Below are 57,392 nucleotides of genomic sequence, written 5' to 3' on the forward strand. Positions count from 1 at the left end.
ACCGCCAGGTCTTCACCAGCAACGACGAGCGAGCCTCCGCCCTTGCACCCTGGCTGCATGAGTACAACACTCGACGACGCCACACCGCCCTGAAAGGCCTCCCCCCGATCAGCCGTCTGTCACCAACGTCGTGACCGGGTACAGCTAGGGCGCACGGCCCGATCAGACCTGTTGGCTCGTCCCGCGATCGCGGTACTCCTGCTCCGTCACGCGCTTGCCGTGGACCCAGTACTGCACCGAGCCGTCCTCGGCCTCCACGGCCGGCCCGTCGAGCCGGTGCAGCCGCGCCGCCGTGAAGTAGAGGGTGTCGCCGCGGGCGACGATGACCTTGTCGTAGCCGCCCGTGGGGTGGGGGGTCCCGCTTCTCCAGTCAGGCTGCGACGTCACGTTCTGGGATCTCCGAATCTGTGGGTGGACGGCCACGCTCAGGCTACCGGGACGGCCCGCGACACGCCGTCGCCGGGCACGGGGGACCATCCCGACGCCCCGGCCGGGACGGCAGGGGATTGCACGAGCCGCGCGGTCGTGGCAGGGTCGGAGGGTCAGAGCGGTCCAACCACAGCGCCGACTCCGTCATCCGAATGAACCGGAGATGAGTCATGGCGCCCCACTCTGCCCAACCCCGATCCTCGTTCATCGACCGCGACGCACGGACGTCCGAGTTGTTCGACGAGCTCGCCGCAGCCACGTGCGAGGAGGAGAAGGACCGAGTCATCGAGCAGGTGGTCCTGCTCTACCTCGACCTCTGCACGACCATGGCGGGCCGCTACGACGGGCGCGGCATCGAGCACGAGGACCTCGTCCAGGTCGCCCGGCTCGCACTCGTCAAGGCCGTCCGCCGCTACGAGCCCGGCCACGCGCCGTCGTTCGCCGCCTACGCCGTGCCGACCATCTCCGGCGAGCTCAAGCGCTGGTTCCGCGACCGCGGGTGGGTCGTGCGCCCGCCACGGCGCCTCCAAGAGCTGCGGGCCGACCTGCAGGCCGTCCGCTCCGCGCTCGAGCAGGAGCTCGGCACGACACCCACCGACGCCGACCTCGCCGAGGCCGTGGGTACGAGCATCGACCAGGTCCGGGAGGCCTTTGCCGCTGCAACGGGTTTCCGCCCCCTGTCCCTCGACTGCAGCCCCGCCGACGACGAACGGCCAGGACTGGCAGCCTTCCTGGCCTGCCCGGACGACGACCTCGAGGCGGCCGACGACCGCGTCTGCCTCACCCAGGTCCTGAGCGAGCTCGACGACGAGGAGCGCGAGCTGCTGCTCATGCGCTACGTGGACGGCATGACCCAGCGCGAGATCGGCGAGGCCCGCGGCGTCAGCCAGATGCAGGTCTCGCGCCGCCTGCGACGCATCACCACTCGACTTCACGACCAGCTCGACGCCCAGGTCGGCGAAACCCTGGACGGCGGGCTCACCGATGAGGGCCCCGAAGCAGCGGAGGCGGCCGCGCGGCTCAGCCCCGCATCCTGACGCTCACGAGCTGACGGCTCCCGACCGCTGGAATGCGGTCGGGAGCCGTCGCGTCGAGCTGTTGTCGTCGAGCGGTGCGTCAGGCGGCGTCAGGCGGCGTCAGGCGCCCGAGGTGGCGCCTGCCTCGTCGGCATGGCTCTTCGCGCTCTCGGTCACGTCCTGGACCGCGGACGTGCCTTCCTGCTTCACGGTCTGGACCGAGTCCTGGGCCTGGTCCTTGACGGCCTGCACCGCGTCCTGGGCCGGCTCCTTGAGGTGCTCGGCGCTCTCCTGGGCGACCTGCTTGACGGTCGACTGGGCCTCGTCGAGCACCGGCGCCGCTCGATCCTTGACGGCCTCGGCCACCTCGGCCTCCTTGCTGCTCGCAGGCAGCAGCGAGCCCAGGAGCCAACCGGCTCCCAAGGCGACGAGCCCTGCAGCCAAAGGGTTTCCGTGAGCTTGGCGCTTGACGTTGGTGGCCGCCCCGTGGGCCGTGTCCCCCACGCTCGAGGCCATCGACGACGCACTGCCAGAGGTCGTCTGACCGGCGTCCGACGCAGCACCCATGATCTGCTCCCTGAGCCCCACGGCCCGGTCCTTGACCTTGTCGGCGCCCCTGCGTGCCATGTGCCCGGGGGTCACCGACTCCCCGAGTGCGTTGACGTCACGGCTCAGCTCACTGCGGGTGCGCTCGATGTCGGCCCGGATCACGTCCGGGTCGTCACTGGTGGACTGGTAGTTCGTGCTCACAGCGTCTCCTCGTGTCCCTTGAGCGCCTCGGGGACCTGCTTGGTGGTCTCCACGGTGCGCTCCATGCCTTGAATGTTCTTGAGGTCCCGCCGCCCCATGCTGAACAGCACGGCGCCGGTGGCGGCCCACACCGCCATGACGATGACGGCCGCCCAGCCCCGGCTGTTCAGGGCGGACGACATCCACTCCCAGACGGCGATCGAGAGGAAGAGCAGCGCCATCCAGCCGGCGAGCGCAGCACCCCCGAACTTGCCACCGGCCTTGCCGGCCTGCGTCACGGACTGCTTCGCCTCGGCGCGCGCCAGGGCGATCTCCTGCCGCAGCAGGGTCGACAGGCCCTGGCTGACGTCAGCGACGAGCTCACCGATGGAGGCCGACTCGGCCTTCTCGTGACCTGTCTCGTGACCTGTCTCATGCACGGGGTCGAAGCCGGGCTCGGCCGCGACCGGACCGCGGTACTGCCCCTCGGGCAGTGCGGTACTCATCGCGACTCCCCGGAGACCCCCGTGGCCGGTCCGGGGTGGGTGTAGGTGGCGGGGTCGATGCCGGCGTCGACCCGAGTGGGGTCGGTGTCGCTGAGATCGACGGGCTCGGCGACGTATGCCGTGTCGTCACCGTATGCCGCGTCCGTGGCGTATGCCGTCTCGTCACCGTATGCCGCGTCCGTCGCGTATCCCGTGTCAGCGGCATACGCCGTGCCGGCCCTGTAGGTCGCGTCGGCGGAGCTGCTCCGGACGGGCGAGGTCTGGCCGTTGCTGCTGCCGGACGCATCGCTCGTCAGTCCGCGCGTCAGACGGCCGCCGACGAGCCCGAGGATGGCGGCGCCGGCGATGAAGGTGCCGGGCCGACGGCGCGCGAACGTGCGGACCTCGTCGAGGATCTCGCCCGGCTCCCGGCCGTCGAGCCAGCTGGCGGCGGCGTCGAGCCGGGAAGCCCCTTGTCGCGCCAGGTCGGCGGCCATGCCGGACTGGCCCTGCTGGCTCTCGGCCATACCGGAGAGCTCGGTGCCGAGGGAGCGCAGGCCCTGGACGGCGCGCTGCGTCTGCCCGGAGGCCTGGTCGGTGGCTTCACCGGTCAACTGGTCGAAGAGCTGACGCAGCTGCGTCCGCGCCTCGTGGGCGACGTCCTTGGCCTCCGAGGCCGCGGTGGAGGCGACGCTCTTCGTGCTCTCCTTTGCATCCTGGGCCACGGCGCCAGCATGCTCCTTGGCGCCGGCCTCACCCGGCGAGCCGGGGCCGGCGCCGTTTCCGAGGGTTGTGGCCAGCGCTTGGGGGGAATCGATCCGTTCGGTCATTCGATCGGTCATGAGTACGTGGACCCCTTCCGAGATCGGCGCGGGTCCCGAGTCCGGCCCGCTTCTTGAGCGTCGGGATGCTGGGCGCCGTCTTGCCGGATGGTGTACCCCTCTGGCCCGCGCGCAAACGCCGAGGGCCGTCGTGAGTCAGAGACGGTCGAGCAGACCCTGCTTCACTGCGTCCACCAGGGCCCGCGGCCCCTCGAGGACATCCGATGCCCCGGCGTCGCGCAGCTCGGCGTCTCCGAAGCCGCCGGTGCGCAGGCCGAGGGACGGCATGCCGGCAGCCCGCGCCGCGCGTGCGTCCCACGTCGCGTCACCGACCATCACCCCGCTCGTGCCGTGGACCCGGCCCAGTGCCGCGAGGAGCAGGTCGGCCGCCGGCTTGCTCTCCTCGGCGTCGTCGGCCGTGGTCCAGGCGTCTGCCACGGAGCGCCCGTCGAAGAGGTCCAGGAAGGTCTCGACGTGCTGCGGCTGCCCCGAGCTCGCGCACACGACGCGCAGGTCACGCTCCTTGAGCGTCTCCAGGAGGAGGCGGGAGCCGTCGAACGGCCGCACCTCGCCGATGAGCTGGTCGAACTCCTCGGTCCACTGGTCGCGCAGGGCGTCGCCGAGCTCGGTCTCGACATCGCCACCCGCGACCTCGGCCACGAGCTTGTCGCCACCCATGCCGATGGCGCGATGGATGCGCCACAGCGGCGGGTTGAGGTCATGTCGCCCGAACGCGCGGGACCAAGCGAGGGTGTGGTGGTAGTTGCTGTCGACGAGTGTCCCGTCGACGTCAAGGATGACGGTGTCGATCATGGTCGAGACCTACCCAGAGAGAGCGGGTCAGCGTCCGGTGCCGACGTCGACGAGCAGGCGCGCGACGTCCACGACGGGCACGCCGGCCCGCGCGGCCGCCAGATCCAGCCGGTGTCGGGCCTCCACCGGGGAGATCGTGTGGGCCGCGACGAGGACCCCGACCGCCAGGTCGACCACGGCCAGGTCCTCGAGCCGTTCGACGGCTCCGGCGGCCCTGAGCCGGCTGCTGAAGGAGAGGTCCGCGTTGGTGACGGCCCCGGGAGCCCAGGCGCCGAAGAGCCCGGCCAGCTCCTCGTGCCGACCCGTGAAGGTGTCGGCGGCCGCGCCGTAGATGTTGACGCTGCCGACCACGTCCGGTCCGGCGAGAATGGGCAACGACAGCGTGCTGGCCACACCACAGCCCGCGCTCGCGCCCGCGAACAGCAGCCAGCGACCCTCGTCCAGGAGGTCCTCGTGGTCCACCGCGACAACCGCTCCGGTGCCGACGGCCTCCTCGCACGGACCTCCCCCGAGGTACTGCAGGGCATCGAGGCCGGCAAGCGACACCGCGGTGGTGAGGTAGGTGAAGGTGATGTCCTGCTCGAGGACGCTGATGCTGAAGCCCACGAGTCCGGGCACCCGTCGTCCCAGCGCTGCCGCGGCGTCCTCGAGGTCGCGCCCGAGGTCCTCGTCATCGAGCTCGCCCAGGCGACGCAGGGCCTCTCTCGTCTCCGGAATTGGTTCCACACGTCGCCCCTTACCCATTTGCGCAGGAGCTTCGAGGCCCGCGTTGCGTCCCGGGCTGGCGTGGGTAGGTGCACCTCCGGGCGGTGAGAGCGCAGCCGTCCCACGCCATGCTCGAGACGGAGGGAGCACACGGATGAACGACACGACGACCAGGCCTGACGTCGCCGACCACCTGCGCCGGGTGGCCGAGGACTTCGAGCGCCTCGGTGACGAGCTCTCTCGTTCCCCGCAGTCCAACCCCTTCGAGGCCGTCCTGAAGCTGGCCGTAGAACGCATCCCGGCCGCCCACGCCGCCAGCATCACCACGTTCACGCACGAACGGTTCGTCACGGCTGCGGCTACGGACGACGTGGCGCGCCGCGCCGACGGCATCCAGTACGAGCTGGGCTCGGGGCCCTGCCTCGATGCCATCGTCGATCGGGCGATCTACCAGCCGGAGGACCTCGAGACGGACGAGCGCTGGCCCGAGTACGGCCGTCGCGTGGCCGCAGAGCTGGGCCTGCACAGCATGCTGTCCTACCGGATGAGTCTCGAAGCGACGGGCGTCATCGCCGGCATGAACCTGTACGCCCAAGACGTGAACGCCTTCGACGAGCACGACCTGGCGGAGGGCCTGCTCCTCACGACGCATGCCGCGCAGGCCGTGTCGGCAGCCCACCTGCTCGACCGGACGACCAACCTCGAGCGGGCTCTCGTCTCCAACCGTGACATAGCCACGGCCGTGGGCGTCCTCATGGGCCAGCACAAGCTGACGAGGGAGCAGGCCTTCGGCCTGCTCCGGATCGCGAGCCAGAACACGAACCGCAAGCTGCACGAGGTCGCCCTGGACGTCATCGACACGGGCGCCGTCGACGTGTCCCCGCACGGGCGCAGCTAGGCGGTGCCCGCGTCGGGCTGCGGCGTCCGACTAGAGAGTTCCCCGGTCCACGACCTCCTGGGCGATGACGTGCAGCTTCCGGTTCTGCCCCATGCTGGCCTCGCGCAGGCGGTCGAACGCCTCGGCCTCGGTGATCTTGCCTGTCGCCATGAGGACCCCGACCGCTGCACCGATGGTCCGGGAGTGGACGAGGGCGGTCGTCAGGTGGCCGGCCCGCATCTCGGAGGCGTCCAGGCGCTCGAGGGCGTCGAGCAGGTACTCCTCCGTCGTCTCGGGCAGGAACCGCTCGGGCGGCTCCACAGGCGCCGGGTGGGCATGGGGCCGCGACTCCGCCAAGGACTCGGACTGGAACACAGATGCACGGCGCTGGCTCACGGCATACTCCTGTGGCTCTTTCTCGATGGTTACAGGCCGCGGTTCGGGCTCCCGTCCAGCGTACGAAGGGAGGTAGCCCGCTGGCTAGATCCCGGGGCACCGTCGCCATCCGCTTCAGGGCCCTCGCTGGTCGCAGCCCCCGGGGACAGGCGACGATGTCGGTATGGCGAAGTCTGGACGAGGTCCGCGGTTCTTCAAGCGGCGTGGTGACGACCTGACGGTGAAGGACGGCGAAGGGCACAAGTACCGCGCGGTCCTCGAGCGCGTCGACGCCGACAGCACGCAGGAGGACGGCTCCTTCGTCCTCGGCTACTGCAAGAGCTGCGACTGGACGGGTCCGGCCCGGCGCGCGCGGGACAAGGCCCGCAAGGACGCGCTCGCCCATGTCGACGACTGCCCCAGCAAGGGCAAGGTCCGCCTCGGTGTCAGTGAGGGCGACCCGCGCTGAACGCCGGATCGGGTCGTGCCCGGCTCGCCCCGAACGCGCCGTAATCCTCCGAGCCGCACCCTCCGTTCACCCGGCGGCGCTAGGTTCGAGGGGTGGAGGTCGCGGCGGCAAGCGGCGGCCCTGACGAGGAGTGCGCGTGGTGGATCCCCTGTTGGCCGGTGATCGCGCCCCCGCGCCGCGGACCCTCGTCGACGTGCTGGCCGACGTCGCGTCGCGCCACGCAGACGCCCCGGCGCTCGACGACACCCGCCGGGTCCTGACCTACGCGCAGCTCACCGACCAGGCACGACACCTGGCCGTCGAGCTGGCGGCCGCTGGCGTATGCCGTGGGGACCGCGTGGGCGTGCGGGCCCCGTCGGGGACCCTTGACCTCTACGTCGCCGTCCTCGGCATCCTGCACGCCGGGGCGGCCTACGTGCCCGTCGACGTCGACGACCCCCAGGAGCGGGCCGACCTCGTCTTCTCGGAGGCAGCGGTGACGGCCGTGGTCGGGCCGCGCCGACAGGTCACGGTGCCCGCCACCGTCCGGGCCTCTCGGCGCAGCGCCTCTCGATCGCCCAGGCGCGCCCTGCCGCAGGTGGGCGTGGACGACGACGCGTGGGTCATCTTCACCTCGGGCTCGACCGGCGTGCCCAAGGGCGTGGCTGTCTCGCACCGGTCGGCCGCAGCCTTCGTCGACGCTGAGGCCCGGATGTTCCTGCAGGACAGTCCGATCGGGCCGGGTGACCGGGTGCTGGCAGGACTCTCGGTGGCCTTCGACGCCTCGTGCGAGGAGATGTGGCTCGCCTGGGGCCACGGCGCCTGCCTCGTGCCGGCGCCCCGCAGCCTCGTGCGCACCGGCATGGACCTCGGCCCCTGGCTCGTCGCGGAGGAGGTCACGGTCGTGTCGACGGTCCCGACGCTCGCCGCCCTGTGGCCGGCCGAGGCGCTCGAGCCGGTGCGGCTGCTGGTCTTCGGCGGCGAGGCGTGCCCGCCCGAGCTCGCCGAGCGGCTGGTCACCCCGGAGCGTGAGGTGTGGAACACCTACGGCCCGACCGAGGCGACGGTCGTCGCCTGCGGGGCACGCCTCGACGGGACGGCACCGATCCGCATCGGCCTGCCGCTCGACGGCTGGGACCTCGCCGTCGTCGGCCCGGACGACCACCCCGTGGCCGCCGGTGAGACCGGGCAGCTGATCATCGGCGGGGTCGGTCTCGCCCGCTACCTCGACCCGGACAAGGACGCCGAGAAGTACGCCGCGATGCCGACGCTCGGGTGGGACCGTGCCTACCGCTCCGGCGACCTCGTGGTCAACGACCCCGCCGGGCTCGTCTTCGTCGGACGCGCCGACGAGCAGGTCAAGCTCGGCGGCCGCCGGATCGAGCTCGGCGAGATCGACGCGGCCCTGCAGTCCCTCCCCCACGTCTCGGGGGCAGCAGCGGCGGTCCGGACCACAAGCGCCGGCAGCCAGGTGCTCGTCGGCTACGTCGTCCCCGCCTCCGCAAGGACGTTCGACCGGAAGGAAGCGCTCGCCCGGCTCCACGAGGAGCTGCCGGCCGCGCTCGTGCCGGTGCTCGCCCTCGTCGAGACGCTCCCGACCCGCACCTCCGGCAAGGTGGACCGGGACGCCCTGCCGTGGCCACTGGCGGACGCGGACGACGACGACGAGCCGAGCGAGCTGTCCGGCACGGCAGCCTGGCTCGCCGGACACTGGACCGCGGTGCTGGGTACGACCGTGCGATCCACCAAGGCCGACTTCTTCGACCACGGCGGTGGCAGCCTGTCGTCGGCCCGCCTCGTCTCACTGCTGCGCGAGCGCTACCCCACCGTCACCGTCGCCGACGTGCACGCCCGCCCCCGTCTCGGCGCCCAGGCCGACCTCCTCGACACCATGGACGCCGCGGACGGGTCGAGGGTCGACCGCACGGTGCGGCGCATCCCCCGCCGGACCCAGCTCGTGCAGACGGTCGTGTCGGTCGTCCTCCTCTCGGTCAAGGGCCTGCAGTGGCTCGTGGCCCTGGCCACCCTGACCGAGCTGCTGCGGCTCTCCGGGCTCGCCGAGTGGTCCGTGCCGGTGTCGTGGTGGACCCTGGCCGTCGGATGGGTCGCGTTCATCAGCCCGCTGGGGCGGATGGGCCTGTCCGCCCTGGCCGCTCGCGCACTGCTCGCCGGGGTGCGCCCCGGCAGCTACCCGCGGGGCGGGAGCGTGCAGCTGCGGCTCTGGGCCGCTGAGCGTTTCGCCGACGCGATGGGGGCCATCACGATGGCCGGCGCTCCCTGGATCATCTACTACGCGCGGATGCTCGGCGCCTCGATCGGCCCGGGCGTCGACCTCCACTCGGTACCGCCGATCACGGGCATGCTGACGATCGGGGCAGGGGCCAGCATCGAGCCCGAGGTCGACCTCTCCGGCTACTGGATCGACGGGGACGTCGTGCACGTCGGCCCGGTCCACATCGGGCGCGAGGCCGTCGTCGGCGCCCGCAGCACCATCGGGCCCGACGTCCACATCGGCCGCGAGGTCGTCGTCGAAGCCGGCTCCACGGTGCTGAGGTCCGTGCGCCCCGGACGCGTCGTGGCCGGCTCGCCCGCACAGCGCGTGTCCGCTCCGGGCCGCCCCGGGTGGCCCGACACGCGGCCCCCCGAGGCCCGGGCCTGGCTGGCGGTCTACGGGATCTCCGGTGTCGTCCTGTCGATCCTGCCCTTCCTCGCGCTGCTCCCCGGGGTGCTGCTGCTCGGCGGTCCCGTGGGGCGGGCGCAGACCCAGGACGTGGTCGGCACGGCATACGCGGCGGTGCCCCTCGTCACGGTCCTCGCCCTGGTCACCCTCGCAGCGGTCACCATCGTGCTCGTACGCCTCCTGGGCCTCGGGCTGCGGGAGGGCTACCACCCGGTGCGGAGCCGGGTCGGATGGCAGGTGTGGGCCATCGAGCGACTGCTCGACCAGGCCCGCACGCTGCTCTTCCCCATCTACGCGAGCCTCGTCACGCCATGGTGGCTGCGTGCCCTGGGAGCCAAGGTCGGACGTGACGTCGAGGCCTCGACGGTGCTCCTGCTGCCGTCGATGACGTCGATCGCGGACGGGGCCTTCCTCGCCGACGACACCATGGTCGCCGGCTACGAGCTCGCCCGTGGCTGGGTGCACATCGCTCCCGCCAAGATCGGCAGGCGCGCCTTCCTCGGCAACAGCGGGATGACGGCGCCGGGCCGACGGGTGCCCAAGCACGGACTCGTCGCGGTGCTCTCTGCGGCGCCGCAGAAGTCGAAGCCGGGGTCGAGCTGGCTCGGCAGCCCGCCGGTCCGGCTGCGACGGCCACCGCAGGGCTCCGACGACGAGCGGACCTTCGCACCACCCTTGCGGCTCAAGGTGCTCCGGGGGCTCGTCGAGCTGTGCCGGATCGTGCCGGTCATGGTGACCGTGGCGATCGCGACCAGCGTCCTCATCGCCCTCCAGTGGCTCGTGAGCCTCGTCGGACTCGCCGGAGCCGCAGCCCTCGGCGGCGTCGTCCTCACGCTCGCCGGGGCCGTCGCCGCCGCCGTGACGACGCTGGCGAAGTGGGTCGTCGTCGGCCGCATCGGTGCCGTCGAGCACCCGCTGTGGAGCTCGTTCGTCTGGCGCAACGAGGTCGTCGACACGTTCGTCGAGATGGTCGCCGGCCCGTGGTTCGCGTGGACGGCGACCGGCACGCCCGCCATCAACGTCTGGCTGCGCAGCCTCGGGGCACGGATCGGGCACGGTGTCTGGTGTGAGACGTACTGGCTGCCGGAGGCGGACCTCGTGACGCTGGGCCACGGGGCCACCGTCAACCGGGGCTGCGTTCTCCAGACCCACCTCTTCCATGATCGAATCATGAGCATGGACACCGTGACGCTCGAGGACGGAGCCACGCTCGGCCCCAACGGGGTCATCCTCCCGGCGGCCAGCATCGGCAGGGCTGCCACGGTCGGTCCCGGCTCGCTCGTGCTCCGGGGTGAGGCCGTGCCGCACGGGACCCGCTGGACGGGCAACCCGATCGCGTCGTGGCGCGGCGGCGCCCTCAGCGTCGAGCGCGGTCCCGCGCCCCCACCTTCTCCGCTGGGAACCGACGCCCCATGAGCGGCAGCGTCGCCCAACAGGTCCACGCGCTCGCCGACCGCTACACGCCCGACCGGGGCGACCCGGCATACGTCGTGACGCACTACGACCTCGACCTCGACTACAAGGTGTCGACCAACCGCCTTTCGGGGCGGGCGGTCCTCGACGTCACCGCGCTCGAGGACGTGCGCCGGCTCGTCGTCGACCTCGTCGGCCTGCGCGTGCTCAAGGTCTCGGTCGGCGGCGCCCCTGCCAAGTGGGTCCACCGCGGCCCCCGCGTCCACGTCACCCCGCCCGCACCGCTCCCCCGCGGTTGCCGCACCCAGGTCGCGATCACGTATGCCGGCACGCCCCGTCCCGCGGCCACGCTCTGGGGCGACGTCGGGTGGGAGGAGCTCACCGAGGGGGCCCTCGTCGCCGCGCAGCCCAACGGCGCCCCCACGTGGTTCCCGTGCAACGACCACCCGAGCACCAAGGCCACCTACCGGATCGCCTTCGAGTCCGACTCGCCCTACGACGTCGTGGCGACCGGGACCCTCGTGGAGACCCGGGTCCGTGGGAGCCGGACGCGACGCGTCTTCGAGCAGCACGTCCCGATGGCGACCTACCTCGCGTCGGTCCATGTCGGTCGCTACGTCCGACGGGCACTCGTCGGGACGAACGTGCCGATCGCGGTGGTGCTGCCCGCGATCCACGAGCGGGACGTCATGCACGACCTGGCCCGCCTGCCCGAGATGACCCGGCTCTTCGGGTCGCTCTTCGGGGCCTATCCCTTCGCCGACTACACCGTCGTCGTCACGGCCGACGACCTCGAGATCCCCCTGGAGGCGCACGCGCTGGCCTCGTTCGGGCCCAACTGGCTCGACGGACGCCGACGCCACGAGCGCCTCGTCGCCCACGAGCTGGCCCACCAGTGGTTCGGCAACAGCCTCACGCCGGCGACGTGGGCCGACATCTGGCTCAACGAGGGGTTCGCCTGCTACGCGGAGTGGCTCTGGGCCGAGCACGCCGACGGCGTCCCGGTCCGTGCGAGCGCGCAGACCCACTGGTCACGCCTCGCCCGGCTGCCCCAGGACCTCGTCCTCGCCGACCCGGGCCCGGTCCTGATGTTCGACGATCGCGTCTACAAGCGGGGAGCCCTCACCCTGCACGCCCTGCGCCTCCAGATCGGCGACGGCGTCTTCTTCGAGCTGCTGCGCGACTGGGTGCAGAGCCACCGGCACGGGTCGGTGACCACGGACGAGTTCGTCGACCTCGTCGACGTGCACGTGCGGCGTGCGTCGGGCGCTGCGGGTGGTCCGGCCGCCGAACAGGCGCAAGCCCTCCTCTACCGCTGGCTGTGGGCGACTCCCGTCCCCCGACTCGAACCGGCCGCCGGGGGCTGGTGACCGGCGACGCCGTCGCCCTCAGTGGCGCCGGACCTCGAACCCGCCCGGCCCTGACGTGAGGGCCACCGCGGCCGCACACCCGGCGGGCGCGTCGACGTCCATCACCGTCAGGCACGGCATACCCGGCACGATCTCGGTGGGGACGCCGGGGCGCGGGGTCAGGAACGTGGTCGGGTCGACGCGCAGCCCGACGCCCAGGGCCTTGAGGGCGGCCTCCTTGCGCACCCACGACGCGGCATCGGACGGGGCAACAGACGGGGCGACCGACGGGGCGACGGACGGGGCGACCGACGGGGCGCCGGACGGGGCACCGGCGGCGCCGCGCTCGCGCGCGTGCAGGGCCACACCCCCGAAGCCCTCGAACTGCGCTCGGCCGGCCTGCTCGACGTCGATCCCGACGGGCCCCGAGCGACTGAGCGCGAGGGCGACGACGGAGCCCGCGCGGCTCAGGGACAGGTGGAGGCCGGGGTCGTCGACGAGGAGAGGCCGGCCGTGCTGGCGAGCGCAGTCGGGACAGGTCCGGTCGAAACGCAGGGACTCCGGGGGCCGGTCCAGGAGGAGGCCGATCTGCGTCCTCACCAGCAGGTGGAGCGCGAGGTAGGACCTCGCCGAGGGCGCGTCGACGAACCGGGCCCACCGCTCGCGTTCGTGCTCGTCGAGCGCGCCTGCGTCGTCCACTCCCGGTGCAGGCGCACGCTCGACGCCCGTGTCGCGCAGCCAGACGTCGACGACCGCGTCACCCATCCGTCGGCGCGGCCGGCGTGACGTCACCGCGGCCGGCGTCGTCGCGCCGCGCGAACGCCAGGCGATCGCGCGCAGCGTGCTCGACGAGCACCGGCACGAAGGCGCGGACCGGACCCGTCAGCTCGGAGTGGGCCAGCCGCACTGCCGCCTCGACGACATCGGCATCCAGCTCGGGGAAGTGCTCCTGCAGCCTCAGCCGGACATCGGCCAGGGCCTTCATCTCGTCGGCGCGGTCCACGCCTCAAGGATCAGGGTGCCGCGGCCGCTCCCGCAAGGCTTTGCCAGAACGCGCCTCCGGCCCCCTGCTCGGTCTCTGACCCGACGCCCGCCCCGCTGCACGGCCCGGGCCTGATCTCAGCCGGGCTCCCGATGGCGCCGACCCCCTCCCCGGTCGGCGCCATCGGCCTCGAGTCAGCCGTGACGGGCGCTGGGCTCCCCGGCGTCCTGACCGCACCGGACGAGCCAACGCAGCTCGCTCCGATGCTCGAGTCCCAGCTTTGCCAGCACCGAGCCCATGTGGGTCTTGACGGTCGCGGTGCCGATGCCGAGCGTGGCCGCGATCGCCGCGTTGCCGGGATCGCCGTGCGGGCCGGTCACGAGGTCGACGACGGCGCGCTCCCGGGGCGAGAGAGCCTGGAGCGGATCGGGTCGTCGGTCTGGTGAGGACCCGAGGTCGGCATGGCCTCCGAGCCGCGTGACCAGGGCGGCCTGGACCTCGAAGCAGCGGCGGCTCAGCGCGGCCACCCGGGGCGCGACGTCGTTGCCGTCACCAAGGCGCTCGATGTCGCCTGCCAACGACGTGAGTGCCGACACCGCGTGGTTGACGGCCATGAGCCTCCCCGCACGACCGGTGTCCTGGAGCTCCGGGTAGACCACTCCGAGGTTCAGCCGCCGGCTCGGGCTCGCGGCGCGAATGCGGTCGAGGACGACGGCGGCCAGCCACGTCATCGCGGCCACGACCTCGTCCGTCATGACGGCCGGGGTGTCGGACAAGGCCCCGAGGAGACCGACGACCCCGTCCTCGCCCAGCATGGGCACGATCAGGGCGTCGGCGGACGGCTCCCCGTCGCCGAACCGGACGCCGCGGTTGAGCAGGGCCCCACGGTCGTCCTGGTACCGGTAGGGCTTGCCCGACGCGACCACCCACGCCACCACTCCGGCGGGACCGTAGGTCATGGTGCCGGTCTCGGCATACCTGCCGTTGCTGAACAGGTAGGGGTAGGAGATCCGCCGGTCGTCCTCCTGGATCAGCGCCACGTAGAAGTCGTCGAGCGCGGTGATGGCCCCGACGGCCGCCCGGCACGCGTCGTACACCGCGAAGACGTCGGCCCGGTCCGCCTCGTGGATCACCTGGTCGGCAAACCGCAGTGCTCGGATCGTGGGGTCGCTCAACGCCATGGCCTCATGCCTTCCGCTGCTCGTCCTGGGCTGGGTGCACAAGCCCATCCTGACGAGACGGCAGGACGGGCGGGGCCACGCTAGTACGTCAACCCGCGTCTTCGGGGAGGTTCCTCACGAAACTCCTCCACCCGAGGAGGACTCTCCCACTCCCCCGGTGGTGGATCCCGCGGTGGGCCGACAACCGGCACCATGGCAGAGCCGATTGCTGGCTCGTTGCTGTCGAGTGGGAGACGGGAGCTTCGAGCCGCCAGGGCGGCTTGGTGCCACAGGGGGGCATGCCGTCACGGCCAGCCTCGTCCCACGGCGGACGAGTTGCGACAGCCCCGGTTCTCGACCCCTGGGGAGGGGCGGCGAGGACCGGGGCACCTCTGCGCTTCCCGGCTGGTCGGGCCAGGCGCCTCGGCCGGCGCTGCCGTCTGCGGACATCTCATCCACTTGAGGGGAGGTGGTCTGCGCTCCCCTCGTCATACGTTGGCGCCATGGGAACAGCCCACGCCCCGCCGCGCCCGAGCGGAGCGGGTGCACATGGCGCTCGACTGCTGGCCTGGGCAGACGACCTGCAGCGACGCCACGGCCTCCTCGGCTTCCCCTATGCGGTCATCCGAAAGTACGGCGACGACGCCGGTGGCCGGCAGGCAGCGCTCATCACCTACTACGGGTTCCTCAGCATCTTTCCCCTTCTCCTCGTCGCGGTGTCGGTCCTCGCCAAGGTTCTCGTCGACCACGCCACCCTGCGGACCGACATGGAGGAGGCCCTGGTCCCCCTTCCTCTCCAGGAGACCGTCGAGTCCGCGCTGACCTCGATGCCGTCGTCCGGACTACCGCTCGCCCTGGGTGTCGTCGGTCTGCTGTTCGCCGGCACCGGGGTGGTCTTCTCGGCCTACGAGACCCTGAACCACGTGGCGGGAGTCCCCGTGCGTTCACGCTTCGGGTTCGTCGCGCGCTACGCCCGGGTGCTGATGATGGTGGTCATGGTGGTGGCAGCAGGTCTCGTCGTCGCCGCACTCACCGTGGCCGCAGCGGCGCTGCCCGACATCGTGGTGCTGCAACGGGTCTCCGCGGCTGCCTCCACGGCCGTGGTCGTCTTCTTCGTCCTCGTCAGTGCCGCCAAGGTGCTCCTGGCGCGCACCGTGCTGCTGCGCGACGCCTGGCCGGCGGCAGCGGGGGGTGCCTTGGCCGTCACGATCGTGCTCACCGCCGGCGCCGGACTCCTGGCGGCCCTCATCTCCAGAGCGGGCCCGATCTACGGGAGCTTCGCCACCGTGGCCGGCGTGTTCGCGCTGCTCTACCTCGTCAGCCAGGCCCTGGTCTACTCCGCCGAGACAGCGGTGGTGCGCCACCACCGACTCTGGCCACGAGCACTCGACAGCACGCGACCGACAGCAGCCGATGTTCGCGCGCTGCGGCTCCTGGCCACCGAGCAGGAGCGTCTCGCGGCGGAGCGGGTCGACGTCAGGTTCGAGCGGCCCGCTTCGTGAGGGTCAGAGGTACCCGTGCTTCTCGAGCCATCGGTAGGCGAAGAAGCCTTCCGTTGCAGGGAGATAGAAGGTGGCCACGCGCCAGATGACGGTGGCCGCCATGGCTGCGTCGCTGGCCGCTCCGAGCGGCACGAGAAGCCCGACCATGAGCGCCTCCGAGACCCCGATGCCGCCCGGGACGGGGACGACTCCCTGGAACAGGCTGGTCGCCACGACGACGACAACACAGGGCGTCAGGCCGAGCGGTGACCCCACGGCATACAGAGCCGCCCAGAGGATGAGCCCCCACATCAGCTGGATCAGCAACTGGCTGCCGAAGAGACCGATGGCTCGCGACGGTGACCGCATCAGCCGGGCGAAGGCGGACCAGGCGGACGTCAGCACCGGCAACACGCGTTCCCGCAGCCGCGTCAGCCTCCACACCGTGACCATCACGACCGCGAGGACGAGCAGCACGACCGCGAGCACCGCGCGCCAGTCCACCTCACCGAGAGAGGTCGCCGAGAGGTCCACGGACACCGCGCCGGTCCCGAACGCGACGAGGAGGATCGCCAGCTGGGCGATGAAGCCGGACAGGCCGTCGATGCCACCCTGGGTCACGGCGAGCGTGGGCGACACCCCGTACTTGCACAGGAAGGCGGCGTTCATCGTCACCCGCCCAGCCACACCGGGGACGGCGAACGAGATGAACGCGATGGCACTCTGCAGGACGGTCGCCGGGCGCAGGGGAAGTGAACGACCGACCGAGAACATCATGGATGCCGCCTGGGGAAGGAACGCCACCTGGCCCAGGGCGACGGCACAGACCAGGACCCACCAGATGGCGTCCTGCAGCTCGACCCACAGCTGCGCGTAGTCCACTCCGGCCAGCACCGGGATCATGGCGCCGGCGAAGAGCAGCAGGACGGTCAGCAACACCAGCTCTCGTGGACCGACGCGCCGGAGCCTGACCGGCTCGGGCTCCGGGACCCCGGTCTCCTGCACGACGCGAGATCGCAGCTCCTTCAGGTCCCGAGCCGTGCTCCGCGGATGCCGCCGCTCGCGCGACGCCAGAGCGGGGGTCTGCAGATACGGCAGCGACGCACCCAGCCGCTGGACGCCGACCGCCCGGCGCGCCGTCGTCACGGCCCGCTCGACCCCCACGAGCTGCGCCAGTCCGAACAGCAGCCGTGCCGTGTCGAGCCGCTTCTCGCGCTCGTCGGGGTGCAGCGAGCCCGCCGCGAAGTCCACGATGACCAGTCCGCCCTCGTCGCGGCGGACGGCACGCACGTCCAGCGCGCCGTGGCTGATACCGAGGTCGTGCAGCCGCGCCACGTCCTGCCACAGCCGGACCAGTTCGGGATCGGCCAACGCCTCGACGTCGGCGGGCTCCAGCTGGTCCAGCCGAGTCCCACGACGGCGGGTGGCCAGGATCGCGACCTCGCCGGAGGTGCTGGCGGCCGCCAGCACCTCCGGCACCGGCACGCCGGCACGGTGGGCGAGCAGGGTCACGAGCGCTTCGTGCTCCGCGGCCTGCAGCCGCGAGACGGTCAGCCCGCCGGCCTCGCCCCGGTAGACGAGCATCCGCCACGCTCGCGCCGCGAGCTGCGAGTCGGCGGCGTCGCGACCGAAGGCCTTGATCTCCACCGGCACACCGTCGCTCGTGGTGCCGACCATCCGGCGCACCCCCCACGACTGGTCCGGGTCGGTCCTGAGATCCGTCAGCGTGAAGCCGAGGTCCCTCATGGCCTCGGCCACCGACGCCACGGCCGGATAACCCCGAGGGGAGCCGAACGCCAGCAGGATGACGCCCGCGCTCACCATGCCGATACCGAGCGCGCCGACCGACCCACTGGGCAGCCCGAACCCCAGCACCGTCGCGGCCACACCGGTCATCACGACGAGGACCCACCCCAGGCGGCGGACCGGTCTGGTCAGGTGCGGCGAGGCGGCCAGCAGCATCGCCGACACCGCGGCAACACGCAGGACCGGGAACTGCGGCAGCACGGGCCCGGCGGCATACTCCGGAAAGAGGGTCGGCCAGAGCCGGCTGAACGCCGCCATGCACCCGATGGTGCCCAGAGCCGCGATGGCGCCGGCTGCCAGGACGTCCCGCAGTGCGGCTGCGCGGTGGGACGTCGCGAGCACGACGACCATGCCGACCGTGTAGACGAGGACGCCTGTGCTGACGAGATGGAGCAGCGAGACGACCCACGACGGGAGCGTCGTGACAGGGGCCGTCGAGGAGTCCTGCGCGCCGGCCTGTCCGTGAGCCCGGACCGCCCAGCCGACGAGCAGGGCGCCGACGACGACGGAGGTCAGGTCGCTCGCCCGCCGGACCCGCGGCAGGTCGTCGACGGCGACGAGGTAGTGGGAGCGGCGCAACGTGGGGCGGCCCGCGACCACAGGCCACCCCACGCCCGACATCGCCGATCAGCGGCGGTCGCGGCGGTCTTCGCGCCGGTCCTCCCGGCGGTCACCACGACGGTGCATCCCGTGCGCGACGACGACGGCGCCGCCCACGGCGGCCACCGTCCTTCTCCTGCGCCTGGCTGCGAGTGGCATGTCAGGATCCTTCCTCTTCGTCGGACTCCATGGCGGCGACGATCGCCTGGATGGGGATGCGCCCAGACGCCACCAGCTGGCCCCCCGCGTGCCTGACGGCGGCGCCGAAGGGTGCAGCCCACAGGTTCTCCCACACGAGGACGGCCGCCGAGCTGCCCGGCTCGATCGTCTCCATGAGGTCGGCGACGTCCTGCTCACTGAGCAACATCGCCAACTCCGTTTCGTATGAACGGAGCTCGCCGATCTCGCTGTCATCGAGGTCGGATGCCTCGAAGGCCTCCACGCTGCCGTCCTCGTCCTTCTTGAGGAAGAGCAGGTCCAGTACCCGGATGAGGTCGCGATCCACGTAGTCCTTGAGGATGGGGGCCACCTCGCCGTTGAGCTTGCTGCCAGGGAACTCCACGACGAGCCAATCCACCGGACCGAGCTCGTCGACGTTGACCGTCATGTCATTTTCTCCTTGTCGTGTGCGTCCAGATGTCGTTCCGTATGCCGGACCGCGAGACCCGAGGCCCGTTCACGGCCGTCCTCGGGACGACCACCACGTCGTGGCGCAGCCCCCTTCGCGACCGGCTGTGGTGGCGACAACGCTAGGAGCGGTGCGGAGGCGAGGCATCATCCGCAGGGGATGACCCCGAGATGCGGGACCTTGGTCCCTGCCCTCCGGACGCTGCCGCCCGCACGCTGGGTCGGGGAGGCAACCATGGGCCCACTGACCAGAGCACGGTTCGTGCGACTGCGCGCTCTCGGGATCGCCGCGAGCCTCGCCGCTCTGGCGACGGCCTGCAGCTGGGGCTCGCCCGGTGGCATGGTCGTCGGCTCGGGCGACCCCGTGTCCGAGACGCGCACCGTGGCGGAGTTCACGGCGGTGAGCGCGGGTGGTGGCATCCAGGTCGAGCTGGCGACGGGACCGCAGCACGTCGTCATCACGGCGCAGCCGAACATCCTCGCCATCACCACGGCCGAGGTGTCGGGCTCACGCCTCACCCTCGGCACGACCAGCGGCTACGTGACTCCTCAGGGCCTCGTCGTGAAGGTCACCGTGCCACACCTGGACGGCATCGAGCTGTCGGGCGGTGCCAGCGCATCCGGCACGGTGGGGACGTCCAAGGACCTGGCCATCCAGATGTCCGGGGGTGCCCGGACCACGGTCTCCGGCTCGACCGGCAACCTCGACCTCACGGCCAGCGGCGGGGCGCTTCCCGACCTGGGCGAGCTCCACGCGACGAACGCCACCGTCGACCTCAGCGGTGGCGTCGTGGCCTCGGTCGCCGTGAGCGGGTCCCTCAAGGGCTCGGCCTCGGGTGGCGTCGTGCTCACCCTGACGACCCGGCCGGCGAGCACCCAGGTCGAGACCTCGGGCGGCGCCGTCGTGCGCAACCCGTAGGGGGAGCCGTGGTCAGGGTGGTGGACACCCCTGGCCCGGAGACGTCAGCCCGCGTGCTGGACCTCCAGCTCCCCCGCGGCATACCGGCTGCGCAGCACCTTCTTGTCGAACTTGCCCACGCTCGTCTTGGGCACCTCGTCGATGACGGCCCACCGCTCCGGCACCTGCCAGTGGGCCACCCGGCCCTCGAGGAACTCGCGCAGCCCCTCGACCGTGACGCTCGCGTCGGGCCTCAGCACCACGGAGGCGAGTGGGCGCTCTCCCCACTTCTCGTCGGGCACGCCGACGACCGAGGCCTCGAGCACGTCGGGGTGCGCCATGATCGCGTTCTCGAGGTCGACCGAGCTGATCCACTCCCCGCCCGACTTGATGACGTCCTTGGCCCGGTCGGTGAGCTCGAGGTAGCCGTCGGCGGAGAGCCGGCCGACGTCGCCCGTGCGGAGCCAGCCGTCGTCGAACTTCGCTGCCATGTCGTCGAGCTCGGTCTGCGGCTCGGTCCCGTTGGAGTAGTAGGCGCCGGTGATCCAGGGGCCGCGCACCTCGACCTCGCCGACGCTCTCTCCGTTGGAGGCGACCACACTGCCGTCCGGGCCGACGAGGCGCGCCTCGACCCCGCAGAGGATGCGGCCCTGCGAGGCCTTGTAGCGCCAGAACTCCTCGGAACCGGCCTCGACACGCGCCGGCGGGAGCGCCAGCGACGCGACCGGAGACGTCTCGGTCATCCCCCAGCCGTGGATGATGTCGATCCCGTGGCGGTCGGCGAAGGCCCGGATCAACGCCGGTGGTGCGGCTGAGCCGCCCACCATGAGCATGCGGCACGTGGACACGTCGGTCTCGTGGCCGTCGAGGTAGTGGAGCAGGTCGTTCCAGATGGTGGGCACGCCGGCCCCACCGGTCACCCGTTCGGCGGCGATCATGGTGGCGAGCGGCTCAGCCTGCAGGTATCGGTCGGGCATCACGAGGGTCGCCCCGGTCACCATCGCGCTGTAGGGGTAGCCCCACGCGTTCGCGTGGAAGAGCGGCACGACGATGAGGAACCGGTCGGCCTGGGTGATGCCCAGGGACGCGGAGACTCCCATCGCGTGGAGGTAGTTGCTCCGGTGCGAGTAGACGACGCCCTTGGGGTGGCCGGTCGTGCCGGAGGTGTAGCACATCGACGAGGCGTCGTCCTCGGACAGGTCCTCGGGCCAGTCGAAGCTCGTGGGCTGGTCCGCGATGAGGGTCGCGAGGTCGTGGACGCCCTCCGTGTGCTCCGCGAGTGCGCTGCTCGTCGCCTCGTCGACGGGCCCGTTCAGGATGACGTGCCTGACCTCCGGAAGGTGCGGCAGCAGCCGGCCGAAGGCCTCGGCCAGGGTGTTGTCGACGAGGACGACCTGGCTGCCACCGTGCCGCGCGACATAGACGAGCTGCTCGGGGAAGAGACGGATGTTGAGGGCGTGCAACACCGCCCCCATCGAGGGCACCGCGAGGTAGGCCATCAGGTGCTCGGCGTTGTTCCACATGAACGTGCCGACCCGCTGGTCCCCAGTGACGCCGAGGCCGCGGAGGGCGTGGGCGAGCTGGGCCGCCTGTCGACCGAGCTCGCGGTAGCTGGTCCGCCGGGCGCCATCGGGAGTCCACGTGACGACCTCGCTGTCGCCGTGCATCGTGGTGCCGAACCGCAGGAGCGAGGAGATGAGCAGGGGGGCCGACTGCATGGTGCTCTTCATGTCCTGAGACTGCCACCAGTGCGCTTGGGCCGCATCCGGTTCGGACGCGGTCCGGGCGACCCCGTCCGCGGATCCGCGGGCCCCGGTGGCGCGGCAGAGGACCGTGGACACCACAAGCATTGAAGTGCCGCTGGAAACACGTCGAGGACGCGCAACGAGACGAAGACCGTGAGCAGACCGAGGGCCACCTGGAGGACCTTCGACCCTGTGCGATCCCGCCGCCGGGGAGCATGGTGGATCGTCGAGAAGGGGTGCGATCAGCCAGCCGTCCGACGAGGGGACCGAGATGCAACCGATCAAGGACGCCGCAACCGACTTCCTCAGTCAGCGCCGGGTCGCCGTCACGGGCGTGTCACGCGATGCCGGAGCCCACGGCAGCAATGCCGTCTACCGACGACTGCGCGACCGCGGCTACGAGGTGTTCGCGGTCAACCCGAACACGGAGCAGGTCGAGGGCGATCCGGCCTATCCGAACCTCACCGCCATCCCGGGAGGCGTGCAGGCGGTCGTCATCGGCACGCGTCCCGAGCGTGCCCAGGCAACGCTCGAAGAGTGCGCCGGACTCGGCATCAAGCAGGTGTGGATGCACCGCGGCCCAGGTAGCGGCAGTGTCTCCGAGGATGCCGCGGAGTGGGGGCGAGCGCACGGAATCACGGTCATTGCCGGCGGCTGTCCGCTGATGTTCAAGCCGACGTCTGACGCCAGTCACACGGTGATGCGGTGGATGTTCAGCCTCAACGGCAACGTGCCGCGGCAGGTCTGATCCGCTCTCCCGCATAGGCTCGTCGCGTGAGTTCCTTCGTCTATGCGGCAGCCCGAACCCCGTTCGGCAAGTTCAACGGCAGCCTCTCCGGGGTCCGCCCCGACGACCTCGCGGCGCACGCGATCTCCTCCCTCCTGGCCCGCACGCCCGGGCTCGACCCGGCCCGTGTCGACGACGTCGTGTGGGGCAACGCGAACGGCGCCGGCGAGGAGAACCGCAACGTCGGGCGCATGGCCGCGCTGCTGGCCGGGCTGCCGGTCAGCGTGCCGGCCACGACCGTCAACCGCCTCTGCGGGTCGAGCCTGGACGCCGTGCACGTCGGCTCGCGCGCCATCGAGACCGGTGACGCCGACATCGTGCTCACCGGTGGGGTCGAGTCGATGACACGGGCGCCCTGGGTGCTGCCCAAGCAGGCCAGGGCCTTCCCCGCCGGCGACGTCACCGCCGTCTCGACGACACTCGGCTGGCGCCTGGTCAACCCCCGGATGAACCCGGAGTGGACGGTCTCCCTCGGCGAGGCCAACGAGCGGCTCCAGCAGAAGTTCGGCATCTCGCGCGAGCGGCAGGACGAGTTCGCCGCGCGGTCGCACCGGCTCGCGCACCAGGCCTGGGACGACGGCTTCTACGACGACCTCGTCGTGCCCCTGCCCGCCCCCCGCGGCGCCGAGCCGCTGACGAGGGACGAGGGTATCCGGCCCGGCAGCTCGACCGAGAAGCTCGCCGCCCTCCAGCCCGCCTTCCGCCCCGACGGCACCATCACCGCGGGCAACGCCTCGCCGCTGAGCGACGGCGCCTCCGCCGTCCTCCTCGGGTCCGAAGCCGCGGCCGAGGCCATCGGCGAGAGCCCGCTGGCGCGCATCGCCGGCCGGGCGGCATACGCCCTCGCACCGCAGGACTTCGGCTACGCGCCCGTCGAGGCCGCCAACCTCGCGCTCCGGCGCGCGGGCATCGGCTGGGACGCCGTCGGCTCTGTCGAGCTCAACGAGGCGTTCGCCGTCCAGTCGCTGGCCTGCCTCGACGCGTGGAAGGTCGACCCCGACATCGTCAACACCCGCGGCGGCGCCATCGCCATCGGCCACCCGCTCGGTGCCTCGGGTGGCCGCATCGTCGGGACGCTGGCCAAGGTCCTCCGCGAGCGCAACGAGCGGTGGGGCGTCGCCGCCATCTGCATCGGCGTCGGCCAGGGCCTCGCCGTCGTCCTCGAGAACACTGAGGCGCCCTGATATCTGGGTCTCACACGTCGGGGCGCAGCGCGTGCTCCAGGTCGCGCTCGATGTCCCTGGCAGCGAGCGCGAGCGCCGCGCCCGATCGCGGTGACGCCGGTCTCGGTGCGGTCGTTGTTGATGGCGAAACCACCACGGCGCGCGCCCGCGAGGTCCTTCTCGACGGCGGCGAGGTCGGGGCGCTCGACCGGCCGCCCTTGCCGCCGGGCGTCGCTGTAGAGCTCGGCGAGCTCCTCGGGCGTCAGGTCGGCCGGCATCGTCTTGCCGCGCCTAGGCGACGTCACCGCGGGGCATCGGTGGCCCGAGGGTCGAGCAGCTGCGCGAGGTGCACCCCGCGCCGGTCCCGCAGATCGGCGATCTGGGTGCGGCAGGAGAACCCGTCGGCGAGCACCACCGCATCCGGTGCGGCGTCGATCGCGGGAAGCAGGTTCTGGCCCGCGACGGCCACGGAGACGTCGTAGTGACCGATCTCGACGCCGAAGTTGCCGGCGAGCCCGCAGCAGCCGGCCAGCGTCTGCACCGTCGCCCCGGTGTCCGCGAGGAGGTCGGCGTCCGACTTCCACCCGAGGACGGCGTGGTGATGACAGTGGGGCTGGGCGATGACCTGCGTGCCGGTCAGGTCTGGGCCCGTCCAGCCGGGCGTCTCGGCAAGCAGCTCCGCGAGGGTACGGACCTGTGACGAGACCAGGGCAGCGTCCTCGTCGCCGGGCAGCAGCTCGTGGACGTCGGAGCGCAGCACCGCGGTGCAGGACGGCTCGATCCCGACGATGGGCACGCCGGCGCGCGCGTCGGCGGCGAGCGCAGACACGGTGCGGCGCAGGATGCTCTTCGCGGAGTCCAGCTGGCCGGTCGTGATCCACGTGAGACCGCAGCACACCGAGCCGCTCGGGAGCCGCGGCTCGTACCCCGCGTCGCGCAGCACCCGGACCGTCGCCTCGGCGACCTCGGGCGAGAACGCGTCGGTGAACGAGTCGGCGAACAGCACCACCGGCTTCAGGTCCGACGGCCGCGGCGTGAAGGTCCGGCGGAACGGACGCCTCGGGAACAGCGGGATGGAGCGGCGCCGGTCGACGCCGGCGAGCCACAGTGCTGCCGGGCCGACAAGGGGCACCGTGAGCGCCCGGTTGGCCAGGCGCGGCATACGGCCTGCCAGTCGCGACCACATCGGCAGCTTCCCGAGCGAGTAGTGAGAGCGCGGGCGGAGCCGGCGTCGATAGGTCTGGTGCAGCACCTCGGACTTGTAGGTGGCCATGTCGATGCCGGTGGGGCAGTCCGACGCGCATCCCTTGCACGACAGGCAGAGGTCCATCGCGTCGTGCACCGACGGGTGCGACCAGGGCAGCTCGCCACGGACGACGTCCTGCAGCACGCGGGCGCGGCCCCGGGTGGAGTCCTTCTCCTCCCGGGTCGCGAGATACGAGGGGCACATGACGCCGCCGGCCGCCGAGTTGTCCGCCCGGCACTTGCCGACGCCGGTGCACCGGTGGACGGCCTGGGCGAGGTCCCCGTCGTCGTGCGGGTAGGCCATCGCCAAGTTCCGGACCGGAAAGTGACCGGTCGGTCGCACGTCCTGGTCCACGGGATCGGGGTCCACCAGCACCCCGGGGTTGAGCAGGTTCTCCGGGTCGAAGGCGTGCTTGATCCCGCCGAACAGGGCGATCGCGTCGGCGGAGTACATGTGGGGCAACAGCTCTGACCGGGCTCGACCGTCGCCGTGCTCGCCGGACAGCGATCCGCCGAATCCGCCCACGAGCCGGGCCGATTCGGTGAGGAACTCACGCATGACCTTCGTGCCGTCGGGCTGGTCCAGGGGCAGGTCGAGCCGCACGTGCATGCACCCGTCGCCGAAGTGGCCGAAGGGCGCGGAGGTCATGCCGTAGGAGCTGACGAGCTCGTCGAAGGCTGCGAGGTACTCGCCGAGGCGAGCGGGCGGCACGGCCGCGTCCTCCCATCCCGGCCAGGCCGGCTTGCCCGACGGGGCCCGTCCGGCGAGCCCGGCGCCGTCCTCGCGGATGCGCCAGAGGCGCGCCTGCACTAGAGGGTCGACGACGACAACGGCGTCGTCCGCGAGCCCCTCCGCCACCAGGCGTCGGCCGCGTGCGGCGACCTCGCCGAGCTCGTCGCCGGCGAACTCGACGAACAGCCAGGCGCGTCCGCGCGGGAGGGTCGGGATCGCGTCGGGTCCGCGGCGAGCACGGAGCACGTCGATGAGCCGGGAGTCCAGGCCCTCGCAGGACGTCGGCCCGTGCGCCACGACGGCGGGGGCGGCCTGTCCGGCCGCGACGATGTCGTGGAAGCCGAGGACGACGACGACGCGGACCGGTGCGTCGACGACGAGCTTGACGCTCGCCTGGGTGATGACCCCCAGGGTCCCCTCTGACCCCACGAGTGCCTGGGTGAGGTCGAACCGCTCGGGCAGCAGGTGGTGCGCCGCGTAGCCCGAGACCTGCCGGCCGAACCGGTCGAACTCGGTGCGCCCTGTCGACAGGTGCCGGGACATCACCGAGCGGACCCCGGCGAGCACGTCGTCTGCCCCCCGGGCGTAGGGCGCGCCTGACGCGTCGTAGCCGGTGGCCAGCGTCTGGCCGGCCGCGGTGAGCAGCTCGAGGCCGGCCACGTTGTCGGAGGTGCGGCCGTACGCGAGCGATCGTGACCCGCACGCGTTGTTGCCGATCATCCCGCCGATCGTGCACCGCGGGTGCGTCGACGGGTCGGGGCCGAAGCGTATGCCGTGTGGCGCGACCGCCCGCTGGAGGACGGCGTGCACCGTTCCCGGCTCGACGACGGCGGTGCGTGCCTCCGGGTCCACCGACAGGACCCGGTTCAGGTGGCGGGAGAAGTCCAGCACCACACCGCGGCCGACGGCATTGCCTGCCACCGACGTGCCCGCGCCACGCGAGGTGACCGGGACCCCGGTATCGCGCGCGACGGCCAGCGTCGCGGCGACGTCGTCCACGTCGCGCGGCCGCACGACGGCAAGCGGTGGGATCCGGTAGAGCGACGCGTCGGACGCATACATGCTGCGGGTCCCCGCGTCGGCACGGACCTCGAGCCCGACTCGCTCCAGCGCACGCACCACGTCAGCGGAGACCTCGATCATGGGTAACATGTTACTCATGGTCCGGCTGTCGCTCCCCCACGGCGCACCTTCGCTCGCCGACGCGGTCGTCGACGCCGTCCGCGCGGGCATCACCGCCGGTGAGCTGGTCCCGGACGAGACGTACTCCGTCTACCAGTTGGCCGACCTGCTCGACGTCTCCCGCAGCCCGGTGCGGGAGGCCCTGGTGCGGCTGGCAGAGGCCGGGCTCGTGCAGATCAACCGCAACCGCGGGTTCCGGGTCGTCATCCCGCAGGCCCGCGACATCGAGGAGATCATCGACATCCGCCTCGCCCTCGAGCCGGCCGCCGCCCGCCGCGCCGCCGAGCAAGCCACCGACGGGGAGCACGCCGCGATCCGGGCCGCCTTCGAGGCGATGGGCGCAGCGGTTGGCGACGAGGCGACCTTCTGGGTCGCTGACCACGACGTGCACGATCGCCTCATGCGGGCCGGAGGCAACCGGCGGGCGGCCGCGGTCATCGACCGGCTCCGAGCCACGACCGCACTGCTCGGGTCGCCCACCACGACCGCAGGACGGACCCTGCACCAGATCTGCGCCGAGCACGAGCCGATCGTCACCGCGATCCTCCGCCGCGACGGCGCCGGCGCCGAGCGAGCCATGCGCCGCCACCTCGAGCACACCGGCCGGCTGCTGGCGCGCACGCTGCACCGAGCCCCGCTCGAGATCGCCCAGGACACCCCGCTCGAGACCCCGGGTCGTCTCACGGGACGCCCCGGATCGCGGTCCGACCGCGGGATGGGGCAGCCTGAGAACCCACACCACCACCAGCTCGGCCTTCCGGCCGACGGACCGAGAAGTCCTCTAGGGAGACACGCGTGAAGGTACTGCTGCTCGAGAACATCCACACCGTCGCGGCGGAGACGTTCCGCCGCAACGGCTTCGAGGTCGAGCTCCGTTCGGGATCGTTGAGCGAGGCCGAGCTGGTGGAGGCCTTGCGTGGGGTGTCCGTGCTGGGGATCCGGTCGAACACCAAGGTGACGCCGGCCGTCCTGGATGCCGCCTCCGACCTGCGTGCCGTCGGCTGCTTCTGCATCGGCACGAACCAGGTCGACCTGACTCACGCGACGGAGCGCGGCGTGGCTGTCTTCAACGCCCCGTTCTCCAACACGCGCAGCGTCGTCGAGCTGGTTCTCGGCGAGGTGCTCGCGCTGGCCCGTCGCCTCCCGGAGAAGACGCAGCGGATGCATGACGGGATCTGGGACAAGTCGGCCAAGGGCAGCTACGAGACGCGCGGTCGCACGCTGGGGATCGTGGGCTACGGCAACATCGGGACCCAGCTGTCCAACGTGGCCGAGGCCATCGGCATGCGTGTCGTCTTCTTCGACACCGCGGACCGTCTCGCGCACGGCAACGCTCGCCGCATGGGGTCGCTCGACGAGCTGCTCGAGGAGTCCGACGTCGTCAGCATCCACGTCGACGGCCGGCCCGGGAACGCGGGTCTGTTCGGGCCCGAGCAGTTCGGCAAGATGAGGCCCGGATCGGTGTTCATCAACGCCTCCCGCGGGATGGTCGTGGACGACCAGGCGCTGCGCGAGCACATCCTGAGCGGGCACCTGTCCGGTGCGGCGATCGACGTCTTCCCCGTCGAGCCGAAGGCCCAGGGCGACCTCTTCGAGTCCCCGCTGCGGGGTCTCGACAACGTGATCCTCACCCCACATGTGGGCGGGTCGACCGAGGAGGCGCAGGAGGAGATCGGAACGTTCGTGGCGACGAAGCTCAGCGGCTACGTGACGACCGGCGCCACCTCGCTGTCGGTCAACTTCCCCGAAGTCGCGCCCGCGCCCCGTGACGGGGCTTTCCGCATGGCCCTGCTGCACCGCAACGTGCCAGGGGTGCTCGCGTCCATCAACCGCACCCTGGCCGAGGCCGGCGCCAATGTCGTCGGGCAGTCCCTGGCGACCCGCGGCGAGCACGGCTACGTCGTGACCGACACGGACGTGCCCGTCGCCACCGAGACCCTCGCCTCGCTCCGGCACGTCGCCGAGGCGGTTCACCTGGAGGCGTGGGACAGCGAGCCACAGTGACGAGCGGGGAGCCTGGAGAGGCGGGCCGAGCCGACGACGCGGGTGGACGCACGGACCGCGAGGGTCCTGGCCCGCACGTGAGCCGGCTCGAGCCCCTGCCGCCCTCCCGACTCGGCCCCGAGGCGCGGCGCCTCTATGACGCCATCACCCAGGGCCCCCGTGCCACCGGTCCGCAGCACTTCGCGCTGACCCGCGAGGACGGGGGGCTCAACGGCCCGTTCAACGCCTTCCTCCTGAGCCCAGGCCTCGGTGCGGCCCTCCAGGGCGTCGGGGCCGCCCTCCGCTACGACGGCACCCTCTCGGCCCGCTCCCGGGAGATCGCCATCCTCACGGTGGCCACGGCGTGGGACAGCGCCTTCGAGCTCGAGGCACATGAGGCGGTGGGGCGAGCGGTCGGCCTCAACGAGGGCGAGATCGACGCCCTGCGAGCGGGCGACGTGCCCGACCTGGCCGACCGGCACGAGGCGGCCTGCGCGCGCCTGGCCCGGGCCATGACCCGAGGAGACGTGTCCGATGCCCTGTGGCAGGAGGATGCCGAGCTCGTCGGCGCCCCGACGGTCTTCGAGATCTCCACGATCGTGGGCTACTACTCCACCCTCGCCCTGCAGATGCGGGTCTTCCGGGTGGGCTGACCCGAGAGCGCCGCGGACGGGCGCTCCATGAGGTCCGGTCGTTGGCCAGATGCCGGACCTGTCCATGGCGTCACGGCGACGTGGTGACACCCTCAGACGGTGCGTGCCGTAGTCATCGATGCCGTTCGAGCCCAGCCGGAGGTCCGGGACGTGCCCAGGCCGACCGCCCCGCCATCCGGGGTCGTCGTCCAGGTCATGGCCACCGGGATGTGCCGCAGCGACTGGCACGCGTGGGCCGGCCACGACGACATCACCTTCCCCCATGTCCCCGGCCATGAGCTCGCAGGCGTCGTCTCCGAGGTGGGCCAAGGGGTCGAATCCTGGACCGTCGGCGACCGGGTGACGGTCCCGTTCGTCTGTGGCTGCGGTCGCTGCGAGTGGTGTCTCGCGGGGGCGGCGCAGGTCTGCCCCGCCCAGCAGCAGCCCGGCTTCACCCACTGGGGATCCTTCGCCGAGCACGTCGCGCTCCACGCCGCGGACACCAACCTGGTGGCCGTCCCGGACGAGGTCGACTTCCCGACGGCAGCCAGCCTCGGATGCCGGTTCGCCACGGCCTACCGCGCCCTGGTCGGCCGCGCGCGGGTCACGGACGGCGAGTGGGTCACCGTCGTCGGCTCGGGCGGCGTCGGACTCAGCGTCGTGATGATCGCCCGAGCGCTCGGGGCCCGTGTGGTCGCGGTGGACCGCAACCCCGAGCCCCTCGCTGTCGCAACGGCCCTCGGCGCCGAGCACACCCTGCTTGCCGATGGCTCCGACATCCCGGCCGCTGTCGCCGAACTCACCGACGGCGGAAGCCACGTCGCCGTGGACGCCGTCGGGAGCGAGCAGACGTGTGCCGACTCCATCCTCAGCCTGCGCCGTCGAGGCCGACAGGTGCAGGTCGGACTGCTGCCGCCCGTCGCCGGGCACCCGCGCGTGCCCATGGCCCGGGTCATCGCCTGGGAGCTCGACCTGCTCGGCAGCCACGGGATGGCCGCCACCGACTATCCCGGCATGATGCAGCTCATCCAGCAGGGCCTGCTGCAACCACAGCGGCTGGTCGAACGGACCATCGGCCTCGACGAGGCAGCCGCTCTGCTCCCGCGGTTCGACCACTCACCCGTCGCGGGCATGACCATCGTGGACCCGAGCCGCTGACGGCCCGCGCGGGAACGCCCCCGTCTCAGTGGCTGTCGCGGCCCGTCAGCTGCGCCTGGATCCGGCGGTCCAGGTCCTCCGCCGGGAGGTCGGCGTCGAGCCCCTCGATGACGAGGTGCGCCTGGGTCTGCGGCGACATCCCGTCGATGGGCTGGTCGCGGTCGAGGTTCGTCGGGAAGGCGTAGCCCTCGGCGCTGGCGGCGACGACGTTCTCGACCTCGCGACGCGGCATACCCGAGTCACGGGCTGCTCGCAGAGCCGGGTAGACCGCCTGCACGACCCGCGCCCGGTCGACGGTCTCCATGGCGCGCCCGAACGCCGAGCTGACCTGCAGCAGGTTCGCCATGCGTCGCACGTCGGTCGTGTGGTTGGTGCCGGCGGCGTGGAAGAGCGCCGGGTTGAAGAAGACGGCGTCGCCGGCCGACAGGGGCAGCTGCACGTGGTGGGCGACGAAGTAGTCCTGGAACTGCGGCTGCTGGTAGGCGACGTAGCCATGGGCGTACTTCTGGCTGTGGGGCAGGTAGAGCGTCGGGCCGGACTCCACCGGCATGTCGACGTGGGCCACCGCGCCCTGCAGGGTCAGCACCTGCGAGAGGGCGTGCACGTGCGCCGGGTAGGCCGCGCACGTCTGCGCGGACTGGAAGCCGAGGTGGTAGTCGCGGTGGACCGTCTGGCCGGCGCCTCCGGGGTTGACGACGTTGAGCTGCGAGGTGACCTGGTAGCCGGGCCCGAGCCAGGCCTGGGCTGCGAGTGCGACGGCGTCGTTGGCGTAGTAGTCGACGAACGCCTCGGGGTCGGCGACGGCGAGCTTCTCGAGGGCGTTCCAGATGCGGTCGTTGGCGCCCGGCTTGGCGAAGTGGTCGCCGGCCGCGGCACCGCTGGCGTGCTGCGCGGCGATCATCCGCTCGAAGGCCGCGGTGGCGCGGTCCAGGGGCTCGGCGTCGAAAGCGCCTGCCAGCACGACGATCCCGGGGCCGTCCGAGAGCGCCCGGGCCAGCTCCGCCTGCACGTCGCGACGGGAGGCGTCGTCTGCTGCCGTATGCCGCAGCGTGGCCCAGTCGTAGACGAGCACCTCCTGCTCGACGCGGGTCGCATGCGGGTAGTCGGCCAGGTCGGTGCGCGCGGCGAGCACCTCCAGCAGGTCCGAGAGCCGGGCATCCTCCGGTCGGATCCAGCTCGGCGACGAGCTGGTGGCCGTGGTCGTCATGGTGCCTCCTCAGGCAGGTGGGCGGTCACGGCGACAGCCGTGAGCGACGGCGCCAGGAAGGCGGGCCGCGCGTCCTGACCCACCAAGGATGCGCCCGGGCACGCCCGTCCGGCGCCGTCGAAAGCCCTCAGAAAGCCCTCACGGACGGATGCCCTGCAGCCCAGAGCCACACGGCGACGGTCGTCAGTCCAGACCGAGTCCACGCCGACCGGTGGCGTTGAGCTGCTCGACGGTGAACCGGTCCGGCCACGTGCGCTCGTAGTGCTCCTCCGGGAAGTCGCTCGGGCTGGAACCGCTGAGGAACGCCTCACGCACGCTGCCGGCATACCGCTCGTTGCGCTCGCACCACGGCGCGGCCGGGATGTACATGACGTTGCCCCAGCCCTGCTGGTCGGTGACGGGCGCGACGCTGTGGATCATGTCGCAGTGCCACCAGACGGAGTCGCCGGCCTGCACGTCGGGGATGCCACTCAACGCCTCCATGAGGAGCGGGTGCCATCGCTCGCTCGCAGGGAAGACCTGGTTGGTCGTGACACCGCACATGTCGTCGTCGGCCACGTCGTCGAGCAGCGGGCGGAGCATGAGGTATGCCATCGCCTCCGGGATCGGGACCGTGTGCAGGACGCCCTGGTCATGGGCCATGTCGGACAGGGCCGTCCAGCCCTGGAAGGTGCGGAAGGCCGAGCACATCGTGGTGCCCGGGTACTGCGGGCCGGACGTGCGGTGGGCGGCGTCCCAGGGGTCGTACTGCTCGACGCTGCCGTCGAAGAGGTGCCGGAAGGTCTGCTGGTAGCCCTGCGTCATCCACAGGTCGAGCGTGCCGGGGTCGGCGTGGGTCCCGAGGCCGTTCGAGTCGGCGCCCGGCGGACGGCGCCGGATGCGGTCCGGATAGAGCGAGTCGCGGTCGGGGTCGAACCACGTGACGCCGTCCGACTCGTGCTTCCACTGCGCGTTGAGCAGGGACTGCACGGTGGCCATCCGGTCGCTCTGGCGGGCTTCCATCTGTGCCGGGGACCAGTAGATCGGGTAGATCTCGGGCTTCGACCCGACGCTGCCGAAGAAGTCGTCGCCGGGACCGCGATAGCTCTCGAAGAAGGCGTTGCGCTCGACGTAGTCGACGATGCCGGCGTCCCAGCCCAGGGCCTGCTCCCGCGGGAAGTGCCCGCGGACGACGAGGCAGCCGCGGCGGCGCAGCTTGGCGAGCTGTTCCGGACTGACCGTGCCGTTCTCGATGTCGGAGTAGTCGATGACGGGCCAGACCGTCTCGCCCCGCTCGACGTCGCCGCGGATCTCGGCGACGCGCTCGGCGATGCGGGCCTCGACGACGGCGAAGACCTCCTCCACGGTGCGGCCGGAGGCCTCGATGCGGCCCCGGATCGCCTGCTTGACCTCGCGGATCGCCCCGGGCAGGTCGTCGGGGGTCGTCTCCCAGTGCGGGAGCGTGGTGGTGGGGGTGGTCGTCATGGCCGCTTCCTTTGGTGAGGAGTCCTTACGAGAACGAGGCTAGCGGCCTGCGCGACTTTGGGCAAGACTCCTAACTAGACTGGTCCCATGTCCTCCGCCAAACCGAGCCTCGACCTGCTGCGCGCCCTCACCGGGGAACACGTGCTGCGCACGCTGATGGAGCACGGTCGGTTGACTCGAGCGGAGATCGCAGCCCTCACCGGCATCTCGAAGCCCACGATCTCCGAGGGGGTGCGCCGGCTCGTCGAGGCCGGGCTGGTCATGGACACGGGAGAGCGCAGCTCGGGACGCGGCCGTGCGGGGACGTACTACTCGCTCTCCCCCGCCTGCGGCTCCGCTCTCGCCGTCAGCATCACCCCGCATGCGGTGACGGTGGAGGAGGTCGAGGCCCTCGGCAGCGTCAGCGCGGCCACGGAGGTCACCTTGGACCGCGAGCCCGGCGTGGGCGGCGTCGCGACGGCGCTGACCGAAGCCCTCTCGACGCTCGGCACCGGGACGGCAGCTGAGGGGCGCCTCCCCCGGCTGGCCGTCGTCAGCGTGGCCGACCCGGTCGACCGCCGAACGGGGCGTCCCGTCCACCTGCCCGATGCGCCCTTCCTCGTCGGCGACCTCGACCCGCGCTCTCTCCTGGCTGCCTTCGTCAGCGGACCCGTCCTGGTGGACAACGACGTGAACTGGGCTGCCCGGGCCGAGCAGTCCGCGGTCGCGGGAGGGGATGAGAGCGGGTACCGCGACTTCGTCTACCTCTACCTCGGCGAGGGACTGGGCTGCGCGGTGGTCTGCGACGGTGACGTGCGTCGCGGCCACTCCGGGCTCGCCGGCGAGATCGCTCACGTGCGGACGGTGGGGCCGCACGGTCAGGCCATTCCCTTCACCGAGGTCTTCGCGGAGCTCGGGCTGCGCCTGGCCGGCTCGACCGCCATCGACGTCGAGCTGCTCCGGAGGCGCATCGCCGATGAGGACAACGAGACCCTGCGAGCCCTCGGAGCCGCCGTTGCCGGCGTCCTCGAGGCGGCAGTCGCGTTCGCCGACCCGCAGTGCGTCGTCCTGGGCGGTGAGTGGGGGCGCGATGCACGATTCGTCGACGAGCTGCAGCGCTGCTCGGCCGCCCTCCCCCGACGGCTGCCCGTCGTCACCGCCGCCGTCACGGAGCACCCTTCCCTGGCCGGCGCGCGCGCCGCCGCGCTGGACCAGCTCCGATCGGCCATCATCGCCACGTCATCGGCCCAGCCGCATCAACCGGCCGGGCACCGACAGGGCTGACTCACCGTGGTCGTCGATGTCGCGGCGGTCATCCGGGGAGCTGGGCTGGGCCCGTCACTCACAGCAGCACGACGGTCCGGTGACCGTGCAGGACGACCCGGCCCTCGCAGTGCCACTTGACGGCGTTCGACAGGGCGCGGCACTCGGTGTCGCGTCCGGCCGCCACGAGGTCCTCCGGGCCGAACGAGTGGTCCACCTCGCGCACCTGCTGGGAGATGATCGGCCCCTCGTCGAGCTCGCTGCTCACGTAGTGGGCCGTGGCGCCGACGGTCTTGACACCTCGCTCCCACGCCTGGTGGTAGGGCCTGGCGCCCTTGAAGCTCGGCAGGAACGAGTGGTGGATGTTGATGGCCCGGCCGGTCAGCTGGGTGGTCAGGTCGTCGCTGAGGATCTGCATGTACCGCGCGAGCACGACGAGCTCGATCTCGAAGCGGTCGACGAGGTCGAGCAGGCGGGCCTCGGCCTCGGGCTTGGTCGCCGCGGTGACCGGAACGTGGAAGAACGGGATGCCGTGCCACTCCACGAGCGCCCGGTGGTCGGGGTGGTTGGACACGACGGCGGCGATCTCCATGGGCAGCTCGCCGATGCGCGAGCGGAAGAGCAGGTCGTTGAGGCAGTGAGCGAACTTCGACACCATGACGAGGACGCGCCTGCGGGCCGAGGCCTCACGCAGCTCGAAACGCATGGCATGGCGCTCCGCCACGGCGACGAAGGCCCCGCGAAGCGCATCGAGGCCCGGGTCGGCCTGGTCGACGGCGATCGTGAAGTGGACCCTCAGGAAGAAGTGCCCGCCCCGGACGTCGTCGAACTGCTTGAGCTCGTGGATGTCGCCGTGCTGCTCCATCAGGAAGCCGGACACGGCGTGGACCAGGCCTGGCGCCTCGGAGCAGTCGAGCGTGAGGACGTAGCCCTCCTGCTGCTGGGTGACGGCGCTCGTGACGGTGCTCATGCGTGTCTCCTCTCGTGGCCGACCCGGGTGCCTCGCCTCAGCATTCGACGACGTTGACGGCGAGGCCTCCTCGGGACGTCTCCTTGTACTTGATCTTCATGTCGGCGCCGGTCTCTCGCATGGTTTTGACGGCCTGGTCGAGGGTGACCTTGTGCTCGCCGTCGCCCTGCAGCGCGAGCCGGGCGGCGTTGACGGCCTTGACCGACGCGATCGCGTTGCGCTCGATGCAGGGGATCTGCACGAGGCCTCCGACGGGGTCGCAGGTGAGGCCGAGGTTGTGCTCGATGCCGATCTCGGCGGCGTTCTCGACCTGCTCTGGTGTGCCACCGAGCACGGCGCACAGCCCGGCGGCCGCCATCGAGCAGGCCGAGCCGACCTCGCCCTGGCACCCCACCTCGGCGCCCGAGATCGAGGCGCCCAGCTTGACGATGATGCCGACCGCCGCTGCGGTGAGCAGGAACTCGACGATCCCGTCGTCGTCCGCCCCCTCGACGAAGCGGGAGTAGAAGTGCAGGACCGCGGGGATGATGCCGGCGGCGCCGTTCGTCGGCGCCGTGACGATGCGGCCCCCGGAAGCGTTCTCCTCGTTGACCGCGAGCGCGTAGAGGTTGACCCACTCCATGGCCCACAGCGGGTCGGGCATCGAGCCCCCGCTGGCCCCGCGGGCGTCGGCCTCCTGGCGCCGCAGCCGCTCTCGCAGCTCGGGCGCGCGGCGCCGCACCTTGAGCCCGCCCGGCAGGGTGCGTTCCGCACGGGTGCACCCGCTCTCGACACACTCCTGCATGACACCCCAGAGGTGCAGCAGCCGCTCGCGCACCTCTCGCTCGGTCCGCCAGGCGCTCTCGTTCGCCATCATGACCCCGGCGATCGACAGCCCGGTCTCGCGGCAGCGCTCGAGCAGCTCGGCGCCGGTGCCGAAGGGGTGTGGCACCGGCGTGGTGTCGACGACGACCCGGTCCGCGCCGACGGCCTCCTCGTCGACGACGAAGCCGCCGCCGACCGAGTAGAACGTCCGGGCCCGGAGCGACCGCCCATCCTCGTCGAACGCCTCGAACGTCATCCCGTTGGGGTGCCCCGGCAACGTACGCCGTCGGTGGAGCACGAGGTCGACGTCGGGGTCGAAGTCGACCCGGTGGATGCCGTCCAGGGCGATCTTGCGGTCGGCCCGGACCGCGTCGACCCGGGCCACCGCGTGCGCGGTGTCGACGGTCTCTGGGTCCTCGCCCTCGAGGCCGAGCACGACGGCCCGGTCCGAGCCGTGGCCGTGGCCGGTCGCGCCGAGAGAACCGTAGAGCTGCGCCTGCACCCTCGCCGTCCGGTCGAGCAGGTCCGATGCGGCCAGCCCGGCGGCGAACCGCCGGGCTGCCCGCACCGGGCCGACCGTGTGGGACGACGACGGGCCGATCCCCACGGAGAACAGGTCGAGGGCGCTGAGCGACATCAGACGTACTCCCGCATCCCGTCGAGCAGCCAGCGCACCACGTGGGTCGCGAAGGACGCCCGCGGCATGACGCGCCAGGTGTCCTCGGCCGTACGCCACAGGATGACCCCCGTGGAGCCCAGCAGGGTCGCGACGGCAGTGCCGACCGGGAACACGCGTGGGTGCAGGTCGAGCTCACAGCTCTTCTCGAGCACGGAACGGGCGCGCGGTCCCGACAGCTCGAGCGTGGTGCGGTTGGCCGACACGTCGACCACCTGCCCGGGATCGGACCCGAGCGCGTCGGCCAGCCCACCGGCATACGCCTCCGAGGAGATCCCGGTGTCGGCCTCATCGGGTCCCACCGCGAGGAACTCGTCGGGCGAGAGCCACACCACCGCGAGGTCGCCGCCGTCGCCGGCCCCCGACACCTCGCCGACCCGGGTCGGCAGGTCGACGCCGAGGGCGTCGTCGAGGGCGCCGACGCTGCCGGGCGTGGCGCGGAGGGCGACCTGGGTCAGGAACGGGATCTCGCGGAGCCGCACCTGCTCGCCGGACCCGCGCAGCATCTCCTCGGCGAGGTCCTGGGCGGGGCTGCGCCGCAGCCCGAGCACCGCGGCTCGGTCGACGCCCGCCGTGCCGGCCGTGTTCCTCGTGCTCTCCACCGTCGTGTCCTCCGGTGCCGTCATCGTCATCGTGCGCTCAGCCATCTCGCCTGGCTCCTTCCTTGTCGTAGAGCACCGCGTCGGCCACCTCGACCTCGGCGAAGCGTCCTTCGAAGGACGCGATGAGCGTCTGGCCGATGCGGTCGCGACCGGCCTTGACGAGCGCAAGACCGAACGAACGGCCCAGCGCCTGGGAGTGGTAGCTCGACGTGACGTGGCCGAGCATCGGGATCGGTCGCTCCGGCAGGCCCTCCCCCGTGTAGCCGCCGAGCGCGTCGGGCTCGACGAGCTGGGCGCCCTCGGGCAGGCGCAGGCTCCGGTCGACGGGCAGCACGCTGACGAGCTGCTTGCGGTCGGCGGCCTTCTGCGACAACCGGGAGTAGGACCGGTTGCCGATGAAGTCCTTCGCCGTCGAGATGATCCAGTCCATGCCGAGATCCTGTGGCGTCACGGTCCCGTCGGTGTCCTGCCCGACGATCGGGTAGGCCTTCTCTGCGCGCAGCACGTGCATCGTCTCGGTGCCGTAGGGCGTGATGTCGAAGTCCGCGCCGGCCTCGGCGACGTCCTCCCACACCCGGAGGCCGTACCACGTCGGCACGTTGATCTCGAAGGCGAGCTCGCCCGAGAAGGTGATCCGGCAGATCCGCGCAGGGATGCCTGAAGCAAGCACCGTCTCGCGGAACTCCATGAACCCGAAGCCTTCTCGTGACACGTCGAGGTCGGGAGCCATCCGCGCGATGACGTCGCGGGACCGCGGGCCGACGACGGCGATCGTCGACCACTGCTCGGTCACCGACGTGCACACGACATCGAGCTCGGGCCACTCGGTCTGCGACCACTCCTCCAGCCACTCGAGCACCCGGGCGGCCCCGCCGGTGGTCGTCGTCGCGAAGTAGCGGTCCTCCGCGAGGCGCAACACGACGCCGTCGTCGAAGACCATGCCGTCGGGCTTGCACATGACACCGTAGCGAGCCTTGCCGACGCCGAGCTTCTTGTACGCGTTCGTGTAGATGCGGCCGAGGAACTCGCCCGCGTCGGCACCGCGGATCTCGATCTTGCCCAGCGTCGTGGCGTCCATGAAGGCAACACCCTCACGGGCGGCGCGGCACTCGCGGGCCACGGCCGCGTCCAGGTCCTCGCCGGCACGGGGGTAGTACCACGGCCGTTTCCACTGGCCGACGTCCTCGAAGAGGGCACCGTGCGCCTCGTGCCACGGGTGGATCGACGTCGTGCGTGCGGCGTCGAAGAGGTCGCCGCGGAAGCGACCGGCCAGCGCCGCGAACGCCACCGGGGTGAACGGGGCGCGGAAGGTCGTGTTGCCGATGGCGCCGGGTGTCGGCCGCTGCCCGCGTCCCGCGGACCTCCCGTCAGCGGCGTCGACGTGCTCGTCCTGTCCCGGCTGGCCGGGCGGGATGGCACGGGTGTCGTCACCCGACAATACGCGCGTCAGCAGGCCGATGGTGTTGACCGCGCCGATGCGGCCCTGGTCCACGCCGGTACTGATCGACGTGTAGCGCTTGACGTGCTCCACCGAACGCATCCCGGCACCGGTGGCGCGCAGCACGTCGGCCGCGGTGTTGTCGCGCTGCAGGTCGATGAAGTGAGTTGCGTAGCCTCCCTCGCGCCCCTCGACGACCCAGAGCTGCCTGGTGCGACCGGCGCGTGCGACGCGCTCCTCGGTCACCGCGGTGGTGTCGGACTCCTTTGCCCCACGGCCGGACTCACCCTCGAACCCGGCGGCGCGGGCGGCTTCCAGCCCGGCCGCGGTCCCCTCGACACGACAGCCGTCGGTCCAGTAGGTGCCGCACACGGCGCCGGCGACGTGCTGGTCACGGACGGGCGACGTCGGCACGAAGCCGGCAAGCTCGTCGTCCCAGTGCAACGCCCCCTGTCGCTGGCTGTGGAGGCTGACGTTCGGCGTCCACCCGCCCGACACCGCCACGACGTCGCAGACGATCCTCTCGGGATCGCCGACGATGGCACCGTCGGCGTCGATGCGGGCCACCCAGACGGCCTCGACGGTCACCTCGCCGTCGACGCCGACGACCGCGGACCCGGTGCGCACCGTGAGTCCTGCGGCGTCGGCTGTGGCCGCGACGGAAACGCTCGCGCCCTCGTCGCGCGCGTCGACGACCTGCACCGACGCACCCGTCTCGAGCAGCGCGTGGGCCGCTGCGTAGCCGGAGTCGTTCGTCGTGACGACGACGGCGGCGCGCCCCGGGAGGGCGGCGTAGCGGCGTACGTAGGTGGTGACGGCCGAGGCGAGCATGACACCGGGAACGTCGTTGTCCGCGAAGACGATCGGGCGCTCGAAGGCGCCGGTCGCGAGGACGACCTGAGCCGCCGTCACGTGCCAGATGCGCTGCCGAGGTATGCCGTCGCGTGCGGTCCCGTCTAGGTGCTCGGCCCGCTTCTCGACGGCGATGAGGTGGTTGTTGTCGTAGCTGCCGAAGGCCGTCGTGCGTGTCAGCACGCGGGCCTCGGGAGCGGCGTCGAGCTCGGCCCGGACCTGCTCGACCCACTGCGCGGCGGGAACGCCCTCCAGGACGTCGTCGGGCGAGGCGAGGAGGCTGCCGCCGAGGCAGAAGTCCTGCTCGAAGAGCACGACCCGGGCACCGGTGGCCGCAGCGGCCCGGGCTGCGGCAAGGCCGGCCGGCCCGGCGCCGACGACAGCGACGTCGACGTGGACGTGCATCTTGTCGTACTCGGCGGGGTCGGTCCGGTGGTCGAGCACGCCGATACCGTCGAGGAGGCGCACGTCGAGGCCGGACACGAGCTCGAGGGTCGTGGCCGGGAGCATCGACTCGTCGTGCTCGCCGCGGACGAGCACGAACGCGTTGGGCTCCTCGACACCGGCCGAGAGGATGCCGCGCGGCCGGCCTCGGTAGATGGAGTCGCCCACGCGCAGCTGGCCGTTCGCGACCAGGGCGGAGGCAACGGTGTCACCGGCGTACCCGGTCACGGTGGTGCCGTCGACGACGAGCTCGACCGGCGTGGCGCGGTCGATCGCTCCACCGGCGTCGAGGCGCTGCGGCTGGTTGGCTGCCATGGTCAGGCTCCCTTCCTGGTGTCGGGACGGGCTTCGCCGATGCGATAGACCGCGGAGATCTCGTAGGTGCGGGTGTCACGGACCGCGTTGAACCACTTGCGGCAACCGGCGGAGTGCACCCACCGCTCGGCGTAGCTGCCCCTGGAGTTGTCGCGGTAGAAGAGGTACTGCGCCCACTCCTCGTCGGTGAGGGCGTGCGGGTCCTCGGGGTAGGCCACGTGGGCCTGGCCGCCGTAGCCGTACTCGGTCTCGGGGCGGGGCCCGCAGTTCGGGCAGTCGATGATGAGCATCGGGGTCTCCTTGCGAGGCGATCTGTGGTGGGCGTCAGTGGGCCACGGCTGCAGCGCCGTGCTCGTCGATGAGGGCGCCGCTGACGAAGCGCTCGAGGCCGAAGCCGCGGTTGAGCTCGTGGGCCTCGTCGGTGGCGATCGTGTGCGCGTAGGCAAAGCCGGCTCCCGGCACGGCCTTGAATCCGCCTGTGCCCCAGCCACAGTTGACGTACATGCCGTCGACCGGCGACTTGCCCATGACGGGTGAGGCGTCCATGGTCACGTCGACGATGCCGGCCCACGTGCGCAGCAGGTGTGCTCGGCTGAAGGCGGGGAACAGCTCGACGGCGGCCGACATCTGGTGCTCGATGACGTGGAACGAGCCACGCTGCCCGTAGCCGTTGTAGGAGTCGATGCCGGCGCCCATGACGAGCTCGCCCTTGTGCGCCTGCGAGACGTAGACGTGCACGTGGTTCGACATGACGACGGTGGGGTGGATGATCTCGTGCAGCTCGGAGACGAGCGCCTGCAGCGGGTGCGACTGGATCGGCACGCGGAAGCCGGCGAGCTCGGAGAGCACCGAGGTGTGTCCCGCGGCGCACAGTGCCACCTTGCCGGCGTTGATCCGTCCCCGGCTCGTCTCGACCCCGGTGACCCGCCCGCCGTCGATGACGAAGCCGGTCACCTCGCAGTTCTGGATGATGTCGACACCCAGGTCGCTCGCCCGACGGGCGTAGCCCCAGGCGACCCAGTCGTGCTTGGCGATGCCGGCGCGCGGCTGGTAGGTGCCGCCCATGACGGGGTAGCGGATGTCGTCGCCGATGTTGATGATCGGGCAGAGCTCCTTGACCTGCTGCGGGTCGACCCACTCGGCATCGACGCCGTTGAGGCGGTTGGCCTCGACGCGTCGCACCGAGTCGCGGACGTCCTGGAGCGTGTGGGCGAGGTTGAGCACGCCACGCTGGGAGAAGAAGATGTCGTAGCCGAGCTCGTCCTCGAGGCCCTCCCACAGCTTGAGCGAGTGCTCGTAGATGGCGGCCGACTGGTCCCACAGGTAGTTCGAGCGGATGATCGTCGTGTTCCGGGCCATGTTGCCCCCGGCGATCCAGCCGCGCTCGAGCACGGCGACGTTCGTGATGCCGTGGTGCTTGGCCAGGTAGTACGCGGTGGCGAGGCCGTGGCCGCCGGCGCCGACGATGACGACGTCGTAGCTGCGCTTCGGCTCGGGGTTGGCCCAGAGGAAGTCCGGGTGCTCGGGGAGCTCACGCTGGTTCATCGTCACTGCACCTTCTCGAGGGTCGGGTAGAGGGGGAAGCGGGCTGCGAGGTCGTCCACCCGCGCCCGCAGGGACGCGAGCGTCGCCTCCGAGCCGTCACCGGCGAGCGCCGTGGCGATGACGTCTGCGACCTCGCCGAAGGCGGCCTCGTCGAAACCGCGGGTCGCGAGCGCCGGCGTACCGATGCGCAGGCCCGAGGAGACCATCGGCGGACGCGGGTCGAAGGGGACGGCGTTGCGGTTGACCGTGATCCCGATCGAGTGCAGGAGGTCCTCACCCTGACGGCCGTCGAGCTGGGAGTGGCGCAGGTCGACGAGCACCAGGTGCACGTCGGTGCCGCCCGAGATGACGCCGATGCCGGCATCCGTCACGTCGGGCTGCGTGAGGCGCTCGGCGAGGATCGACGCACCGGCGAGCGTGCGCCGCTGCCGGTCGCGGAAGTCGTCGCCGGCGGCGACCTTGAAGGCGACGGCCTTGCCGGCGATGACGTGCTCGAGCGGTCCGCCCTGCTGCCCCGGGAAGACCGCGGAGTTGACCTTCTTGGCGATCTCGGGGTCGTTCGTCAGGATGATGCCGCCGCGCGGACCGCCCAGCGTCTTGTGGGTGGTCGACGAGACGACGTGCGCGTGCGGCACGGGCGAGGGGTGCAGCCCCGCCGCGACGAGCCCGGCGAAGTGGGCCATGTCGACGAAGAGGTAGGCACCGACGGCGTCGGCGATGCGCCGGAACTCGGCGAAGTCGAGGTGCCGCGAGTACGCCGACCACCCGGCCACGATCATCCTGGGCCGGTGCTCGAGGGCGAGACGCTCCACCTCCGCCATGTCCACGACGTGGGTGCCCTCGCGTACGCCGTAGGCCACGACGTCGTAGAGCCGACCCGAGAAGTTGAGGCGCATCCCGTGCGTCAGGTGACCGCCGTGGGCGAGGTCGAGACCGAGGATGGTGTCGCCCGGAGTCAGCAGCGCGTGCATGACCGACGCGTTCGCCTGGGCGCCCGAGTGCGGCTGGACGTTGGCGTATGCCGCACCGAAGAGCGCCTTGACCCGCTCGATGGCGAGCGACTCGACGACGTCGACGTGCTCGCACCCGCCGTAGTAGCGACGGCCGGGGTAGCCCTCGGCGTACTTGTTCGTCAGCACCGAGCCCTGGGCCTGCATGACGGCGACCGGGGCGAAGTTCTCCGAGGCGATCATCTCGAGCGTGCCCTGCTGGCGGCCCAGCTCGGCCGCGATGGCTCCGGCGACCTCCGGATCGAGATCGGCGAGGTCCGCGTCGAGGACCGACTGGGTGATGGTGACCTGGGACATGAACCCTCCGAGCACTTGATATTACTGTTGTCGATGACTGATATATCATCTGGCTCGCAATAGTATGTCTGTCGTGACGGGCCGTCAACGGTCCGCCCAGCACGACTTACGACGTCGAACCAGGAGAATGAGCCATGACCGCAACGGCGCCCGCGCCTGTCTACAGCTCGCTCGCCGAGCAGGCCTACCAGGTGCTGCGCGACCGCCTGGTCATGCTCGACATCGCGCCCGGCGCTCCGATCAACGAGGCCCAGCTCAGCACCGACCTCGGCATCGGCCGCACCCCCATCCGCGAGAGCCTCAAGAAGCTCGAGCTCGACCGCCTCGTGGTCTCCTATCCGCGGCGGGGCACCTTCGCGACGCAGGTCGACATCACGGACCTCGCCGCGATCTCCGAGATGCGGCAGGTGCTCGAGCCGCTGGCGGCACGGCGGGCCGCCAGCGTCGCGCGCGCCGACATGCGCGCCGAGCTGGCCGAGAAGGCCCGACAGATCGCGTCGATGGGCGACGAGCCCGAGGACAAGCGGCCGCTGATGGAGTACGACATCGACGTGCACCGGCTGATCTACCGCGCGGCCGAGAACCCCCACCTCGAGGAGACACTCGTCCGGCTCGACAACCTGGCGACGCGCATCTGGTGCCTGGTGCTCGAGCGGCTCCCCTCGGTGTCGGAGCACATCAAGGAGCACGTCACGTTGCTGGAGGCGATCGTGGCCAAGGACGCCGACGGCGCGGCGGCGCTGGCCGCCTCGCACGTCGAGCACTTCGAGGAGGCCATCCGGGCGGTCCTCTGACGACTGCGAGCCGTCAGGGCCGGGGGTCGTCGCGCAGCTGGGCGCCTCCGCGGACCAGCCTGAGCGCGAGCGCGAGCGCCGCGAGCTGCCCCCGACCTCGCGGGTCGCCACCCAGAACCTGGAAGATCCGGCGCAGCCTCTTGTGCAGCGACTGCCGCTCGAGGAAGAGGATCTGCGCCGACTCCGTCGCGTTGCACCCGGTGGAGATCCACACGTCGAGGGTGCGCACCAGCTCGCCTCCGGACCGCTGGTCGAGCCGGACCAGCTCGCCGAGGGCCTCCTCGACGAGGGCGTCGACGACGCCACGCGACAGCGACCGCTCGGCCATCCGCTCCACGAGGAAGTCGGACGCGTCGTAGACGGCGTCCGTGCCCTTCGACGATCGGCCGAGCCGCCACGTCGTGCGGGCCTCCGCCAGCGAGAACGACGCCTGGCGCACCGTCGCGGCCGTGGGCCCGAGGGCGCCGGTCAGGCCGGTGCCCGCGACGGCTGTCCGCAACGCGATGAGGGCCCGGGCCCGCTCGGCCTGGGTGGCCGCGCGCAGGGGCATGAGGATCTCCAGCCACTCCCCGTGCGCCACGACGAGGGTCGAGGGGAGGGCGCGTCGGGTGCGCTGCTCGGTGTCGACGTGCCCGTCGGCCGGACGGCGCACCACCGCCATGACCAGGGGCTGTTCCGGATCGACCCCGCCTGCCTGGCTCAGCTCGAGGAGGCGCTCCCCTCCCCCACCGGCACCGATGAGCCGCACCAGCTCGTCCTCGGCGAGCCTGGTCAGACTCGGCCGGCTGTGCCGCGCGAGGGCCAGCGCGACGATGCTGCGCACTCGCGCCAGCACCGTCTCCAGCGTCTCCACGTCGGCATCGTCGCCCCCGACCAGCTCGAGCTGGGCAACGCCGATCCCGCTCACGGCCAGCTCCGCACCCAGCGATCGGGCCTCCGGGGGCTGCTCGGGCCCGGCCTGCCCGAGCAGGCCACCGCGGGTGTCGAGCACGCGGACGTGGACGCCGAGGGTCTCGGCGATGACCGCCAGCAACGGCTCCAGGGCGGTTCCGGAGCTCGCGAGGCGCTCGGTGAGCGCCTGTGAGAGCTGGTCGGCGATGCGCAGGGCCGCCACCTGGGCGGAGACGACGCGGCGGTTCACCTCCTCCGCGACCTCGACGAAGGGGACGACCTGGCGCAGCTCCAGCAGTGGCAGACCGGCCTCCTCCGCCGCCGCGACCAGCTCGGCCGGCAGGTGCCGCCCGGACCCGGCCGTCTCGACGGCCAGGGCGGCGACACCTCGCGACGCGAGGCTCCAGACGTACTCGACCTGCGCGGCCGGCTTGAGCGCGAGGAGCGCCACGCCGCCGGTGAGCAGCAGCTCGCCCCCCGACAGGAGCGGTGCGATCTCGAGCACCTCGCTGGAGTGCACCCACCGGACGCGTGTCGTGTCGACCGCGCGCTCGCCGGCGACCACCTGGGGTGCGCCCGCGGTGAGGACGCCGCTGGCGAGGATCTCGCTCAGAAGCAGGGACATACCGGTCAGGATCCCAGAGGCGGTGACACTTTGTCACCCGGTAAGGCCCCCAGAGGCGACACCGTGAGTCTGGAGCCGGCAGAGGACAGATCTTACCGTTGTCGGCAGCCGGCCAATCATCCGCAGGGGAACCATCGAGAAAGCAGTCCCCACATGAGCCTTTCCACCAAGAGTCACTCGGAAGACGTCACCCAGTCCGTCGAGGACGTGCTCCAGCCCGTTCCGGAGTCCGCCCGCACGACCAAGGTCTCAGGGCAGTTCTGGATCTGGGCCGGCGCGAACGTCGCGCCCATCAACTGGATCCTCGGGGCGCTGGGCATCGGCCTCGGCCTCGGCATCTGGGACACGATGATCGTGCTCATCCTGGGCAACGCCATCGGCATGGTCGGCTTCGGCTTCTTCGTCCTGCTCGGGCAGAAGACGGGCGCGACCGGGATGCTGCTCGCCCGGGGGGCCTTCGGCCGGCGCGGCGCCTACCTGCCGGCGGCCATCCAGGCCATCGTCGCCGTCGGGTGGTCCGCGGTGAACACCTGGGTCATCCTCGACCTGGTCATGGCGCTCTTCGGCCTCATCGGCTGGGTCGATCCGGCGCAGTCCAACCTGCCGTGGAAGATCGCCATCGCCGCCGTCATCATGACCGTCCAGGTCGCCATCTGCTACCGCGGTTACAGCGCGATCGCGAAGTTCGAGCGCATCACGATGCCGCCCACGCTGCTGGTCCTCGTCGCGATGTCCGTCATCGCCTGGACCAAGCTGCCGATCGACTGGAGCTACGCCGGCCCGGTGGGCCACGTCCTGCAGGGTGGCGAGCGCATCGCCGCGATGTCGGGGATCATGACGGTCATCGGGATCGGCTGGGGCATCGGGTGGTTCACCTACGCCCCCGACTACTCCCGGTTCGTCTCCACGGGCGTGCCGAAGGTCAAGCTGTATGCCGCGTCGGTGCTGGGCCAGTTCCTGCCCGTCGTGTGGCTCGGCCTGCTCGGCGCCAGCCTCGCGACGATCAGCGGCTCGGTCGACCCGGGCCAGCTCGTCGTCAAGAGCTTCGGCCTCCTCGCCATCCCCGTGATCCTGCTCGTCATCCACGGGCCGATCGCCACGAACATCATCAACCTCTACACCTTCGGCGTCGCCTTCCAGGCGCTCGACGTACGGATCTCGCGCAAGCGGCTGTCCGTCCTCGTCGGAGTGCTGTCGATGGGCGCCGTCATCCTGTTCCTCTTCGCGACCGACTTCGCCACGCTGCTCGACAACTGGCTCGGCGCCATCGTCGCCTGGGTGGCCACGTGGGGCGGCATCATCGCGGTCCACTACTACGGGTTCGAGCGACGCCACAAGGACTACGGCTACCTCTTCCTCAGCCCCCGCGACTCGCGCCTGAAGTCGGTCAACTCCTCGGCCATCATCGCCTTCGTCGTCGGCCTCTTTATGACCTGGATGTTCATGTACGGCACGCTGCCCGCCCTCCAGGGACCCATCGCCACGGCCATGGGTGGGGTCGACCTCTCCTGGCTGGCCGGCACCGTCACCTCGGGCTCGGTCTACTTCGCCCTCGCCTACCCCCGGTTCCGCGAGCGCATCCACCAGGGCGTTCCCATCGGCATCAAGCCCTCCGTCACCGACGAGGACTACCTGCGCGACCACGGCGACGCCTGTGCGCCCGAGGGCGGCAGGGCCGCAGCCCCGGCAGGAGCCTTGGCGCCGGCGGCTGCAGGGGCCGCCCCCACAGCCGCCCTGTCCTGACCGGTCCCACCACCCGCGGTGGGGTGGCACGACAGGCCACCCCACCGCATACCCGCTCGACACCGAGCGGCGGCCCTCACCCCGCTGACCCATCCCCCGCCCAGGAGCAGCCATGCCCAGCACCGTCCTCATGGAGGCGCTCGACGCCTTCACCTACCGCGAGACGATCGGACGAGGAGCGTCCGTCATCGTCCCGGTCGGCGCGATCGAGCAGCACGGACCCCACCTGCCCCTGCAGACCGACGTGCTCCTGGCCAAGGCCATGAGCATGCGTCTGGCCGAGGCCGTCGACGGCATCGTGGCGGCGCCCATCGTCTACGGGTACAAGTCGCAGCAGCGCTCAGGCGGCGGCAACCACCTGCCCGGCACGACGAGCCTCGACGCGACGACCGTCATCGCGATCGCCCGGACGCTCACCCTCGAGTTCGCCCGCCACGGTGCGCGTCAGGTCGTCTTCCTCAACGGCCACTTCGAGAACTACCAGTTCCTCTACGAGGGGGTCGAGCTCGCGACCACCGAGCTGCAGCATCGCGGTCTCGATGTGTCGGCGATCCTGCTCTCCTACTGGGACTTCGTCGACGACGCCACGATCGAGGAGATCTACCGCGGCACGTTCCCGGGCTGGGACGTCGAGCACGGCGGCGTGCTCGAGACCTCGCTGATGCTGCACCTGCACCCCGAGCTGGTCCATCTCGAGCGCGTCATGGACCTGCCGGCGGCGCAGCTCCCCCGCTTCGACCGGCTCCCCGTCCGCGCCGAGCTCACGCCCATCTCGGGCTGCCTCTCCTCGGCGGCCGCCGCCTCAGAGAGCGCAGGACGCCTGCTGCTCGAACGGACGTCTGCCGCGCTGGCCGACTCGATCGGCTCCGAGCTGAGCACCGAGCCGGACGCGTCTGCCCTGATCCCGGCCCATACCGCCCCCGGATTCCCCACCCCCTGAAGGAGATTCACCATGTCCATCGCCACTCCCATCACGTCGGTCAGCGAGCTCGAGCGGCTCAAGGAGCTGCACAACGGCACGAAGGTCCCCCTGACCTTCTCCGACGCCGAGTTCGAGCGCCGCCTCTCCGGCCTTCGCCAGATCATGGCCGCCAAGGGACTCGATGCCGTCGTGCTGACCTCCTACCACGGCATCAAGTACTACTCGGACTTCCTCTTCACCTACTTCGGCCGCTCCTACGCACTCGTCGTCACGCCGACCGAGCAGGTCAGCGTCACCGCCAACATCGACGCCGGTATGCCGTGGCGGCGCAGCTACGGCGAGAACATCGTCTACACCGACTGGCGCCGCGACAACTTCCAGCACGGCGTCCAGGAGGCGCTGGCCCAGCGCGGCATCTCGCCAAAGCGCATCGGCGTCGAGTTCGACACGCTCTCGCTCGACGCGCACGCCAAGCTCCAGGCCGCGCTGGGCGGCGCCGAGCTCGTCGACGTGGCCCAGGACGCCATGCGCCAGCGCATGGTCAAGTCCGCCGAGGAGATCGAGGTCATCAAGCACGGCGCCCGCATCGGCGACCTCGGCGGTGAGGCCATCAAGGCCGCGATCCGCGAGGGCATCAGCGAGTACGAGGTCGCCCTCATCGGCACCGAGGCCATGGTCCACGAGATCGCGCGCACCTTCCCCGACTCCGAGATCCGCGACACCTGGGTCTGGTTCCAGTCGGGCCTCAACACCGACGGAGCCCACAACTGGGCCACGACCCGCAAGCTGCAGCGCGGCGACATCCTGTCGCTCAACTGCTTCCCGATGACCTCCGGCTACTACACGGCCCTCGAGCGCACCCTGTTCCTCGGCGAGCCCGACGCGCGCTCGCTCGAGCTGTGGGAGATCAACGTCCAGGTGCACCGTCGCGGTCTCGAGCTCATCAAGCCCGGTGCGGTCTGCAAGGACATCGCCGCCGAGCTCAACGAGATCTACATCGGCCACGGCCTGCTGCCGAACCGCACCTTCGGCTACGGCCACTCCTTCGGCGTCCTCTCGCACTACTACGGCCGCGAGACGGGCCTCGAGCTGCGCGAGGACATCGACACCGTGCTCGAGCCGGGGATGGTCGTCTCGATGGAGCCGATGATCACGGTGCTCGACGGCGAGGCTGGGGCTGGCGGCTACCGCGAGCACGACATCCTCGTCGTCGGCGCCGACGGCGCCGAGAACATCACGAAGTTCCCGTTCGGACCCGAACACAACATCGTCCCCTGCTGACCTGGTCGCAGAGCCGGCTGCCGGTCAGCACACCTCGGGTGTGGTGACCGGCAGTTGCGCTACGCATGGAGCACGAGTCTGATCCTCCGACATTTCCTCGCCCAGTTTTCGTCTTCGAATTCTTGAGCGATGTCCTTCTCCATTTCTGAATGGAGAAGGACATCGGCATTCAGCCGGGCCTTGACAGGTGGCTGCAAAGGGGAAAGCATTTCGGCCCATGACCACCGGCCTAGTGGCCTAGCCACTTACTCGATGAGGAGCAAGGCATGAGCGCAACCACGGTCCATGGGGAAACAGCCGCGACGCAACGCCGACGGGCGGTGGTGGCCAGCACCATCGGGACCACCATCGAGTGGTACGACTTCTTCCTCTACGGCACCGCGGCTGCTCTGATCTTCCCTCACCTGTTCTTCCCGGACAGCTCCAAGCTCAGCGGCACCCTGCTGTCGTTCAGCACCTTGTTCATCGGGTTCGCCGCGCGCCCCATCGGCGCAGCAATCTTCGGCCACTTCGGGGACCGCGTCGGTCGCAAGGCCACCCTGGTCGCCACGCTCCTTCTCATGGGGGCCGCCACCTTCCTCATCGGCGTACTTCCGACGGCCTCCACGATCGGGGTCGCCGCGCCGATCATCCTCACGCTGCTGCGACTCGCACAGGGCATCGGCGTGGGTGGCGAGTGGGGTGGATCGGTCCTGATGAGCATGGAGTGGGGAAGCCCCAAGCGACGCGGCCTGATGGCGAGCTGGCCGCAGCTCGGCGTCCCCATCGGCTTGCTGCTCTCGACGGCGATGATCAAGCTCATGAGTGGGGTCATGAGCGATGACGCCTTCGCCAGCTGGGGTTGGCGAGTGCCCTTCCTCGTGAGCTTCGTGCTGGTTCTGGTCGGGCTCTACGTCCGGCTCCGCGTGGTCGAGAGCCCTCAGTTCGCCGAGGTGAAGAAGTCCGACGCGGTGGTCCGGCAACCGCTGCTCCAGGTCTTCAAGGAGCACCCGATGGAGATCTTCACCTCCGCCTTCGTGCGGCTCTCCGAGCAGGCGCCGTTCTACCTCTTCATCACCTTTGTCCTCACCTACGGCACCGAGCACCTCGAGCTGCAGAAAGGCCAGCTGCTGAACTACACCCTCGTCGCCGCCGCCCTCGGACTCGTCAGCGTGCCGTTCTTCGGTCACCTCTCCGACCTGTTCGGCAGGCGACTCATCTACGGCCTCGGCATCGTCTGCACGGCGCTGTACGCCTTCCCGTACTTCGGCCTGCTCGACACCAAGTCCTCCGGGCTCGTGCTCCTGGCCATCGTGCTGTCCCTGATCTTCCACGACATGCAGTACGGCCCCCAGGCAGCGCTCATCGCCGAGAGCTTCGGGACCAACCTGCGTTACAGCGGCGCCGGCGTCGGCTACCAGCTCGCCTCAGTGATCGCCGGTGGTCCCGCGCCGCTGATCGCGGCCGCCATCCTCGCCAAGACCCACTCGAGCACCGGGATCAGCTGGTACATCGTCGGCTGCTGTGTCCTCGCCATGGCGGCCCTGCTCCTCATGCCGCGCACCCAGCTCGACCGCGAGGCGAAGACGGAAACAGAGACGGAGACGGAGAACCGGCGAGCCGGCGAATCGGTCGGCGCCTCGGCGGAGCTCCCCTAGGGCCCGCGCCCCCAGGGCCAGAACCGCTGCACAACGGCACACCGAGTGAGCCGCACCCCCCAAGAGCTGACCAGCTCGATGGGAACGGCCCAGCAGCCCGTCGGTTCAGCGCCACCGACGTCCTCCCCACATGCAAGAGGCCCTGACCGGCGTTTTCCGCTGGTCAGGGCCTCTCGTGGCACTGGGTGGCAGGTGAAGGATTCGAACCTTCGTAGCTCTCGCGACGGATTTACAGTCCTGACAATGCGATTGACTGACCAGCGTCAGCGCGTCACCGGCCCAAACATCCCCACAGATTCCCTACAGAGAGTGGACCTCAGCCGTCGACGTTCGACGCGAACCGGGGCGTCGGGCCCCGACCCCTTCGGGGCCGCTCCCCGCTTCCTAGCGGGCAGTCCTTTGCCGGATCCACCGATGTGGGACGTGACGAAGCGGTCGGGAGGCTGTTCAGAGAGGGCCTGTGCACCTGCCGAAGCTGGTAGCCAGTCACCAGGTGTGGCCTCTCGGACAAGGCCTGCTCAGCTGGTGGGGATCAGTCCGCCGTCGATCGTGACGTCCGCTCCGGTGATGTTGCCGGCGACGTCACTGGCCAGGAAGGCGACGAGCCTCGCCACCTCATCTGGCCGGGTGAAGCGTCCGGTCACCGAGTCGCGTGCTGCGGCGGCGGCCACGGAGGACGGGTCGGTGCCCTGTCGAGCGGCCACAGCCGCAGCGACGCCGTCGGTGCCGAGCCAGAGCTCAGTGGACACCGGTCCGGGACTGACGGTGTTGACGCGTATGCCGTGCGGCCCGAGCTCCTTGGACAGGGACTTGCTGAAGTTCCGCAGTGCAGCCTTGGCTGCGCTGTAGTCGATGACGGACGGGTCCGCCAGAGTCGCGTTGACGGAGCTCGTGGAAACGATGGCGCCGTGACCGCGAGCGAGCATCATGGGCAGCGCCGCGCGGGTGGTCCGGACCGCGGCCATGAGGTTGAGGCTGTACGACGTCGCCCACTGTTCGTCGGTGACCGCGATGAAGCCATCTAGACGGGGCGTGACTGCGCCGACGTTGTTCACGAGGATGTCCAGGCGGCCCAGCCCGGCGGCCGCGTCGACGAGGTGAGCGACCCCATCAAGTTCGCTGAGGTCGACGGCGACGTAGGTCACCGTCCCGGACCTGCTCAGCGCGTCGAGGTCTGCTGAGGCGTCCCGGGCACCTGCCACGACGACGACGCCCTCGTCGACCAGCACTCTGGTGATCGCAAGGCCGATGCCCTTGCTCGCACCCGTGACGATGGCGACCTTTCCGGCCAGACCGAGGTCCACGGGTCAGAGCCCGTGCTCGTCGAGCCAGCCGAGGACCGCCTTGGCGACCTCGCCCCACCCGGAGTCGATGGTGAGCGAGTGCCCGCGGCCCTCGAACTGCCGTATCTCGGTGATGGCGGTCGACTTGCGGTACTGCTTGAGCGTCGACCGCGTCACGACGTCAGGGACGGTGTGGTCCTCGAGACCTGAGATCAGCAGGAGCGGGCCGCGCGTGTTGTTGTCGGTATCGACAGCGGCCTCCGAGTGCAGCGAGAAGTTGGCCGCCGCCGCTTGGAACAGGGGCTTGGCCGGGGAGGGAATGGTCCACCGTTCGAAGAGCGCGTCCGACTCCTCCTCGCTGACAGCGTTGCCGAACCCGAAGCGGAACTCCTTGGCGGTCAGCGAGACAGCCTTGTTACGGTTGGTGGGATTGCCGAGTGCCGGCAGTCCGGCGCGCAGCTGAGCTAGCGGTAGCGGCAGGACTCCCTTGATCTGGGCGGGATCGATGGCGACGGCCGCAGCGGCCTTGCCCTGCCCGAGCAGCTTCTCGGCGATCAGCCCGCCGAACGAGTGGCCGATGAGGACCGGCGCCTCGGGAAGGGCGTCGATGATCGACGCATAGTGCTCGGTGACATCGTCGATCCCGAGGCCGGCGACATCGTCAGGACGCTGCCTCGCCCCCTCGACGCTCTCGGCCTCCCCGGGCCACCCCGGGGCGACGGGGGCGTAGCCGGACTCTCGGAAGACCTCGACCCAGGAACCCCAGCTTGTGGCGTGGAGCCAGAGGCCGTGGACGAAGACGACGGGACGCTGGGCTTGGGTCATGACATGCCTTTCGACGACGTCTGTGCACCGGAAGGGACCGGCGTGCCGCACGGTGCGGCAGCCCCAAGGCTGACGGCGGACCCTGGCTGGCGTCCAAGACCTCTTGCGCCCGGATCGATAACCGCAGTGCCTTCCTCAAGGGCCGAGGGATCACTAACGTGGTGAGATCGCAGCCGGCCCTGACCTACCCGGCGCCGCGACCGCGCGGAGGAGCTCGCATGGAGCTGGACCTACGGCTTGTGCGTTACTTCGTCGCCGTCGCCGACGAGCTTCACTTCGGTCGGGCGGCCGCTCAGCTGTTCGTCAGCCAGCCCGCCCTGTCGAAGCAGATCCGCAAGCTCGAGGACCAGCTGGGCGAGAACCTCCTGGTTCGCGACAGCCGGCATGTCGCCCTCACGGCACGGGGTCAGCAGTTCCTCGCCGACGCCAGGCGCCTGCTCACGCTGGCGGACAGCATGGCACAGCCTGCCCGTCGGAACACCGTGAGCATCGCCCACGTCTTCGAGCTGTCGACCAGCCGCATGGTCGCCGACGCATTCGCCCAGGCCCAGCCGGACATCCAGCTGCGCGAGCACGCGATGGACAGCATCACGCAGCTCAACGCTCTTCTGCGCGGGCGCCTCGATGTCGCTATTCTCCGCGTCACTCCCCGCATGCAGGTCGCCCATCCGAGCGGTTGGCGTCACCGGCTCCTTCGGCTGGAGCCGCTGGTGGTCGTGGGGTCGGGCGACGAGGACCCTCCGCCGACGGCGTCCTTTCACGATCGGCCCCTGCACGTCTTCGGCGATCCCCCGCACTCGGGCACCTACAACGCGCACGGGCAGTACCTCACCGCCCTGCAGGAGCGACTCGGTCTCGAGATGCGCTGGCTTGGGACCCCCGGCGCCTTCAGCTTCTGTCTGGCCCATGCGCAGCGGGCCCCCAAGAGCGTCCGCTACCTCGAGTTCCTCAGCTACGCAGAGAAATACGTCGAAGCCGGGATGCTGATGTTCTGGCCAGAAGAGCTGCAGCCGTACTACCCATGGTCACTGGCATGGCGCACCGACGATGTCGCTGCCACGACCACCAGCCTCATCGACATCGCGCTCGGTCTGGCGGAGCAGCACTCCTGGCTGGCGCCGGACCAGAGCGCCGCCCAGAGTCCGGCGTGGATGCCCGACGACGATCCGGCGTGGCCCGAACTCACACGTCGGCGTTGAGGACGGCGTCGAGCGGCAGCTGCTCCGCGACACAGTGACCCCTTCGAACAGCGGGTTGGACGGGGACCTCGTGCGGACGGACGGAGTGCATGCGCCCACGGCTCCCGCCCGGTGAGGTGCGCGGGCGGATGTTGGCGGTCGACGCGGTGCCCGAACGCGCGTCGGCTCAGTCGTTCACCCTCATCTTGCCGGTGCTGTTGCTCTGCAACACCTTGATCGTGACGCCGGCGCCCGCGACCTTGATGCTGCCGCCAAGGTTGGCGGTGTCGTAGTAGCGGTTGGGGTCGCTGTCGTCGAAGATCGGGACCGGTGCCTGCGCCGGGACGTCCAGCGTCATCATGCCGTTGGCCGTCTCACGGTGCAGCGAGATCGAGTCCGTCACCTCGACACCGAACGTCGAGTCGAACGACTGGATCCGGTTGAGGGCCACGATGTCGTCACTCCAACGGAGCGAGTCCGGTCGGGCGTCGACCGGCAGGAGCCGGCCGTTTGCAGGTTCTGATGCTGCAGCCGGCTACCCCTGACCCCCGAGCCCGAGGCTGAGACTGCTCCCCTTTTGGATGGTTGGAGAACCTCAAGCGGTCGTCCGTCTGGCACCCGCGATGGAGCGGAAGACCTCGGTGGCCTGCTGAGCCGACGGGCTGAGGTGTCGACCGGCCAGCTGTGCCAGCAGGATCCTGCGGCTCGGGGAGCTCTCGAGCGGGACGGCGACGACATCGGGGCGCAGCGCGCTCAGGGCCAGCTGAGGAGCGAGGGCGATCCCGATACCGGCCGCGACCATGCCCTGGGTCTCCTGGTAGTCGTTCGCGGCGAACGCGACGCTGGGTTCGAAGCCGGCAGCCTGGCAGAGGCGGCGCAGGACGTCGGCGACCGGGTGCTCGTCACGAACGATCCATTGCTGGTCACGGAGGTCCTCCACGCGCGCGGCGCGGGCGTGAGCGAGCTCGTGTTCCCGAGGCAGGAGGAGAAGTGTCGGGTCGCTCATGAGCGTGACGGTCGCGAGCTCCTCGTCCTTGATGCGCTGCCACGGGTAGTCCCACAGCAGCGTCAGCTCGATGTCGCGGCGTTTCAGCCTGTCGATGAGGCCGGCGCGCCGGGCGCTGACAACCGTGACGGCCACCTCGGGGTGGCGCGCCCGAAAGGCCAGCACGACCTCAGGCATGAGGGACGCTCCCACGGTGGGGAAGGTCCCCACTCGGAGCTGGCCACGGCGCAGTCCGGCGAACTCGTCCATCTCGGCACGCGCGGCCTCGATGATCCGGTCGATGTCGTCGGCATAGCGCAGCAGCGCCCGTCCGGCCTCGGTCAGCACCGCGCCGCGCGGGTGCCGCTCCAGCAGGGCAACCCCCATCTCGCGCTCGAGCTTCGTCACCTGCTGGGACACCGCCGACGTGGTGAACGACATCTCTGCCGCGGCCGCCGTCAGCGACCCGAGCCGGCTCACTTCGCGCAGCAGCCGGAGCCGTCGCAGGTCAAGGTCAAGCATACGGCGAGTTTAGCAAAGATGGATACTCCTCCACTCTTTACCGATTGTGCTGAAGCCTCGCGATGGCGATCGTTGAGGGACCAGAGGCYGGCAAGGGCCTCTCCGAGGAAGGAGGCCACCGTGCAGCTCCGTGGTCACTGGTATCGAGGCGGAACCAGCAAGTGCTGGCTCTTCGATGCCGAGGACGTCGCCCGTCACGCCAGCAGTCGCGAGGAGATGCTCCAGCTGTTGGCCGATGCGTTCGGCGCAGCCGACGCGCGACAGCTCGACGGCGTCGGTGGCGGCACCTCGACGACCTCGAAGGCCGCCATCGTCACCGCGACGCCGGACGGACCCACGGATCTTGACTACCTCTTCGCCCAAGTGGGCATCGGGGTGCCCACGGTGGAGCTGGGGTCGAACTGTGGCAACTGCGCCACGGCGATCGCGTTGTATGCAGTGCAGGCCGGCATCGTGCGCGCCGGAGACGTCGCTACGCGCGTCAGGATGCGCAACCTCAACACCGGGGCAGTGCTCACCGGAACGATCGCGACTCCCCTCCGGCGCGTCCCCACGGCCGGACAGGCACGCGTTCCCGGCAGCGCGGCCCCCGGCGTGCCGGTCCGCCTGTCCTTCCACGCCCCGTGGGGCCAGTCCACGGGAATGCTGCTGCCGACCGGCAAGGCTGTCGACCGGCTCGCGGTCTCGGTGGACGGTCGGTCGCTGGCGGCCACCATGCTCGACGCCGGGGCCCCGGCGGTCTTCGTGCCCGCCGGCGACCTTGGAGTGGACCTGTCCTCGATGACGGACGGTCTGGCACACGCCCTCCCCCGGCTCCTCGAGGTCCGTGCGGCAGCGGGAGTGGTCATGGGACTTCGACCCCCAGGCGCTCCCCCGCAGAACGCCATCCCAAAGGTCGGCCTCGTTGCGCCAGCCGGGACCTACACCGCGTCCGACGGGACCCTGGTCCCCGAGGACAGCCACGACCTGCGGGTGCGCATGCTCTCGATGCTGGCGCCGCATCCCGCGATCGGCCTCACCTCGGCGGTGGCGGTCTCCGCGGCGGCCGCCGTTGCCGGCTCGGTTGTGGCGACGAGCCTCGCGCGGGCGTCGACACCCGGCGAGGGCCGTTGGCTCCGCATCGGCACGCCCGCAGGCGTGGTCACGACCGAGGTCGTCACCGACGACGCCGGCAACGTCATCGAGGTCGTGCTCGACCGCGCCGCCCGTCAGCTCGCCACCGCCCACATCGAGGTTGCTCGAACCGTGGCTTAGGCGACACCGCTTCACCAAACATGCCCTCTCATCAGAGGGGTGCCGACCCAGGAAGTTTTTTCAATGAAGATCAAAACCATCCTCGGGCACCTGTACGTCCAGGTCCTCATCGGTGTCGCCCTCGGAGTCCTCGTCGGAGCCCTGTGGCCCGACCTGGGCACCAACCTCAAGCCGCTCGGCGACGCGTTCGTCAAGCTGGTGAGGTTCATGATCGCCCCGATCGTCTTCGGCACCATCGTCAGCGGCATCACCTCGATGTCCGAT

50 protein-coding genes and 1 pseudogene (1 of these 51 running past the window's edge) are annotated in these 57,392 nt (G+C 71.0%); 23 read left to right on the top strand and 28 right to left on the bottom strand.

What is annotated here, in order from left to right; all coding sequences use genetic code 11:
- On the top strand, positions 1-134 hold a 134-nt coding region (locus AB4030_RS19080), incomplete at its 5' end, for an integrase core domain-containing protein (protein ID WP_442279706.1).
- A 28-nt stretch (positions 135-162) separates the two neighbouring features.
- On the opposite strand, the gene AB4030_RS19085 is transcribed toward AB4030_RS19080, so the two are convergent.
- Entirely contained in the window at positions 163-387 is a 225-nt protein-coding gene (locus AB4030_RS19085; RefSeq protein WP_442280790.1) for a hypothetical protein, read from the bottom strand.
- A gap of 212 nt (positions 388-599) precedes the next feature.
- On the opposite strand from AB4030_RS19085, the gene AB4030_RS19090 reads away from it, so the two are divergent.
- A complete protein-coding gene (locus AB4030_RS19090) occupies positions 600-1,466 on the top strand; it encodes a sigma-70 family RNA polymerase sigma factor (protein ID WP_442280791.1) in 867 nt (288 codons plus the stop codon).
- Positions 1,467-1,565: 99 nt separating this feature from the next.
- Here the strand turns inward: AB4030_RS19090 and AB4030_RS19095 are convergent, their stop codons facing one another.
- The 5 genes from AB4030_RS19095 to AB4030_RS19115 form a co-directional block, all read right to left on the bottom strand.
- Positions 1,566-2,195, bottom strand: coding sequence for a DUF3618 domain-containing protein (locus AB4030_RS19095; RefSeq protein WP_442280792.1), 630 nt, complete (start codon positions 2,193-2,195; stop codon positions 1,566-1,568).
- Complete coding sequence (locus tag AB4030_RS19100) at positions 2,192-2,680, bottom strand: phage holin family protein (RefSeq protein WP_442280793.1); 489 nt, start codon at positions 2,678-2,680, stop codon at positions 2,192-2,194. The genes AB4030_RS19095 and AB4030_RS19100 overlap by 4 nt, the downstream gene beginning before the upstream one ends.
- Complete coding sequence (locus AB4030_RS19105; protein ID WP_442280794.1) at positions 2,677-3,384, bottom strand: hypothetical protein; 708 nt, start codon at positions 3,382-3,384, stop codon at positions 2,677-2,679. Before AB4030_RS19105 ends, AB4030_RS19100 begins: the two co-directional genes overlap by 4 nt.
- Positions 3,385-3,636: 252 nt before the next feature.
- Positions 3,637-4,293, bottom strand: coding sequence for an HAD family hydrolase (locus AB4030_RS19110; protein WP_442280795.1), 657 nt, complete (start codon positions 4,291-4,293; stop codon positions 3,637-3,639).
- A gap of 27 nt (positions 4,294-4,320) precedes the next feature.
- Positions 4,321-5,019, bottom strand: a complete 699-nt coding sequence (locus tag AB4030_RS19115; protein WP_442280796.1) for an ANTAR domain-containing protein — start codon at positions 5,017-5,019, stop codon at positions 4,321-4,323.
- 133 nt (positions 5,020-5,152) lie between these two features.
- Between AB4030_RS19115 and AB4030_RS19120 the strand changes: the two genes are divergently transcribed.
- Positions 5,153-5,896: an ANTAR domain-containing protein gene (locus AB4030_RS19120; RefSeq protein ID WP_442280797.1), complete on the top strand. Its 744-nt coding sequence runs from the start codon at positions 5,153-5,155 to the stop codon at positions 5,894-5,896.
- Positions 5,897-5,926: 30 nt separating this feature from the next.
- Here the strand turns inward: AB4030_RS19120 and AB4030_RS19125 are convergent, their stop codons facing one another.
- The gene (locus tag AB4030_RS19125; RefSeq protein WP_442280798.1) at positions 5,927-6,271 is read right to left on the bottom strand and encodes an ANTAR domain-containing protein; all 345 of its coding nucleotides are present in this window, start codon (positions 6,269-6,271) and stop codon (positions 5,927-5,929) included.
- Positions 6,272-6,434: 163 nt separating this feature from the next.
- Here AB4030_RS19125 and AB4030_RS19130 point away from each other — a divergent pair, with 163 nt between their 5' ends.
- From AB4030_RS19130 to AB4030_RS19140, 3 genes are all read left to right on the top strand, one after another.
- Complete coding sequence (locus tag AB4030_RS19130) at positions 6,435-6,719, top strand: hypothetical protein (RefSeq protein ID WP_442280799.1); 285 nt, start codon at positions 6,435-6,437, stop codon at positions 6,717-6,719.
- Between the two features lie 136 nt (positions 6,720-6,855).
- Positions 6,856-10,794 carry a Pls/PosA family non-ribosomal peptide synthetase gene (locus AB4030_RS19135; protein WP_442280800.1) on the top strand — a complete coding sequence of 1,313 codons (3,939 nt, stop codon included), beginning with the start codon at positions 6,856-6,858 and terminating at the stop codon, positions 10,792-10,794.
- Positions 10,791-12,161 carry a M1 family metallopeptidase gene (locus AB4030_RS19140; RefSeq protein WP_442280801.1) on the top strand — a complete coding sequence of 457 codons (1,371 nt, stop codon included), beginning with the start codon at positions 10,791-10,793 and terminating at the stop codon, positions 12,159-12,161. The genes AB4030_RS19135 and AB4030_RS19140 overlap by 4 nt, the downstream gene beginning before the upstream one ends.
- A gap of 18 nt (positions 12,162-12,179) precedes the next feature.
- On the opposite strand, the gene AB4030_RS19145 is transcribed toward AB4030_RS19140, so the two are convergent.
- The 3 genes from AB4030_RS19145 to AB4030_RS19155 all read right to left on the bottom strand — a co-directional run bounded on the left by AB4030_RS19145 (position 12,180) and on the right by AB4030_RS19155 (position 14,303).
- Entirely contained in the window at positions 12,180-12,932 is a 753-nt protein-coding gene (locus tag AB4030_RS19145) for a 4'-phosphopantetheinyl transferase family protein (RefSeq protein WP_442280802.1), read from the bottom strand.
- Positions 12,898-13,143, bottom strand: a complete 246-nt coding sequence (locus AB4030_RS19150; protein WP_442280803.1) for a three-helix bundle dimerization domain-containing protein — start codon at positions 13,141-13,143, stop codon at positions 12,898-12,900. Before AB4030_RS19150 ends, AB4030_RS19145 begins: the two co-directional genes overlap by 35 nt.
- A 173-nt stretch (positions 13,144-13,316) precedes the next feature.
- Positions 13,317-14,303 carry a LuxR C-terminal-related transcriptional regulator gene (locus AB4030_RS19155; protein ID WP_442280804.1) on the bottom strand — a complete coding sequence of 329 codons (987 nt, stop codon included), beginning with the start codon at positions 14,301-14,303 and terminating at the stop codon, positions 13,317-13,319.
- A 482-nt stretch (positions 14,304-14,785) separates the two neighbouring features.
- On the opposite strand from AB4030_RS19155, the gene AB4030_RS19160 reads away from it, so the two are divergent.
- Complete coding sequence (locus tag AB4030_RS19160; RefSeq protein ID WP_442280805.1) at positions 14,786-15,784, top strand: YihY/virulence factor BrkB family protein; 999 nt, start codon at positions 14,786-14,788, stop codon at positions 15,782-15,784.
- A gap of 3 nt (positions 15,785-15,787) precedes the next feature.
- Here AB4030_RS19160 and AB4030_RS19165 read toward each other — a convergent pair whose 3' ends face one another.
- Together AB4030_RS19165 and AB4030_RS19170 are read right to left on the bottom strand one after the other, a co-directional pair.
- On the bottom strand, positions 15,788-18,181 hold the full coding sequence (locus AB4030_RS19165) for a lysylphosphatidylglycerol synthase domain-containing protein (protein WP_442280806.1): 2,394 nt from the start codon (positions 18,179-18,181) through the stop codon (positions 15,788-15,790).
- Between the two features lie 148 nt (positions 18,182-18,329).
- Positions 18,330-18,776, bottom strand: a complete 447-nt coding sequence (locus AB4030_RS19170; protein ID WP_442280807.1) for a DUF6325 family protein — start codon at positions 18,774-18,776, stop codon at positions 18,330-18,332.
- 255 nt (positions 18,777-19,031) lie between these two features.
- On the opposite strand from AB4030_RS19170, the gene AB4030_RS19175 reads away from it, so the two are divergent.
- On the top strand, positions 19,032-19,715 hold the full coding sequence (locus AB4030_RS19175; RefSeq protein ID WP_442280808.1) for a GIN domain-containing protein: 684 nt from the start codon (positions 19,032-19,034) through the stop codon (positions 19,713-19,715).
- A gap of 44 nt (positions 19,716-19,759) precedes the next feature.
- Here the strand turns inward: AB4030_RS19175 and AB4030_RS19180 are convergent, their stop codons facing one another.
- Positions 19,760-21,424, bottom strand: a complete 1,665-nt coding sequence (locus AB4030_RS19180; RefSeq protein WP_442280809.1) for a fatty acid--CoA ligase — start codon at positions 21,422-21,424, stop codon at positions 19,760-19,762.
- A 286-nt stretch (positions 21,425-21,710) separates the two neighbouring features.
- On the opposite strand from AB4030_RS19180, the gene AB4030_RS19185 reads away from it, so the two are divergent.
- Positions 21,711-22,187 carry a CoA-binding protein gene (locus AB4030_RS19185; RefSeq protein WP_442280810.1) on the top strand — a complete coding sequence of 159 codons (477 nt, stop codon included), beginning with the start codon at positions 21,711-21,713 and terminating at the stop codon, positions 22,185-22,187.
- Between the two features lie 26 nt (positions 22,188-22,213).
- A complete protein-coding gene (locus tag AB4030_RS19190; RefSeq protein WP_442280811.1) occupies positions 22,214-23,410 on the top strand; it encodes a thiolase family protein in 1,197 nt (398 codons plus the stop codon).
- Between the two features lie 280 nt (positions 23,411-23,690).
- On the opposite strand, the gene AB4030_RS19195 is transcribed toward AB4030_RS19190, so the two are convergent.
- The gene (locus AB4030_RS19195) at positions 23,691-26,510 is read right to left on the bottom strand and encodes an FAD-binding and (Fe-S)-binding domain-containing protein (protein WP_442280812.1); all 2,820 of its coding nucleotides are present in this window, start codon (positions 26,508-26,510) and stop codon (positions 23,691-23,693) included.
- On the opposite strand from AB4030_RS19195, the gene AB4030_RS19200 reads away from it, so the two are divergent.
- The 4 genes from AB4030_RS19200 to AB4030_RS19215 all read left to right on the top strand — a co-directional run bounded on the left by AB4030_RS19200 (position 26,509) and on the right by AB4030_RS19215 (position 30,322).
- Entirely contained in the window at positions 26,509-27,348 is an 840-nt protein-coding gene (locus tag AB4030_RS19200) for a GntR family transcriptional regulator (protein ID WP_442280813.1), read from the top strand. The genes AB4030_RS19195 and AB4030_RS19200 overlap by 2 nt on opposite strands.
- On the top strand, positions 27,345-28,553 hold the full coding sequence (gene serA, locus AB4030_RS19205) for a phosphoglycerate dehydrogenase (protein WP_442280814.1): 1,209 nt from the start codon (positions 27,345-27,347) through the stop codon (positions 28,551-28,553). Before AB4030_RS19200 ends, serA begins: the two co-directional genes overlap by 4 nt.
- Before the next feature lie 77 nt (positions 28,554-28,630).
- On the top strand, positions 28,631-29,185 hold the full coding sequence (locus AB4030_RS19210; protein ID WP_442280815.1) for a carboxymuconolactone decarboxylase family protein: 555 nt from the start codon (positions 28,631-28,633) through the stop codon (positions 29,183-29,185).
- A gap of 99 nt (positions 29,186-29,284) precedes the next feature.
- Positions 29,285-30,322 carry a zinc-binding dehydrogenase gene (locus AB4030_RS19215; protein WP_442280816.1) on the top strand — a complete coding sequence of 346 codons (1,038 nt, stop codon included), beginning with the start codon at positions 29,285-29,287 and terminating at the stop codon, positions 30,320-30,322.
- A gap of 25 nt (positions 30,323-30,347) precedes the next feature.
- On the opposite strand, the gene AB4030_RS19220 is transcribed toward AB4030_RS19215, so the two are convergent.
- Both AB4030_RS19220 and AB4030_RS19225 read right to left on the bottom strand, forming a co-directional pair.
- Entirely contained in the window at positions 30,348-31,529 is a 1,182-nt protein-coding gene (locus tag AB4030_RS19220) for a phytanoyl-CoA dioxygenase family protein (RefSeq protein WP_442280817.1), read from the bottom strand.
- A gap of 183 nt (positions 31,530-31,712) precedes the next feature.
- A complete protein-coding gene (locus AB4030_RS19225; protein ID WP_442280818.1) occupies positions 31,713-32,993 on the bottom strand; it encodes a DUF1479 domain-containing protein in 1,281 nt (426 codons plus the stop codon).
- An 87-nt stretch (positions 32,994-33,080) separates the two neighbouring features.
- Between AB4030_RS19225 and AB4030_RS19230 the strand changes: the two genes are divergently transcribed.
- Entirely contained in the window at positions 33,081-34,256 is a 1,176-nt protein-coding gene (locus AB4030_RS19230; protein ID WP_442280819.1) for an ROK family protein, read from the top strand.
- Between the two features lie 58 nt (positions 34,257-34,314).
- Here the strand turns inward: AB4030_RS19230 and purU are convergent, their stop codons facing one another.
- From purU to glyA, 7 genes are read right to left on the bottom strand one after another with little or no spacing between them, the layout of a single operon-like run.
- Positions 34,315-35,205 (bottom strand): formyltetrahydrofolate deformylase, encoded by an 891-nt coding sequence (purU, locus tag AB4030_RS19235; RefSeq protein ID WP_442280820.1) that lies wholly within the window; start codon positions 35,203-35,205, stop codon positions 34,315-34,317.
- A 37-nt stretch (positions 35,206-35,242) separates the two neighbouring features.
- On the bottom strand, positions 35,243-36,646 hold the full coding sequence (locus AB4030_RS19240; protein WP_442280821.1) for an L-serine ammonia-lyase: 1,404 nt from the start codon (positions 36,644-36,646) through the stop codon (positions 35,243-35,245).
- On the bottom strand, positions 36,646-37,332 hold the full coding sequence (locus AB4030_RS19245; RefSeq protein ID WP_442280822.1) for a sarcosine oxidase subunit gamma: 687 nt from the start codon (positions 37,330-37,332) through the stop codon (positions 36,646-36,648). Before AB4030_RS19245 ends, AB4030_RS19240 begins: the two co-directional genes overlap by 1 nt.
- Positions 37,325-40,336: an FAD-dependent oxidoreductase gene (locus AB4030_RS19250; RefSeq protein ID WP_442280823.1), complete on the bottom strand. Its 3,012-nt coding sequence runs from the start codon at positions 40,334-40,336 to the stop codon at positions 37,325-37,327. Before AB4030_RS19250 ends, AB4030_RS19245 begins: the two co-directional genes overlap by 8 nt.
- 2 nt (positions 40,337-40,338) lie before the next feature.
- A complete protein-coding gene (locus tag AB4030_RS19255) occupies positions 40,339-40,626 on the bottom strand; it encodes a sarcosine oxidase subunit delta (RefSeq protein WP_442280824.1) in 288 nt (95 codons plus the stop codon).
- Positions 40,627-40,660: 34 nt separating this feature from the next.
- Positions 40,661-41,881, bottom strand: a complete 1,221-nt coding sequence (locus tag AB4030_RS19260) for a sarcosine oxidase subunit beta family protein (RefSeq protein WP_442280825.1) — start codon at positions 41,879-41,881, stop codon at positions 40,661-40,663.
- A 2-nt stretch (positions 41,882-41,883) separates the two neighbouring features.
- A complete protein-coding gene (gene glyA, locus AB4030_RS19265; protein ID WP_442280826.1) occupies positions 41,884-43,188 on the bottom strand; it encodes a serine hydroxymethyltransferase in 1,305 nt (434 codons plus the stop codon).
- 134 nt (positions 43,189-43,322) lie between these two features.
- Between glyA and AB4030_RS19270 the strand changes: the two genes are divergently transcribed.
- On the top strand, positions 43,323-43,982 hold the full coding sequence (locus AB4030_RS19270; protein WP_442280827.1) for a GntR family transcriptional regulator: 660 nt from the start codon (positions 43,323-43,325) through the stop codon (positions 43,980-43,982).
- A gap of 13 nt (positions 43,983-43,995) precedes the next feature.
- Here AB4030_RS19270 and AB4030_RS19275 read toward each other — a convergent pair whose 3' ends face one another.
- Positions 43,996-45,498: a PucR family transcriptional regulator gene (locus AB4030_RS19275; RefSeq protein WP_442280828.1), complete on the bottom strand. Its 1,503-nt coding sequence runs from the start codon at positions 45,496-45,498 to the stop codon at positions 43,996-43,998.
- 153 nt (positions 45,499-45,651) lie between these two features.
- Between AB4030_RS19275 and AB4030_RS19280 the strand changes: the two genes are divergently transcribed.
- The 4 genes from AB4030_RS19280 (at position 45,652) to AB4030_RS19295 (ending at position 51,081) form a co-directional block, all read left to right on the top strand.
- Positions 45,652-47,241, top strand: coding sequence for a purine-cytosine permease family protein (locus AB4030_RS19280; RefSeq protein WP_442280829.1), 1,590 nt, complete (start codon positions 45,652-45,654; stop codon positions 47,239-47,241).
- Positions 47,242-47,353: 112 nt separating this feature from the next.
- Positions 47,354-48,181, top strand: coding sequence for a creatininase (locus AB4030_RS19285; RefSeq protein WP_442280830.1), 828 nt, complete (start codon positions 47,354-47,356; stop codon positions 48,179-48,181).
- A 12-nt stretch (positions 48,182-48,193) separates the two neighbouring features.
- Complete coding sequence (locus AB4030_RS19290; RefSeq protein WP_442280831.1) at positions 48,194-49,444, top strand: aminopeptidase P family protein; 1,251 nt, start codon at positions 48,194-48,196, stop codon at positions 49,442-49,444.
- A 266-nt stretch (positions 49,445-49,710) separates the two neighbouring features.
- Positions 49,711-51,081, top strand: a complete 1,371-nt coding sequence (locus tag AB4030_RS19295) for an MFS transporter (protein WP_442280832.1) — start codon at positions 49,711-49,713, stop codon at positions 51,079-51,081.
- Positions 51,082-51,599: 518 nt separating this feature from the next.
- Here AB4030_RS19295 and AB4030_RS19300 read toward each other — a convergent pair.
- Together AB4030_RS19300 and AB4030_RS19305 are read right to left on the bottom strand one after the other, a co-directional pair.
- Positions 51,600-52,385, bottom strand: a complete 786-nt coding sequence (locus tag AB4030_RS19300; protein WP_442280833.1) for an oxidoreductase — start codon at positions 52,383-52,385, stop codon at positions 51,600-51,602.
- 3 nt (positions 52,386-52,388) lie between these two features.
- Positions 52,389-53,189 (bottom strand): alpha/beta hydrolase, encoded by an 801-nt coding sequence (locus AB4030_RS19305; protein WP_442280834.1) that lies wholly within the window; start codon positions 53,187-53,189, stop codon positions 52,389-52,391.
- Between the two features lie 218 nt (positions 53,190-53,407).
- Here AB4030_RS19305 and AB4030_RS19310 point away from each other — a divergent pair, with 218 nt between their 5' ends.
- Complete coding sequence (locus tag AB4030_RS19310; RefSeq protein ID WP_442280835.1) at positions 53,408-54,388, top strand: LysR family transcriptional regulator; 981 nt, start codon at positions 53,408-53,410, stop codon at positions 54,386-54,388.
- 166 nt (positions 54,389-54,554) lie between these two features.
- Here the strand turns inward: AB4030_RS19310 and AB4030_RS19315 are convergent.
- Together AB4030_RS19315 and AB4030_RS19320 are read right to left on the bottom strand one after the other, a co-directional pair.
- A pseudogene (locus AB4030_RS19315) lies at positions 54,555-54,878 on the bottom strand (immune inhibitor A domain-containing protein); the annotation flags it as partial.
- Between the two features lie 84 nt (positions 54,879-54,962).
- Positions 54,963-55,874: a LysR substrate-binding domain-containing protein gene (locus AB4030_RS19320; RefSeq protein WP_442280836.1), complete on the bottom strand. Its 912-nt coding sequence runs from the start codon at positions 55,872-55,874 to the stop codon at positions 54,963-54,965.
- A gap of 120 nt (positions 55,875-55,994) precedes the next feature.
- On the opposite strand from AB4030_RS19320, the gene AB4030_RS19325 reads away from it, so the two are divergent.
- Complete coding sequence (locus AB4030_RS19325) at positions 55,995-57,128, top strand: PrpF domain-containing protein (protein ID WP_442280837.1); 1,134 nt, start codon at positions 55,995-55,997, stop codon at positions 57,126-57,128.
- A 63-nt stretch (positions 57,129-57,191) separates the two neighbouring features.
- Positions 57,192-57,392 carry the start of a C4-dicarboxylate transporter DctA gene (dctA, locus tag AB4030_RS19330; protein ID WP_442280838.1) on the top strand. Its footprint extends 1,110 nt past the window's final position, so the window shows 201 of its 1,311 coding nt (coding positions 1-201); its start codon is at positions 57,192-57,194; the stop codon falls past the right edge of the window.

Source organism: Terrabacter sp. 2YAF2, from assembly GCF_052114705.1.
Classification (GTDB): Bacteria; Actinomycetota; Actinomycetes; order Actinomycetales; family Dermatophilaceae; genus Terrabacter.

Coding starts and splice junctions, on each gene's coding strand:
- AB4030_RS19090 (WP_442280791.1), top strand. CDS start 600: ATGGCGCCCCACTCTGCCCAACCCCGATCCTCGTTCATCGACCGCGAC.
- AB4030_RS19100 (WP_442280793.1), bottom strand. CDS start 2,680: ATGAGTACCGCACTGCCCGAGGGGCAGTACCGCGGTCCGGTCGCGGCC.
- AB4030_RS19110 (WP_442280795.1), bottom strand. CDS start 4,293: ATGATCGACACCGTCATCCTTGACGTCGACGGGACACTCGTCGACAGC.
- AB4030_RS19120 (WP_442280797.1), top strand. CDS start 5,153: ATGAACGACACGACGACCAGGCCTGACGTCGCCGACCACCTGCGCCGG.
- AB4030_RS19130 (WP_442280799.1), top strand. CDS start 6,435: ATGGCGAAGTCTGGACGAGGTCCGCGGTTCTTCAAGCGGCGTGGTGAC.
- AB4030_RS19140 (WP_442280801.1), top strand. CDS start 10,791: ATGAGCGGCAGCGTCGCCCAACAGGTCCACGCGCTCGCCGACCGCTAC.
- AB4030_RS19155 (WP_442280804.1), bottom strand. CDS start 14,303: ATGGCGTTGAGCGACCCCACGATCCGAGCACTGCGGTTTGCCGACCAG.
- AB4030_RS19160 (WP_442280805.1), top strand. CDS start 14,786: ATGGGAACAGCCCACGCCCCGCCGCGCCCGAGCGGAGCGGGTGCACAT.
- AB4030_RS19170 (WP_442280807.1), bottom strand. CDS start 18,776: ATGACGGTCAACGTCGACGAGCTCGGTCCGGTGGATTGGCTCGTCGTG.
- AB4030_RS19175 (WP_442280808.1), top strand. CDS start 19,032: ATGGGCCCACTGACCAGAGCACGGTTCGTGCGACTGCGCGCTCTCGGG.
- AB4030_RS19180 (WP_442280809.1), bottom strand. CDS start 21,424: ATGAAGAGCACCATGCAGTCGGCCCCCCTGCTCATCTCCTCGCTCCTG.
- AB4030_RS19185 (WP_442280810.1), top strand. CDS start 21,711: ATGCAACCGATCAAGGACGCCGCAACCGACTTCCTCAGTCAGCGCCGG.
- AB4030_RS19200 (WP_442280813.1), top strand. CDS start 26,509: ATGGGTAACATGTTACTCATGGTCCGGCTGTCGCTCCCCCACGGCGCA.
- AB4030_RS19195 (WP_442280812.1), bottom strand. CDS start 26,510: ATGATCGAGGTCTCCGCTGACGTGGTGCGTGCGCTGGAGCGAGTCGGG.
- AB4030_RS19220 (WP_442280817.1), bottom strand. CDS start 31,529: ATGACGACCACGGCCACCAGCTCGTCGCCGAGCTGGATCCGACCGGAG.
- AB4030_RS19225 (WP_442280818.1), bottom strand. CDS start 32,993: ATGACGACCACCCCCACCACCACGCTCCCGCACTGGGAGACGACCCCC.
- AB4030_RS19230 (WP_442280819.1), top strand. CDS start 33,081: ATGTCCTCCGCCAAACCGAGCCTCGACCTGCTGCGCGCCCTCACCGGG.
- purU (WP_442280820.1), bottom strand. CDS start 35,205: ATGAGCACCGTCACGAGCGCCGTCACCCAGCAGCAGGAGGGCTACGTC.
- AB4030_RS19240 (WP_442280821.1), bottom strand. CDS start 36,646: ATGTCGCTCAGCGCCCTCGACCTGTTCTCCGTGGGGATCGGCCCGTCG.
- AB4030_RS19245 (WP_442280822.1), bottom strand. CDS start 37,332: ATGGCTGAGCGCACGATGACGATGACGGCACCGGAGGACACGACGGTG.
- AB4030_RS19250 (WP_442280823.1), bottom strand. CDS start 40,336: ATGGCAGCCAACCAGCCGCAGCGCCTCGACGCCGGTGGAGCGATCGAC.
- AB4030_RS19255 (WP_442280824.1), bottom strand. CDS start 40,626: ATGCTCATCATCGACTGCCCGAACTGCGGGCCCCGCCCCGAGACCGAG.
- AB4030_RS19260 (WP_442280825.1), bottom strand. CDS start 41,881: ATGAACCAGCGTGAGCTCCCCGAGCACCCGGACTTCCTCTGGGCCAAC.
- glyA (WP_442280826.1), bottom strand. CDS start 43,188: ATGTCCCAGGTCACCATCACCCAGTCGGTCCTCGACGCGGACCTCGCC.
- AB4030_RS19270 (WP_442280827.1), top strand. CDS start 43,323: ATGACCGCAACGGCGCCCGCGCCTGTCTACAGCTCGCTCGCCGAGCAG.
- AB4030_RS19275 (WP_442280828.1), bottom strand. CDS start 45,498: ATGTCCCTGCTTCTGAGCGAGATCCTCGCCAGCGGCGTCCTCACCGCG.
- AB4030_RS19280 (WP_442280829.1), top strand. CDS start 45,652: ATGAGCCTTTCCACCAAGAGTCACTCGGAAGACGTCACCCAGTCCGTC.
- AB4030_RS19285 (WP_442280830.1), top strand. CDS start 47,354: ATGCCCAGCACCGTCCTCATGGAGGCGCTCGACGCCTTCACCTACCGC.
- AB4030_RS19290 (WP_442280831.1), top strand. CDS start 48,194: ATGTCCATCGCCACTCCCATCACGTCGGTCAGCGAGCTCGAGCGGCTC.
- AB4030_RS19295 (WP_442280832.1), top strand. CDS start 49,711: ATGAGCGCAACCACGGTCCATGGGGAAACAGCCGCGACGCAACGCCGA.
- AB4030_RS19305 (WP_442280834.1), bottom strand. CDS start 53,189: ATGACCCAAGCCCAGCGTCCCGTCGTCTTCGTCCACGGCCTCTGGCTC.
- AB4030_RS19310 (WP_442280835.1), top strand. CDS start 53,408: ATGGAGCTGGACCTACGGCTTGTGCGTTACTTCGTCGCCGTCGCCGAC.
- AB4030_RS19320 (WP_442280836.1), bottom strand. CDS start 55,874: ATGCTTGACCTTGACCTGCGACGGCTCCGGCTGCTGCGCGAAGTGAGC.